At 66.1% G+C, this 55,511-nt stretch carries 54 protein-coding genes; 27 read left to right on the forward strand and 27 right to left on the reverse strand.

Going from position 1 to position 55,511, the window contains the following annotated elements:
* From Q0C59_RS00005 to Q0C59_RS00015, 3 genes are all read right to left on the reverse strand, one after another.
* Positions 1-890: SLC13 family permease (locus Q0C59_RS00005; protein WP_291210045.1), on the reverse strand; the 890-nt coding region annotated here is incomplete at its 3' end.
* Positions 891-991: 101 nt separating this feature from the next.
* A complete protein-coding gene (locus tag Q0C59_RS00010; protein WP_291210048.1) occupies positions 992-1,972 on the reverse strand; it encodes an MBL fold metallo-hydrolase in 981 nt (326 codons plus the stop codon).
* Between the two features lie 81 nt (positions 1,973-2,053).
* Positions 2,054-2,653, reverse strand: coding sequence for a TetR/AcrR family transcriptional regulator (locus tag Q0C59_RS00015; RefSeq protein WP_291210049.1), 600 nt, complete (start codon positions 2,651-2,653; stop codon positions 2,054-2,056).
* 38 nt (positions 2,654-2,691) lie between these two features.
* Between Q0C59_RS00015 and Q0C59_RS00020 the strand changes: the two genes are divergently transcribed.
* Positions 2,692-3,048, forward strand: coding sequence for a TfoX/Sxy family protein (locus Q0C59_RS00020; RefSeq protein WP_291210051.1), 357 nt, complete (start codon positions 2,692-2,694; stop codon positions 3,046-3,048).
* 6 nt (positions 3,049-3,054) lie between these two features.
* Here the strand turns inward: Q0C59_RS00020 and Q0C59_RS00025 are convergent, their stop codons facing one another.
* Positions 3,055-3,546: a DUF2917 domain-containing protein gene (locus Q0C59_RS00025; protein WP_291210053.1), complete on the reverse strand. Its 492-nt coding sequence runs from the start codon at positions 3,544-3,546 to the stop codon at positions 3,055-3,057.
* A 128-nt stretch (positions 3,547-3,674) separates the two neighbouring features.
* Here Q0C59_RS00025 and Q0C59_RS00030 point away from each other — a divergent pair, with 128 nt between their 5' ends.
* A complete protein-coding gene (locus tag Q0C59_RS00030) occupies positions 3,675-4,703 on the forward strand; it encodes a LysR substrate-binding domain-containing protein (protein WP_291210055.1) in 1,029 nt (342 codons plus the stop codon).
* 5 nt (positions 4,704-4,708) lie between these two features.
* Positions 4,709-5,626 carry a DMT family transporter gene (locus Q0C59_RS00035; protein ID WP_291210058.1) on the forward strand — a complete coding sequence of 306 codons (918 nt, stop codon included), beginning with the start codon at positions 4,709-4,711 and terminating at the stop codon, positions 5,624-5,626.
* Between the two features lie 84 nt (positions 5,627-5,710).
* Here Q0C59_RS00035 and Q0C59_RS00040 read toward each other — a convergent pair whose 3' ends face one another.
* Positions 5,711-6,364 (reverse strand): 5-formyltetrahydrofolate cyclo-ligase, encoded by a 654-nt coding sequence (locus tag Q0C59_RS00040; RefSeq protein WP_291210060.1) that lies wholly within the window; start codon positions 6,362-6,364, stop codon positions 5,711-5,713.
* A 69-nt stretch (positions 6,365-6,433) separates the two neighbouring features.
* On the opposite strand from Q0C59_RS00040, the gene Q0C59_RS00045 reads away from it, so the two are divergent.
* The 10 genes from Q0C59_RS00045 to Q0C59_RS00090 all read left to right on the forward strand — a co-directional run bounded on the left by Q0C59_RS00045 (position 6,434) and on the right by Q0C59_RS00090 (position 17,588).
* Positions 6,434-8,419 carry a lytic transglycosylase domain-containing protein gene (locus tag Q0C59_RS00045; protein ID WP_291210065.1) on the forward strand — a complete coding sequence of 662 codons (1,986 nt, stop codon included), beginning with the start codon at positions 6,434-6,436 and terminating at the stop codon, positions 8,417-8,419.
* Between the two features lie 4 nt (positions 8,420-8,423).
* Positions 8,424-9,386 carry a complex I NDUFA9 subunit family protein gene (locus tag Q0C59_RS00050; protein ID WP_291210069.1) on the forward strand — a complete coding sequence of 321 codons (963 nt, stop codon included), beginning with the start codon at positions 8,424-8,426 and terminating at the stop codon, positions 9,384-9,386.
* A gap of 128 nt (positions 9,387-9,514) precedes the next feature.
* Positions 9,515-9,841, forward strand: coding sequence for a metal-sensitive transcriptional regulator (locus Q0C59_RS00055; RefSeq protein WP_291210072.1), 327 nt, complete (start codon positions 9,515-9,517; stop codon positions 9,839-9,841).
* A gap of 90 nt (positions 9,842-9,931) precedes the next feature.
* Positions 9,932-10,621, forward strand: coding sequence for a glutathione S-transferase family protein (locus Q0C59_RS00060; RefSeq protein ID WP_291210076.1), 690 nt, complete (start codon positions 9,932-9,934; stop codon positions 10,619-10,621).
* A gap of 129 nt (positions 10,622-10,750) precedes the next feature.
* Complete coding sequence (locus tag Q0C59_RS00065; protein WP_291210079.1) at positions 10,751-12,043, forward strand: multifunctional CCA addition/repair protein; 1,293 nt, start codon at positions 10,751-10,753, stop codon at positions 12,041-12,043.
* Positions 12,044-12,149: 106 nt separating this feature from the next.
* Positions 12,150-12,890: a trehalose-phosphatase gene (gene otsB / locus Q0C59_RS00070; protein ID WP_291210082.1), complete on the forward strand. Its 741-nt coding sequence runs from the start codon at positions 12,150-12,152 to the stop codon at positions 12,888-12,890.
* Complete coding sequence (locus Q0C59_RS00075; RefSeq protein WP_291210085.1) at positions 12,887-14,716, forward strand: glycoside hydrolase family 15 protein; 1,830 nt, start codon at positions 12,887-12,889, stop codon at positions 14,714-14,716. The genes otsB and Q0C59_RS00075 overlap by 4 nt, the downstream gene beginning before the upstream one ends.
* A gap of 11 nt (positions 14,717-14,727) precedes the next feature.
* Positions 14,728-16,110, forward strand: coding sequence for an alpha,alpha-trehalose-phosphate synthase (UDP-forming) (otsA, locus tag Q0C59_RS00080; protein WP_291210088.1), 1,383 nt, complete (start codon positions 14,728-14,730; stop codon positions 16,108-16,110).
* A 72-nt stretch (positions 16,111-16,182) separates the two neighbouring features.
* Positions 16,183-17,088, forward strand: coding sequence for a mechanosensitive ion channel family protein (locus Q0C59_RS00085; protein WP_291210091.1), 906 nt, complete (start codon positions 16,183-16,185; stop codon positions 17,086-17,088).
* Between the two features lie 83 nt (positions 17,089-17,171).
* The gene (locus Q0C59_RS00090) at positions 17,172-17,588 is read left to right on the forward strand and encodes a hypothetical protein (RefSeq protein WP_291210094.1); all 417 of its coding nucleotides are present in this window, start codon (positions 17,172-17,174) and stop codon (positions 17,586-17,588) included.
* A gap of 16 nt (positions 17,589-17,604) precedes the next feature.
* Here the strand turns inward: Q0C59_RS00090 and Q0C59_RS00095 are convergent, their stop codons facing one another.
* From Q0C59_RS00095 to Q0C59_RS00115, 5 genes are all read right to left on the reverse strand, one after another.
* Positions 17,605-17,856, reverse strand: coding sequence for a hypothetical protein (locus Q0C59_RS00095; protein WP_291210097.1), 252 nt, complete (start codon positions 17,854-17,856; stop codon positions 17,605-17,607).
* A gap of 32 nt (positions 17,857-17,888) precedes the next feature.
* On the reverse strand, positions 17,889-18,869 hold the full coding sequence (glk, locus tag Q0C59_RS00100; protein ID WP_291210099.1) for a glucokinase: 981 nt from the start codon (positions 18,867-18,869) through the stop codon (positions 17,889-17,891).
* Positions 18,870-18,959: 90 nt separating this feature from the next.
* Positions 18,960-19,403 carry a thioredoxin TrxC gene (gene trxC, locus Q0C59_RS00105; RefSeq protein ID WP_291210104.1) on the reverse strand — a complete coding sequence of 148 codons (444 nt, stop codon included), beginning with the start codon at positions 19,401-19,403 and terminating at the stop codon, positions 18,960-18,962.
* A 40-nt stretch (positions 19,404-19,443) separates the two neighbouring features.
* Positions 19,444-19,638, reverse strand: a complete 195-nt coding sequence (locus Q0C59_RS00110) for a DUF2905 domain-containing protein (protein WP_291210108.1) — start codon at positions 19,636-19,638, stop codon at positions 19,444-19,446.
* A 2-nt stretch (positions 19,639-19,640) separates the two neighbouring features.
* A complete protein-coding gene (locus Q0C59_RS00115) occupies positions 19,641-20,753 on the reverse strand; it encodes a class I SAM-dependent methyltransferase (protein ID WP_291210111.1) in 1,113 nt (370 codons plus the stop codon).
* A gap of 29 nt (positions 20,754-20,782) precedes the next feature.
* Between Q0C59_RS00115 and Q0C59_RS00120 the strand changes: the two genes are divergently transcribed.
* Genes Q0C59_RS00120 through Q0C59_RS00135 form a run of 4 tightly spaced genes read left to right on the forward strand, consistent with a single transcriptional unit; the run spans position 20,783 to position 23,634 of the window.
* The gene (locus tag Q0C59_RS00120; RefSeq protein ID WP_291210114.1) at positions 20,783-21,592 is read left to right on the forward strand and encodes an SDR family oxidoreductase; all 810 of its coding nucleotides are present in this window, start codon (positions 20,783-20,785) and stop codon (positions 21,590-21,592) included.
* Complete coding sequence (locus Q0C59_RS00125; RefSeq protein ID WP_291210116.1) at positions 21,589-21,963, forward strand: dihydroneopterin aldolase; 375 nt, start codon at positions 21,589-21,591, stop codon at positions 21,961-21,963. Before Q0C59_RS00120 ends, Q0C59_RS00125 begins: the two co-directional genes overlap by 4 nt.
* 10 nt (positions 21,964-21,973) lie before the next feature.
* Entirely contained in the window at positions 21,974-22,894 is a 921-nt protein-coding gene (ttcA, locus tag Q0C59_RS00130) for a tRNA 2-thiocytidine(32) synthetase TtcA (protein ID WP_291210118.1), read from the forward strand.
* A 41-nt stretch (positions 22,895-22,935) separates the two neighbouring features.
* Positions 22,936-23,634, forward strand: coding sequence for a hypothetical protein (locus tag Q0C59_RS00135; RefSeq protein ID WP_291210121.1), 699 nt, complete (start codon positions 22,936-22,938; stop codon positions 23,632-23,634).
* 15 nt (positions 23,635-23,649) lie between these two features.
* Here Q0C59_RS00135 and Q0C59_RS00140 read toward each other — a convergent pair whose 3' ends face one another.
* Positions 23,650-26,019: a PAS domain-containing sensor histidine kinase gene (locus Q0C59_RS00140; protein ID WP_291210124.1), complete on the reverse strand. Its 2,370-nt coding sequence runs from the start codon at positions 26,017-26,019 to the stop codon at positions 23,650-23,652.
* Between the two features lie 103 nt (positions 26,020-26,122).
* On the opposite strand from Q0C59_RS00140, the gene Q0C59_RS00145 reads away from it, so the two are divergent.
* Entirely contained in the window at positions 26,123-26,770 is a 648-nt protein-coding gene (locus Q0C59_RS00145; RefSeq protein WP_291210126.1) for a histidine phosphatase family protein, read from the forward strand.
* Positions 26,763-27,932, forward strand: a complete 1,170-nt coding sequence (locus Q0C59_RS00150) for a DSD1 family PLP-dependent enzyme (protein WP_291210129.1) — start codon at positions 26,763-26,765, stop codon at positions 27,930-27,932. Before Q0C59_RS00145 ends, Q0C59_RS00150 begins: the two co-directional genes overlap by 8 nt.
* Before the next feature lie 35 nt (positions 27,933-27,967).
* Here Q0C59_RS00150 and Q0C59_RS00155 read toward each other — a convergent pair whose 3' ends face one another.
* From Q0C59_RS00155 to Q0C59_RS00180, 6 genes are all read right to left on the reverse strand, one after another.
* Complete coding sequence (locus Q0C59_RS00155) at positions 27,968-33,958, reverse strand: Hpt domain-containing protein (protein WP_291210131.1); 5,991 nt, start codon at positions 33,956-33,958, stop codon at positions 27,968-27,970.
* A gap of 33 nt (positions 33,959-33,991) precedes the next feature.
* Positions 33,992-36,244 carry a methyl-accepting chemotaxis protein gene (locus Q0C59_RS00160; RefSeq protein ID WP_291210134.1) on the reverse strand — a complete coding sequence of 751 codons (2,253 nt, stop codon included), beginning with the start codon at positions 36,242-36,244 and terminating at the stop codon, positions 33,992-33,994.
* A 64-nt stretch (positions 36,245-36,308) separates the two neighbouring features.
* Complete coding sequence (locus tag Q0C59_RS00165) at positions 36,309-36,860, reverse strand: chemotaxis protein CheW (protein WP_291210137.1); 552 nt, start codon at positions 36,858-36,860, stop codon at positions 36,309-36,311.
* 28 nt (positions 36,861-36,888) lie between these two features.
* Positions 36,889-37,254, reverse strand: a complete 366-nt coding sequence (locus tag Q0C59_RS00170; protein ID WP_291210345.1) for a PleD family two-component system response regulator — start codon at positions 37,252-37,254, stop codon at positions 36,889-36,891.
* Positions 37,254-37,649, reverse strand: coding sequence for a PleD family two-component system response regulator (locus tag Q0C59_RS00175; RefSeq protein WP_291210140.1), 396 nt, complete (start codon positions 37,647-37,649; stop codon positions 37,254-37,256). The genes Q0C59_RS00170 and Q0C59_RS00175 overlap by 1 nt, the downstream gene beginning before the upstream one ends.
* Positions 37,650-37,738: 89 nt before the next feature.
* Positions 37,739-37,912 (reverse strand): rubredoxin, encoded by a 174-nt coding sequence (locus tag Q0C59_RS00180; RefSeq protein WP_069047877.1) that lies wholly within the window; start codon positions 37,910-37,912, stop codon positions 37,739-37,741.
* 155 nt (positions 37,913-38,067) lie between these two features.
* On the opposite strand from Q0C59_RS00180, the gene Q0C59_RS00185 reads away from it, so the two are divergent.
* Positions 38,068-39,009 (forward strand): bifunctional hydroxymethylpyrimidine kinase/phosphomethylpyrimidine kinase, encoded by a 942-nt coding sequence (locus tag Q0C59_RS00185; protein ID WP_291210143.1) that lies wholly within the window; start codon positions 38,068-38,070, stop codon positions 39,007-39,009.
* 50 nt (positions 39,010-39,059) lie between these two features.
* A complete protein-coding gene (hemL, locus tag Q0C59_RS00190; protein ID WP_291210146.1) occupies positions 39,060-40,367 on the forward strand; it encodes a glutamate-1-semialdehyde 2,1-aminomutase in 1,308 nt (435 codons plus the stop codon).
* A gap of 67 nt (positions 40,368-40,434) precedes the next feature.
* On the opposite strand, the gene purH is transcribed toward hemL, so the two are convergent.
* From purH to dusB, 3 genes are read right to left on the reverse strand one after another with little or no spacing between them, the layout of a single operon-like run.
* Entirely contained in the window at positions 40,435-42,027 is a 1,593-nt protein-coding gene (gene purH, locus Q0C59_RS00195; protein ID WP_291210348.1) for a bifunctional phosphoribosylaminoimidazolecarboxamide formyltransferase/IMP cyclohydrolase, read from the reverse strand.
* Positions 42,028-42,058: 31 nt separating this feature from the next.
* On the reverse strand, positions 42,059-42,295 hold the full coding sequence (locus Q0C59_RS00200; RefSeq protein ID WP_291210148.1) for a helix-turn-helix domain-containing protein: 237 nt from the start codon (positions 42,293-42,295) through the stop codon (positions 42,059-42,061).
* The gene (dusB, locus tag Q0C59_RS00205; RefSeq protein ID WP_291210151.1) at positions 42,292-43,323 is read right to left on the reverse strand and encodes a tRNA dihydrouridine synthase DusB; all 1,032 of its coding nucleotides are present in this window, start codon (positions 43,321-43,323) and stop codon (positions 42,292-42,294) included. The genes Q0C59_RS00200 and dusB overlap by 4 nt, the downstream gene beginning before the upstream one ends.
* 189 nt (positions 43,324-43,512) lie before the next feature.
* Here dusB and Q0C59_RS00210 point away from each other — a divergent pair, with 189 nt between their 5' ends.
* Positions 43,513-43,995 (forward strand): YqaA family protein, encoded by a 483-nt coding sequence (locus Q0C59_RS00210; RefSeq protein ID WP_291210154.1) that lies wholly within the window; start codon positions 43,513-43,515, stop codon positions 43,993-43,995.
* On the forward strand, positions 43,992-45,176 hold the full coding sequence (locus tag Q0C59_RS00215) for an MFS transporter (RefSeq protein WP_291210157.1): 1,185 nt from the start codon (positions 43,992-43,994) through the stop codon (positions 45,174-45,176). Before Q0C59_RS00210 ends, Q0C59_RS00215 begins: the two co-directional genes overlap by 4 nt.
* Here Q0C59_RS00215 and Q0C59_RS00220 read toward each other — a convergent pair.
* From Q0C59_RS00220 to Q0C59_RS00230, 3 genes are read right to left on the reverse strand one after another with little or no spacing between them, the layout of a single operon-like run.
* On the reverse strand, positions 45,161-45,934 hold the full coding sequence (locus tag Q0C59_RS00220; RefSeq protein ID WP_291210159.1) for an RNA pseudouridine synthase: 774 nt from the start codon (positions 45,932-45,934) through the stop codon (positions 45,161-45,163). The genes Q0C59_RS00215 and Q0C59_RS00220 overlap by 16 nt on opposite strands.
* Positions 45,935-45,942: 8 nt before the next feature.
* Positions 45,943-47,034, reverse strand: a complete 1,092-nt coding sequence (gene ychF / locus Q0C59_RS00225; protein WP_291210162.1) for a redox-regulated ATPase YchF — start codon at positions 47,032-47,034, stop codon at positions 45,943-45,945.
* Positions 47,035-47,092: 58 nt separating this feature from the next.
* The gene (locus tag Q0C59_RS00230; RefSeq protein WP_291210165.1) at positions 47,093-47,995 is read right to left on the reverse strand and encodes an MOSC domain-containing protein; all 903 of its coding nucleotides are present in this window, start codon (positions 47,993-47,995) and stop codon (positions 47,093-47,095) included.
* A 98-nt stretch (positions 47,996-48,093) separates the two neighbouring features.
* Here Q0C59_RS00230 and Q0C59_RS00235 point away from each other — a divergent pair, with 98 nt between their 5' ends.
* From Q0C59_RS00235 to Q0C59_RS00250, 4 genes are read left to right on the forward strand one after another with little or no spacing between them, the layout of a single operon-like run.
* Positions 48,094-49,257 (forward strand): FAD-dependent monooxygenase, encoded by a 1,164-nt coding sequence (locus Q0C59_RS00235; RefSeq protein WP_291210168.1) that lies wholly within the window; start codon positions 48,094-48,096, stop codon positions 49,255-49,257.
* Between the two features lie 40 nt (positions 49,258-49,297).
* Positions 49,298-49,999, forward strand: a complete 702-nt coding sequence (locus Q0C59_RS00240; RefSeq protein WP_291210170.1) for a DsbC family protein — start codon at positions 49,298-49,300, stop codon at positions 49,997-49,999.
* 11 nt (positions 50,000-50,010) lie between these two features.
* A complete protein-coding gene (locus Q0C59_RS00245) occupies positions 50,011-50,469 on the forward strand; it encodes a DUF3429 domain-containing protein (protein ID WP_291210173.1) in 459 nt (152 codons plus the stop codon).
* Complete coding sequence (locus Q0C59_RS00250) at positions 50,469-52,271, forward strand: M61 family metallopeptidase (RefSeq protein ID WP_291210175.1); 1,803 nt, start codon at positions 50,469-50,471, stop codon at positions 52,269-52,271. The genes Q0C59_RS00245 and Q0C59_RS00250 overlap by 1 nt, the downstream gene beginning before the upstream one ends.
* A 12-nt stretch (positions 52,272-52,283) precedes the next feature.
* On the opposite strand, the gene Q0C59_RS00255 is transcribed toward Q0C59_RS00250, so the two are convergent.
* The 4 genes from Q0C59_RS00255 to Q0C59_RS00270 form a co-directional block, all read right to left on the reverse strand.
* Positions 52,284-52,862: a hypothetical protein gene (locus Q0C59_RS00255; RefSeq protein WP_291210178.1), complete on the reverse strand. Its 579-nt coding sequence runs from the start codon at positions 52,860-52,862 to the stop codon at positions 52,284-52,286.
* 119 nt (positions 52,863-52,981) lie between these two features.
* Positions 52,982-54,283, reverse strand: a complete 1,302-nt coding sequence (gene paaK, locus Q0C59_RS00260) for a phenylacetate--CoA ligase PaaK (RefSeq protein WP_291210179.1) — start codon at positions 54,281-54,283, stop codon at positions 52,982-52,984.
* Positions 54,280-54,714: a hydroxyphenylacetyl-CoA thioesterase PaaI gene (gene paaI, locus Q0C59_RS00265; RefSeq protein WP_291210181.1), complete on the reverse strand. Its 435-nt coding sequence runs from the start codon at positions 54,712-54,714 to the stop codon at positions 54,280-54,282. The genes paaK and paaI overlap by 4 nt, the downstream gene beginning before the upstream one ends.
* The gene (locus tag Q0C59_RS00270) at positions 54,714-55,508 is read right to left on the reverse strand and encodes an enoyl-CoA hydratase-related protein (protein WP_291210183.1); all 795 of its coding nucleotides are present in this window, start codon (positions 55,506-55,508) and stop codon (positions 54,714-54,716) included. The genes paaI and Q0C59_RS00270 overlap by 1 nt, the downstream gene beginning before the upstream one ends.
* Between the last annotated feature and the right edge of the window lie 3 nt (positions 55,509-55,511).

The raw sequence follows: 55,511 nt of genomic DNA on the forward strand, positions 1-55,511 counted from the left end.
AACGCGTGGTTCACCACGAACAGGCCCATGAACAAGATCAGCAGCGGCCAGTCGACCAGGCCCATGAAGTGCGAGGTGTGCAAACGCCGGCTCAACAGCAACACGCCAGCGCCCACCAGTGCCGCCACGTCGCGCGGCCAGTCGGTGAAGAGAAAGATCAGCATGAGCGCACCAGCAACCACAAGCCCCTTGGTGGTTTGCCAGATGTCGAACGCGGGCTCCGTGTTCACTCCCTCTCCCTCTGGGAGAGGGCAGGGGTGAGGGCTCCCCGTCCCCGCCCCCGCCCCCGGCCCATACGCCAACCACCCCCACAACACCACCAGCCCGATCAGCACCGGCGGCAGCGCCTGGCGCACATAACCCGCAAACGGCAGTTGCAGCACCGAGCCGATCAGCATGTTCTGCGGGTTGCCGATCAACGTGGCGGCCGAGCCGATGTTGGCCGCACAGGCCAGGCCGATCAGGAAAGGCATGGGGTTGATGCCGCGCTGCAGGCACAGCCGCGCCACCACCGGCGTCATGGCCAGGCACACGATGTCGTTGGAGAACACCGCAGACAACGCACCTGCCGCGAAGATCAGCACCGCCAGCAGGCCGCTGCGCGACAGCGGCATGGCGCCCACCCGCCGCGTGAGCGCCGCATAGAAGCCGCCCAGGCGCATCTGCGCCGACACCACCATGAAAGCAAACAGCAGCACGATGGTGGGCAGGTCGATCGCACGCGCCGCGTCTTCCACCGGAATGCCCGCCAGCGCAATGACCGCGATCGCACCCAGCAACGCCACGCCCGAGCGGTCCAGCTTCAGACGCGGCAGGCCGCCCAGGAACATGCCGAGGTAGACGGTGGCGAATACGGCGACGATGCCCCAGTCGGTGGCGGCGGGGTTCATGGCGTGTATGGGCATGGATGGAGGGCGAGGAGCCGCGGATCGTAGCGCGGCGCAACAAAAAGCCGCCCGAAGGCGGCTGGAGTGGCGACAGGCGCAGAGGCTCAGGCCTGCAGCGCGTTCCACATCTCCTGGTCCCGCTCGGCGGTCCAGATGCGCGGGTTTTTGATGCCCTTGGCTTCGTCGTAGGCGCGGCTCACGTCGAACGGCAGGCAATGTTCGTAGATGAACACGTGGCCGAACACAGGGTCCATGCTCTTGCGGGTGTGCGCCATGGCGGTCTTGAGGTCCATGCCGGCTGCTGCCGCTTCCTTGCCGGCCTGAAACAGCGTGGTGACCCAGCGCTGCGTGTAATCCAGCGCCTTGTTCACGTCGGCGTTGCCCTTCATGGCCTCGCCGCGGCCCGGCACGATGTATTCGGCCTTGAGCGCACGCAGCGCCTCCAGGGTGGCAGGCCATTCTTCGAGTTGCGCATCGCCGGTGTAAACGCCAGCCTCGTATTCCACGAGGTCGCCGCTGAACAGCACTTTTTCTTCTTCCACCCATGCGATGGTGTCGCCGCGCGTGTGCCCTGGGCCCGGGTGCCAGATGCTGACCTTCACGCCGCCCAGGTCCACTTCCAGGCTGCCCTGGCGGCCAGGCTGGCCGTCGCCGATGACCAGGGTGGGCCAGGTCAGGCCGGGCACGCTGTCGGCGCCGCGGAACAGGCGCGGGAAGCGCTCCATCTCGCTTTGCATGTCTTGTGCGCCGCGCTCCACGATGAGCTCATAGGTACCGCGGCTGGCGATCACTTCAGTGGCGCCCTCGGCCACGTAAGCGCTCGCACCCAGCACACGCACAGCGTGGTAGTGGGTCAGCAGCACGTACTTGATCGGCTTGTCAGAGACGGTGCGGATGTGTTTGATCAGGTCCTGTGCCATGGCCGGCGTGGCGGTGGCGTCGCTGACCATGATGAACTTCTCGCCAATGATCACACCCGAGTTCGGGTCGCCTTCGGCGGTGTAGGCCCAGCAGTGTTTGCTGAGCTGCTCAAAGGTGGTTTTCTTGTCGTCCAGGTCGGCCTGGGAGGCGAAGGCTTTGCTCATGGCGGTCTCCAAGTGGGGGAAGCGCTGGATTTTACCTAAACGAAATCAATTACGCATGGGTAAACCACAACACCGGTGAAATCAGCCGTTCAAACCGCGCTCGATGACGGCCACCACCTCGTCGGCAAAGGCGCTGTAGCTCATGGGACCGTCCGGGCGCAGCCAGGTGAAGGTCCAGTTGATCATGCCGAACAGCATCATGGTCAGCGCGGTCTGGTTGGTCGGGGTCACGCGCTCGGGGTAAGCGCGCTTGAGGAAGCGGGTGAAGGCGGCGACCACGTCGCGCTGGCGGTTGAGGATGAGTTCGCGCTGCAGCTCGCCCAGGAATTTGGTGTCGGACACCAGCGCCACGTGGCGCGTGGCCGAGGTCTCGTACTCGGCCAGAAAGGCACGCACCAGTTCGCTCAGGGCATCGCGCTCGCTCAGGTTCTTGCGCTGCGCGCGCGCCTCTGATTCACCAATGAGTGCGAGCAGGCGCTGGGTGTAGCGGTCGAGCAGGTCGAACAGGATCGCCTCCTTGCTCTCGTAGTAGTGGTAGAGCCTCGCCTTGCTGGTGCCGCAGGCCGCAGCGATGTCGTTCATGCTGGCGGCGGGGAAGCTCTGGCGCGCGAAACAGTTGGCAGCAACGTCGAGGATTTCGTCGCGTTTCAAGTCATGGGAAGCGGATTTGGGTCTGGCCATCGGCGCATTCTGCCGGAGGAGACTTCTAAGATTGCACCATGGTCAAACCGGTCGATCCTTTTGCGCTGCACGCCTGCGAGCTGTTATCGGGCGCAGGGCCTTGCATAGCCAGGCGCATGTTCGGCGGTTGGGGCATTTCCACCGACGGCATGAACATCGCCATCATTGCCTGGGACACGCTGTTCCTCAAGACCAACGCCGACACCGAGCCGCGTTGGCTCGCTGCCGGTGGGCGGCCCTTCGTCTATGAAGCCAAGGGCAAGGCCATGAAGCTGAACTACCACACGCCGCCTGATGAGGCGCTGGAATCGCCCGCGCTCATGCTGCCGTGGACACGGCTGGCGCTGGAGGCTGCGGTGGCCGCGCGAAAGCCGAAGCGGCGAACGCGCGGATAGTCCAGTTCACGGTGGGTTGGATTCGAAGGGCGTGAGCACCCGGCCCCGACCAGCCACCAGAAATTCGCTGTAGCCGAACAGCCCACGCACGAGGCGCGCGAACGCCAGACCGGCCTGGCCGAGCGCCACCACCAGCTCGCGCGAAGGCGCCACCACCTCGCGGCCAAACCGGCTGGCCTGTTCACGGGCGTGGGTCTCGGGTTCGGCATACCAGTCAAAGCGCACCGGTCCGGCACTGGGCTGCCAGGGCTCCATGACCAGGCGGGCACCGGCCGGCACCATCAGGCTTTCACCGGCGTTCAACACCAGGTCGCCCGACTCGTTGCCCGCACCTTCGTGCGCCTTGCCCAGCGTCACCCAGGCGCGGCCCTGGGTGATGTGAAGGCGGCTCGGCACTTGAGGGCGCAGGCTCATCGCACGGCGCGCATCCAGCCGCCAGCCGCGCGCGGGCAGGCGGTGCTTCAGGGCGGGGGCGTCGAGGGCAGAGAGGGCGTTCATGGTGGGACTCCGGAGAAGGGATGAAGCTCATCCTGGGGTCCAATGCTCGCGCTTCACCCCTCCGCCGTCCAATGAAAGCGCGCTAAGCTATTGATTCGATAACCGCATCAATGCTTCGGAGCACCTCCATGCAGCTCACCAGCAGCCACCCCCGCACCCGACCGATTGCCGCCGGGCACCTGCGTGCATTCGAAGCGGTGGCGCGCCACCTCAACTTCCGCGCCGCCGCCGAAGAACTTTCGCTGACGCAGAGCGCGGTCAGCCGACAGATCCAGGCGCTGGAAGATGAGGTCGGTACCGCCTTGTTTCTGCGCCACACACGCGCCGTCGAACTCACCAGCGCGGGCTCGCAGTTGCTGCGCGCCGCGGCCTCTGCGCTGGAGCGCATTGATGCGAGCGTGCGGCAAATTCGCCAGAGCGCCGGGCGCAAGAGCGTGGCCATCACGACCTGGGCGTCGTTCGCTTCCATGTGGTTGATTCCGCGGCTGGAGGCCTTTCAGCGCGACCACCCCGACATCGACATCCGCATCGATGCCACAGACAACGCTGTGGACCTCGCCACCTCCGACGTGGACCTCGCGCTGCGCTATGCCGTGCCGCAAGGCATTCCCGCCAGCGCGCAGCGTCTGTTTGGCGAACAGCTCACGCCCGTGGCCAGCCCCTGGCTGCTGAAGACCCATCCGATCAAGAGCATCGAAGACCTCTCCAAATGCGCCCTCATCGAAGCGGGCGACGCACACCGCACGCGCCACCTTGAATGGCTCACCTGGCAGCGCTGGCTCGACACCTTCGGCGCGCAGCCCGTGGCGGCCTCGGGCAAACGCACACGCGCCAGCGCGCCGGCCAAGCTCTCGCCGCAGCGCTGGATGTACTTCAACTACGCCAATCAGATCGTGCAAGCCGCGCTCACCGGCCAAGGGGTGGCACTCGCGCGCCTGCCGCTGGTGGCCGAGAGTCTGGCCAGCGGCGCGCTGGTGGAGCCGCTGCCCCACACGCGCCTGGACTCTCCGCTTGTCTACTGGCTCATGGTGGCACCGCGCAGCGCGCAGCGGCCCGAGGTCAAGGCGTTCTGCGACTGGTTGCTGGTGCAGGCCGCGGCCACACGCGAAGCCATCGGCGACGTGCCCGACCCTGATACGGTTGACCAGATGGACTGAGGCCGATGTCGACACCCCGCCACCACGCTGCCGGCAACCTGCGCAGCATCGTTTTCATGCTCGTCGCGGTAGGCTTTTTTGCGCTCATGGACGCGGTGCTCAAGACGCTGTCTGCGCACTACCCGGTGCTGCAGATCGCAGCCCTGCGCGGCATGACCGCCATGCCGCTGGTGCTGCTCTACATTGCGTGGCGCGGCGCCTGGCACACCGTCTTCAAGGTGCGCTGGCCGCTGCACCTGCTGCGCGGCGTGCTCGGCATCGCCATGCTGTCGCTGTTCACGCTCGGCGTGCGCGAGCTGCCGCTGTCGGCCGCCTACACGCTGTTCTTCATTTCGCCGCTACTCATCACCATGCTCTCGGTGCCGGTGCTCAAAGAGCGCGTGCCCGCCGCGCACTGGTGGCTGATCGGAGTCGGGTTTGTCGGTGTGTTGATTGCCCTGCGGCCCAGCGGTGAGGACCTGCAAAGCGGCTTCGTCACCGTGGGTGGCCTGGCCACGCTGGGTGCGGCGCTGTGTTACGCCGTGGCCGCCGTCACCGGCCGCCTGGCGAGTCGCACCGACAGCAGCGAAAGCATGGTGCTATGGATGATGGTGCTGATGTCGGTGGGCGCGGGCGCCCTGGCCTGGCCTGACTGGGTGGCCATTCAGCGCAGCGACGCGCCGCTCCTGCTGGCCCTGGCCATCACCGGCTTCGGAGGCCAGCTCGCCATCACCGAAGCCTTTCGTCACGGCCAGGCCTCGGCGGTGGCGCCGTTCGAATACAGCGCGCTGGCCTGGGGTCTGGGGCTGGACTGGCTGATCTGGCAGACGCTGCCGGCCTCACACACCTGGTGGGGCGCGGCCATCATCATCGGCAGCGGGCTCTACCTGGTTCGGCGCGAGAAGCGCATCACCGAGGTGCACGCGAACGCGGAACATCCCTGAGCGAAGATTCGCCGCCGGGCCGCCCCAAGGCGAATCAGCCCCCTCGGGGGGCAGCGACCCGCGCAGCGGCGGAGCGTGGGGGCACTATCTTTCAGGCCACATGACGCCGGTGTCACTCAGAATGGCGTCGAGGGGAACGTCATGCGCCTCCGGAAGCAGATGCGGCAGGTAGGCGAAGTCATAGCCCAACCCCACCGTGAACGGCTTGGGATTCAAGCTCGCCAGCGTGCGGTCGTAGAAACCACCGCCGTAGCCGAGACGGAACCCACCCGGCCCATAGCCCACGCAAGGCACAAAGATCAGCGTGGGCACAACGATCTCGGTGTCCTTGGGTTTGGGAATGCCGTAGGCGTCTTCTTCCATCGGGCAGCCCGGGTACCAGGTGTAGAAGGTCAGCGTCTTGTCGACCTTGTTGACCACCGGCAGGCCAATACGACGGTGCTGTTGCGCACCTTGTGCGTCTTCTTCCAGACCAGCCTCTTGCCAGCGAAACAGCGCCGGCAAGGGGTCGAACTCGCCCTTGATGGGCCAGTAGGCGCCGATCACCGCGTCGGGCCGCTCGATCAGCCAGACCCGCATGACCCGCTGCAGCATGTCGTTGCGAAAGCCGCGGTCGGCCAGGCCCAGGCGCTTTTCAACCAGGGCCTTGCGCCATTCGGTTTTCAGGGCTGCCGCCGTTGATCCTTCGGCCTGTTTCCTGTGGGGTGGAGGGGAACTCTGGCCGTCTTTGGTGTCCATAATCAACGCATGAAACAGGTTGGTGTGAAACAGGGATCAAGAGCGCAGAACACAACGGACATGCGGGGCATGCCCCGATGGGTTCTTCGGCTCATTATGGCTGTGCTGGTGCTGCCGGGGCTCTCGCACGCACAAAGCAGGGCCGGGGGCGATGCCAGCTTGCTGGAGATGCGCGAGGCCTTCCGCCGCAACAACACCACCCAGCTCGCCAACCTGCTGCCCGCCCTGCGTGGCCACGCGCTGGAACCCCTGGCGATCTACTGGGACATGAAGGCCCGCCTGGAGACGGCCAGTGCGGGCGACATCCGCGCCGCCATGGACCGCATGCCCGGCACCTACTGGGAAGACCGGCTGCGCAACGACTGGTTGCTGTTGCTCGGGCGGGCTCGCAACTGGGCAGATTTCTCCACCGAGCTGCCGCGCTTCCGCATGAACGACGACCGGCAGGTGAGTTGTTACGCGCTGATGATCGACGCCGCCAGCGGCCGCATGCCGCCCGAGCTGGCCGCCGAGCGCGTGCGCACGCTGTGGCACGCGCAGCGCGAGGCCGACGACGGCTGCGCCACCGCCGCACAGTCCTTGCTGAGCAGTGGCCACCTCAAGCCCGAAGCTGCGTGGCAACGCGCGCGCCTGGCCATGGACGCCAACCGCCCGCGCGTGGCCAGCCAGGCCGTGGGCCTGATCGACCCCGACTGGGCCGCCATGGTGGACACCGTGGCCAAGGACCCCACCAAGTACCTGGACGAGAAGATCACCGCCATCCGACCGCGCACCAAGGAACTGGTGACCTTGGCCATCATCCGGCTCGCCTCCAGCGACCCGGCGGCGGCCGCGCTGGAGATGGACCGCACGCGCTGGAAAGCCCAGCTCACCACCGAAGAACGCAGCTGGGTCTGGGGCGTGATCGGCAAACGCTCGGCGCAAAAGCTGGAAACGCAGGCGCTGGCCTACTTCGTCAACGGCGAAGACCGCCACATGCACGACGACCACCTGGAGTGGAAAGCGCGCGCCGGCATGCGGGCTGGCGCCTGGGGCCATGTGCGCGACGCCATCGCTGCCATGAGCGCGCCACATCAGAACCTGCCCGACTGGATCTACTGGAAAGCGCGCGCGCTGCAAGCGCTCAAGCTGCCCGACGCAACGACGGCCAACGCGCAGGCACGCGTACTGCTCGAATCCATCGCGTCCGAGCGCGGCTTTTACGAACAGCTCGCACTCGAAGACCTGGGCCGGCAGATCACCACCCCGGCAGCCCCCGCGCCCCTGAGCGCCGACGAAATCACGGCCGCGCAGCGCAACCCCGGCTTGCGCCGCGCGCTCATTGCCATGCGGCTGGGCCTGCGCAGCGAAGGCGTGCGCGAGTGGAACTACACCACCAGCCTGCACGACGCCGGCGGCTTGGGCGAGCGCGATCTGCTGGCCGCTGCCGCCCTGGCCTGCGAAGCCGAGTTGTGGGACCGTTGCATCAACACCAGCCTGCGAACACCCGCCGCGCAAGACCATGCCCAGCGCTTCCCCACGCCCCACCGATCGGCGGTGGTGACGCGCTCGCGCGAGATCGGGCTGGACCCGGCTTACGTGTACGGGCTGATCCGTCAGGAGAGCCGTTTCGTCACCGACGCACGCTCGGGCGTGGGCGCTTCGGGTCTCATGCAGGTGATGCCGGCCACCGCGCGCTGGACCGCGCGCAAGATCGGCCTGACCGATTTCCGCCCGGCCCAGATCACCGAGCGCGACACCAACATCCTCATTGGCACCGCCTACCTTAAGCTCGCGCTTGACGACTTCGAAGGCTCACTGCCCATGGCCGCGGCCGCCTACAACGCGGGGCCGGGACGCCCACGCAACTGGCGCAACGGCCCGGCACTGCCCGGCGAGATCTGGGCCGAGAACATTCCGTTCGAAGAAACACGCGACTACGTCAAACGCGTGCTGGCCAACACCACCAGTTACGCGGCGCTGCTCACGGGCCAGCCGCAGTCCCTGCGTACGCGCCTGGGCACCGTCGGCCCGCGCGTGAGCGATGAAGCCACCATCAACAAAGACCTCCCCTGAGCCCATGAAAAACATCCTCGTCCTTGGCGGCACCGGTTTTGTCGGTCGCCACGTCTGTGAAAAGCTGCATCGTCAGGGTTGGCGCATCACCGTGCCCACCCGCCGCGCCATCAACGCTGCGGCGGTGCAACACCTGCCGCGCGTGACCGTGATCGAGGCCAACGTGCACGACCCCGCGCAGCTGCTGGAACTGGTCGCGGGCCACGACGCCGTGGTCAACCTGATCGCGATCCTGCACGGCACCGAAGAAGCCTTTGAGCGCGTGCACGTGGAGCTGCCGCTGGCCCTGTCGGAGGCTTGCGTGGCCAACAATGTGCGTCGTCTGGTGCACATCAGCGCGCTGGGCGTGAGCCTGGACGGGCCCTCGCGATACCAGCGCAGCAAGGCCCGCGGCGAAGAACTGCTGCGCGCTGCGGGACTCGACCTCACCGTGCTGCGCCCCAGCGTGATCTTTGGTTCGGGCGACCGCTTTCTCAACGTGTTCGCCGGACTGCAATCGATCTTTCCCGTGGTGCCACTGGCCAGCGCCGGTGCCCGATTCCAGCCCGTGTGGGTGGAGGACGTGGCCACCGCGGTAGCGGTCTGCCTGGCCGACCAAGGTCTGCCCCAGAGCACCGTCGGCCAGACTTTCGAATGTGCCGGCCCCGACGTGCTGACCCTGGCCGAACTCGTGGGCATCGCCGGGCAGCACGGCAGTCACAAACGCCCGGTGTTGCCGCTTCCAACCTTCATGGGCAGGCTCCAGGCACGGATGATGGAACTCATGCCCGGTGAACCGCTGATGAGCCGGGACAACCTGGACGCCATGTCGGTCGACAACGTGGCCACCCAGCAATGGCCGGGTCTGTCTTCGCTGGGCATCGCGCCGGCCAGCGTGCACACCGTTGCCCCCACCTACCTGGGCCGGCGCGGCGGCCGCAGCAAGCTGCTGGCGTTCCGGCAGGTCGGGCGGCCACCCACCCGCTGAAAGCCGCATGAAGTGTGACTTTTGTCTGATTTGTTCTTCTACAAATAACACCAAGGTGGCATTTTTCAGGGTGTTCTTCGGGTTTACATTAAACCGTACACAGTACAACTCCAACCCGAGGAACTCCCATGAACGACTCCAGCGTGAAGCCTTCAGTCCGCCGCTCAGTGGCACCCGCGAGCGGCCCGGTCTACCGCACCGAACACCAGCGCGATGTGATCAACCGCCTCAAACGGATTGAAGGACAGGTGCGCGGCCTGATCGACATGGTCGAAGACGGCCGCTCCTGCGAAGACGTGGCGCAACAAATGGCGGCAGCGCGCAAGGCGATGGACAAGGCCTTCTACCGGATGATGGCGACCTCGGTGATGGAAGCCGTGTCATCTTCCGAATCGGAGGTGCACACCTTCCGCGAAGTCGAACGCTCCACCCGCATCCTTGAAAAATACGCCTGAGCCCTGGGCGCCACAGATCAATCCAGGGCATTTTCCGCATCAATCCACCGGCTTGAAGGCCGTACCATGGCGACTCTTTCAGGAGGCCCCATGGCACTGCAGCTCTACGTCGGCAACAAAAACTACTCGTCCTGGTCCATGCGGCCCTGGGTGCTCCTGAAGCAGGCCGGCATCCCGTTCGACGAGGTCATGATCCGCTTCGACTCCTTCGACGTGGACTCGGTTTTCAAACAGCGCCTGCGCGCCGTCAGCCCGCTGGGCAAGGTGCCGGTGCTGGTGGACGACGGCTTCGCCATCTGGGACACGCTGGCCATTGCCGAGTACCTCGCCGAGCACTTCCCCGAGAAGCAGCTGTGGCCTGCCGATGCGCGCGCCCGTGCCCGCGCGCGCAGTGTCTGCGCCGAAATGCACAGCGGCTTCAGCGCATTGCGCAACCACTGTCCCATGAACATCGAAGCTTCGCTGCCCGAGATCGGCCGCCTGGTTTGGCGCGACAAACCCGCCGTTCGCGCCGACATGGCGCGCATGGGCGGCCTGTGGAGCGAACTGCTCGCCGCTCAACCGTCGGGCGCCCTGTTGTTCGGCGAATTCAGCATCGCCGATGCCTACTTCGCGCCGGTGTGCATGCGCATCAAGACCTACGAGCTGCCGCTGCCAGCCGATCTGATGGCCTATGTGGACCGTGTGTGTTCGCTGCCGGGGGTGAAAGCCTGGATCGACGAGGCCCTGGCCGAGCACGACTTCATCGACTTTGACGAGCCCTACAGGTTGGGCAGATAGGTGGCCCCCATGCTCCCCCGCTGCGCGAGGTCCGCTGGCCCCCGAGGGGACTGATCCGGCTTGGGGCGGCCCGGCGCCGTATCGGCACGTTCCCGCGCTGCAAGGTTTGCTGACCCTAAACTCGGCGGCATGAAAACCTATCTCGTCGGCGGCGCAGTTCGCGATGCGCTGATGTCACGCGCCTCAAACACACCGGAAGCCTCACACGTCGACCGCGACTGGGTGGTGGTGGGTGCCACACCCGAAGCCATGGTGCAGCAAGGCTTCCTGCCCGTGGGGCGCGATTTCCCCGTGTTTCTGCACCCCGTCACGCGCGAGGAATACGCGCTCGCGCGGACCGAGCGCAAGTCCTCACCCGGCTACCGGGGATTTGTCGTTCACTCGGAGCCTGGCGTGACGCTGGAAGACGACCTGGCGCGGCGTGACCTCACCATCAATGCCATGGCCGTGGCGGCCGATCAGGCGAACGATCCGGCGAGCGCACAGATCATCGACCCACACAACGGCCAGCGAGACCTGCAGCAACGCGTGCTGCGCCACGTGACCGACGCATTCACCGAAGACCCCGTGCGCATCTTGCGACTGGCGCGCTTCGCGGCGCGTTTTCCCGATTTTTCGGTGGCACGCGAAACGCTGGATTTGATGCAGCACATGGTGGAGCACGGCGAGGTCGACCACCTGGTGGCAGAACGCGTGTGGCAGGAACTCGCGCGCGGCCTGATGGAACAGCGGCCCAGTCGCATGTTCGACGTGCTGCGCGACTGCGGTGCCTTGAAGCGCCTGCTGCCCGAAGTGGACCGGCTCTGGGGCGTGCCTCAGCGCGCCGACTACCACCCTGAAATCGACACCGGCGTGCACCTGATGATGGTGCTCGACATGAGCGCGCGCCTGGCCGCGCCGCTCACCGTGCGTTTCGCCTGCCTGGGCCACGACCTCGGCAAGGGCACCACGCCCGCCGATGTGTTGCCGCGCCACATCGGCCACGAGGAGCGCAGCGCACGCCTGCTCAAGGGCGTGTGCGAACGGCTGCGGGTGCCGGTGGACTGCCGCGAACTGGCCGACGTGGTGGCGCGCGAACACGGCAACATCCACCGCAGTGAAACACTGGGCGCTGCGGCCCTGGTACGGCTGCTGGAACGCTGCGATGCGCTGCGCAAGCCTGCGCGCTTTCACGAAGTCTTGCTGGCCTGCGAATGCGATGCGCGCGGACGGTTGGGCATGGGTGAGATCGCCTACCCGCAACGCAATCGACTCGCGCAGGCGCTGGTGTGGGCACAGTCGGTGGACACGGCCAGCATCGCCGCGCAAGCGCAGGCCGATGGCCTGAGCGGACCGAAGGTGGGCGAGCAGATCCACAAAGCCCGCGTGGCTGCTGTGGCGCAGGGCCTCGGCGCTGCAAGCCCCGCCGCTGCTGGCGATTGAGCGCTATCGGCATCCGTCAAGCGGCTTGAAAAACTTCGCACCCTGAAGGTGGGGTATGCCGGCGCTCTGGCGGTGCACGCAGTTCGCGTGTTACGGTGGCGGGCTGATGAGTACATTGCCCAAGCTGCTGACGCAAGGGTCAGCACTCTTCCTGGACTTCGATGGAACGCTGGCCGATCTGGCACCCCGGCCCGATGCGGTGGATGTGCCCGGTGATCTTGCGCGCCTGCTCGATCGGCTGCACGGGCAGTTGAATGGCGCACTGGCGGTGGTCACTGGCCGCGCCCGCGAAGACATCGAACCCATGCTCTCCCCCTGGCGCTGGCCGGCTGCCTTCGAGCACGGCGCCCTGCGCATCTCGGCCCACGGCGATGCGGCGGCGCTGCGCCCGCCCGGGCTCGACCGTGCGGTGGCCGCAGCACAGCACCTGGTCTCGCGGCACAACGGGCTGCTGCTGGAAGTCAAACAAACCTCCATGGCATTGCACTTTCGGCTGGCACCTTCGCTGGAGGTGTTGTGCGTGGAGACGCTGGCGCGCTCCATTGACAACGCCAGCGGTTTGCAACTGTTGCGCGGCAAGGCCGTGATCGAAGTGAAGTCGGTGGGCGTGAACAAGGGTCTCGCCATCCAGGCCTTCATGAACGAAGCACCCTTCGCTGGTCGATCGCCCGTGTTTGCCGGCGACGACTTGACGGATGAAGCCGGCTTTGCCGTGGTGCAGCGCCTGGGCGGTGCCGGCATCAAGGTCGGTGCGGGCGCGAGCTGCGCCCGTCACCGCTGCGACAACCCCGAAGCCCTGCGCGCCTGGCTCGCAGATGCCCTGCAAACCCCTTTGATCCACACATGACCCTGTCCTCGAACGGCTTCGCGCCGCCCGCCGCCCCATCGCTCTCGCTCGGCGTGGTGGGCAACTGCGCCTTCAGCGCCTTGATCGATCCGCACGGCCGTGTGGTCTGGAGCTGCCTGCCGCGCTTCGATGGCGACCCGGTGTTTCACGCGCTGCTCGGCGGCGCCGACGCCGAGGCGGGCTCGTGGGCCATCGAACTCGAAGACATGGTGGAGGCCATTCAGCGCTACGAGCCCAACACCGCCGTGCTGGTGACCGAGCTGTGGGACAGCCAGGGCCAGGGCATCGCCATCACCGACTTCGCGCCGCGCTTCCTCTCGCGCGGCCGCTATTTCAGGCCCACGCAGCTGGTGCGTCGAGTGCGCCCGCTCAAAGGTGCGCCGCGCATCCGCGTGACGCTCACACCGCGCTTCGACTGGGGTGCGCAAGCCCCGCGCATCACCTCGGGCAGCCACCACATCCGCTACGTGGGAGACGCACAAACGCTGCGCCTGCACACCGACGCGTCCATCAGCCACGTGCTGGCGCGCGAACCGTTCTTGCTCACGCGGGAGCTCAACTTCATGTTTGGCCCTGACGAGACCCTGGAAGGCGGCATTGGCGACACCGCGCGCCACTTCGAGCAGGAGACACTGGCCTACTGGCGCGGCTGGAGCCAGCGCCTGGCCCTGCCGCTGGAATGGCAGGACGCCGTGATCCGTGCGGCCATCACGCTCAAGCTGTCGCTGTTCGAAGACACCGGCGCCATCGTGGCGGCCATGACCACCAGCATCCCCGAAGCCCCGGGCAGCCAGCGCAACTGGGACTACCGCTACTGCTGGCTGCGCGACGCGTTTTTTGTGGTGCGCGCGCTCAACAGCCTGGCCGAGGTCGGCACGCTGGAGGACTACCTGCGCTGGTTGTCCAACGTGGTGGTCGGCGCCAGGGACGGTGATGCCAGTGGCCACATCCAGCCCTTGCACGGCATTGGCCTGGAACGTGAGTTGCCCGAGCGCATCTGCGAGACGCTGCCGGGCTACCGCGGCATGGGTCCGGTGCGCGTGGGCAACCAGGCGCAGGAACATTTTCAGCACGACGTGTACGGCAACGTGGTGCTCGCCGCCGCGCAGGCTTTCCACGACCGGCGCCTGCTGCACCCGGCGGGTCTGGCAGAGTTCGAACGGCTGGAGGCGGTGGGCGAACAGGCCGCTCGTGTGTTCGACCAACCCGACGCCGGCATGTGGGAGCTGCGCACCCGCGCCCGCGTGCACACCAGCTCGGCGCTGATGTGCTGGGCCGCCTGCGACCGCCTGGCCAAGATCGGCCTCACGCTCGACCTGCCCGGCCGCGCAGCGCATTGGGGCGACCGGGCTGCCGCCATGCGCGACCGCATCCTGCGCGAATCGTGGAGTGAAGAGCGGCAGGCGTTTGCCGAAAGCTTTGGCGGGCGTGATCTGGACGCCAGCGTGCTGCTGATGGTGGAGGTGGGTTTCATCGACCCGATGGACCCCCGCTTCGTGGCCACGCTCGCAGCGCTTGAAGAGCACCTGTGCGACGGTCCCTACATGCGCCGCTACGAGGCGGCCGATGATTTCGGCAAGCCCGAGACCGCGTTCAACATCTGCACCTTCTGGCGCATCGACGCGCTGGCGCGCACCGGCCGCAAGGCCGAAGCCCGCGCCATTTTCGAGACCATGCTGGCCGCGCGCAACCCGCTGGGCATGCTCTCCGAAGACACCCACGCCACCACCGGCGAAATGTGGGGCAACTACCCGCAAACCTATTCCATGGTGGGCGTCATCAACGCGGCGATGCGTCTCTCCGCGCCATGGGATTCCGTCATTTGACGGCGCAAAGCATGGGACGCCTCGTCATCGTCTCCAACCGCGTGGCCGACCCACGCAAGGCAGCCTCCGGTGGACTCGCCGTGGCCGTGGGTCAGGCGCTCGAAGCCACCGGCGGCTTGTGGTTCGGCTGGAGCGGGAAGATCGTGGAAGACGGCACGCCGGGTGAAGGCGACCTGCACCTGCAGACCGCCGGCAAGGTGCAGCTGGCCACCGTGGACCTGAGCCGCGAAGACCACGACAGCTACTACCTGGGCTACAGCAACGGCGTGCTGTGGCCGGTGTTCCACTACCGGCTGGACCTGGCCGACTTCGACGCCGGCTACATCGGTGGTTACCGGCGCGTGAACCAGATGATGGCGCACAAGCTGGCCAGCCTGCTGCGCCCCGACGACATCATCTGGGTGCACGACTACCACATGATCCCGCTGGCGGCCGAGCTGCGCGCCATGGGTTGCCAGCAGCGCATGGGTTTCTTCCTGCACATTCCCCTGCCGCCGCCGCTGATACTCGCCGCTGTGCCCGAACACGACTGGCTGATGCGCTCGTTGTTCGCCTACGACCTCGTCGGATTCCAGAGCGAGGCCGATGTGGCCCACTTCTCGCGCTACGTGGGCACCGAGACCGGCGCCGACATCCTCGGGGAACACGAGTTCCGCGCCTTCGGCAAAACCCTGCAGGTGCAGGCCTTCCCGATCGGCATCGATGTGGACGAGTTCACCCAGCTCGGCGAAGCCCCTGAAGCGCAGGAGATGTACACCCAGATCCGCGGCGAATACTCGCGCCGGCGCCTGCTGCTGGGCGTGGAACGCATGGACTATTCCAAGGGCCTGCCGCAACGCCTCAAAGCGTTTCGCCAACTCTTGCAGGCCTATCCGGAAAACCTGGGCAGCGCCACGCTGATCCAGATTGCAGCGCCCAGCCGCGAATCGGTCGACGCCTACGCCGCCTTGAGGCAGGAGCTGGAGAGCCTGTGCGGCGCCATCAACGGCAACTTCGGTGAACTCGACTGGATGCCGGTGCGCTACATCCACCGCAACGTGGCGCGCAAGCGCCTGCCAGGCCTGTACCGCGCAGCCAGCGTCGCACTCGTCACGCCGCTGCGCGACGGCATGAACCTGGTGGCCAAGGAGTTTGTCGCTGCCCAGGACCCGGACGACCCCGGCGTGCTGGTGCTCTCGCGATTTGCCGGCGCGGCCGAGCAGATGCACGAGGCCTTGCTGGTGAATCCGTACGACACCACGCGCACGGCAGAGACGATTCAACGCGCCTTGCAAATGCCGCTGGAAGAACGCCAGCGCCGCCACCAGGCGCTGCTGGGCGGCATCCGCGCGCACGACGTGCACTGGTGGCGCAAGCGCTTCCTGGACGCGCTCGCGGCCGTCCCCGCTCCGTAATCCCCCCACCTGCTCGCGCGGGCCATCAGGCCGGCGCGAGCTTTGCCCATTTCACTTTTGCCGGAGGACCCCATGAACGACAACCTGATTGAAATTGCCTCCCGCTGGTGGATCAGCCTGGGGGGTGCGGCCACCACGCTCTTGCGGGTCACCCTCATCATCGTCGCCGCCTGGGTGCTGGTTGCGGTCTTGCAGCGCGCCATCCGCACCTTGCGCGAACGCATCGCCAGCCGCATGGACGACCGCGAATCGGCCAAGCGCGCCGAAACCCTGGGACGCGTGTTCCGCTACCTCGCATCGGTGGTCGTGAGCCTGATTGCCATCATGCTGGTGCTGGCCGAGCTCGGCGTGTCGGTGGCGCCCATCCTGGGCGCAGCCGGCGTGGTGGGTCTGGCCATCGGCTTTGGCGCACAAAGCCTGGTCAAGGATTTCTTCACCGGCTTTTTCATCCTGCTGGAAAACCAGATCCGCCAGGGCGACGTGGTCAAGCTCGGCGACCACGCCGGCATGGTGGAGGTGGTGACCCTGCGCTACGTGCAGCTGCGTGACTACGACGGCAACGTGCACTACGTGCCCAACGGCCACATCAGCACCGTGATCAACATGACGCGCGGCTTCAGCAACGCGGTGATGGACATCGGCGTGGCCTACCGCGAGAACGTGGACGAGGTGATGGCGGTGATGCGCCAGGTGGCGTCTGACTTGCAGAAGGACCCGAACTTCCAGTTGAAGATCATGGCCGAGCTGGAAATCGCCGGGGTGGACAGCTGGGCGGATTCGGCGGTGATCATCCGCTGCCGCTTCCGCACCTTGCCGCTGGAACAGTGGGGCGTCAAGCGCGAGTACCTGCGCCGGCTCAAAGCCGCGTTTGACGAGCACGGCATCGAGATCCCCTACCCGCACATGACGGTGTACGCCGGCCAGGACCGCCAGGGCAAGGCGCCGGCCTTTCCCCTGCAGCAGCTCGCCACCGACTGACACCAGGGCGCCGGGCAGCGATTGCCCGACCCGCGGGCAGGGCCGGCTGCGCTGTGCCACCATGCGGCGATCTGGAGCCCACCATGACCGCTCGCAACCCCCTCAACCGCTCTCTGGCCGACGGCATCCAGCGGGTGGGTTTTCGCAAGTGGTACGAGCGCGAGCTGTTGTCCAGCCATGCGCACATGGCCCTGGCGCTGATCTCGGCGGTGGCCATGATGGCCAGCTTCGAGGCGTTTCGCGGCGCCAGCACCAGCGAAAAGTTCATGAACACGGCCTTTGTGGTGGTAAGCGGGGCCATCGCGCTGTGGGCCATGCGCCGCTACATCTACCTGCTGATGCACGCGGAAGAAATGGCGAACCAGGCCAACTGCGCCCAGTGCCAGGCCTATGGGCTGCTCAAGCTGCAGGAGGTGGAGGACCGGCGCCTCGCGGCCCAGCGGCTGGTGCCGGTGTGCTGCAAACGCTGCGGCTTTCGGTGGAACCTGCAGGACGACTGAAACGTCCCGCGCATCTTCAGCCGAACACCGAGTCGCTCTCGGCGTGGGCGCTGCCCACAAACACACGCAGCACGGTGCCTTCGCCGTCGAGTTCCCACAATCGGCCCTGCACGGTGAACTGGCGACCACCCAGGCGGAACACGTCACCCGGCACCGGCGCCACGCCGTGGTCGCGCCAGAAGTCGGGCACGGCCAGCGAGGTGCGGCGCATCCAGGTCTGGTCTTCGGGGTTGAACACAAGGGCAATGCGAAGGCCAGGCTGGCTCATGGTGGGCTCCTGAATGAGAAATGAACGGCAGCTTAGCGCAGACCCGACAGTGCCCGGGCAGCGCCCAGCAAGGCAGGCGATTGCGCTGAAGTGATCACCCACACGGGGATGTCTTTCAGGTAGGTCTGGAAGCGGCCCTTGGCCTCGAAGCGCTGGCGAAACGGCGAAGTGTCAAACCAGCTGCCCAGCCGTGGCACGATGCCGCCGCCGATGTACACGCCACCGCGCGCACCCAGCGTGAGCGCCAGGTTGCCCGCCACCGAGCCGAGCACGGCGCACAGCATGTTGAGGGCTTCGAGTGCCTGCGGCTGGCGGGCCTTCAAGGCCGCGTCGGTCACGGCAGCCGCCGTGCTCAGCCCGCTCAAGGCCACGCCGTCGGCCTCGCAGAGCAGCGTGAACGCATCGACCAGTCCCTGCCCACTGCACAGCCGCTCGGCCGAGGCACGGCCATGCAGCCGGGTGAGGCCGTCCATCACCAGCCGCTCGCGTGCGCTCACCGCCGGCAGCGTCACGTGACCACCCTCACCTTCCAGCGGTACCCAGCCGCCCGCACCATTGGGCACCAGACCCGACACGCCCAGACCCGTGCCTGCACCGAGCAGGGCCTTGGCCTTGTCGGGTTCACCGGCACCACCACCCACCTGCCGCAGCTCATTGGCCGGCAGATCGGGCAGGGCCAGCGCGAGTGCGGTGAAGTCATTGAGCAGGCGCAGGTGGGACAGGCCGAACTCGGCTTTGACCGCGGCCTGCGAAAACGCCCAGTGGTGATTGGTCATGCGGATCTGGTCGCCCGTGATCGGGTTGGCGATGGCGATGGCCGCCAGGGCCGGCCGGCCACGGCCCAGGCCCGCCAGGTAGGCGTGCATGGCGGCCTGCAGCGTGGGGTGGTCGGCGACGGGAAGCACCTGCACGTCGCTCACGGGGGCGCCGTCATGGGCCTGCCACGCAAAACGGGCATTGGTGCCGCCCACATCGGCCAGCAGTCGGCCGGTCTCGGAAACGTCAGGGGACATGGCGACGGACCTCCTTGGGTGCACCGAGCTGAAGGCAGGTGGCGCAAAGCGGCGGATGATAGCCCGGCACCTCGGGCTCGCACACCGGGTTCAACCCGGGCGCTGCGCGCGCGCCCAGCGCACGATGTCGGCCGCACCCATGGCGCCCGGCTGGCGCGCCACCTCGCGCCCGCCGACGAACAGCGCCAGCGTGGGAATGCTGCGGATCTGCAGCCGCGCGCCCAGCGCCTGCGCCTCTTCGGTATTCACCTTGGCCAGGCGCATGTGGGGTTCGAGTTCGCGCGCGGCGGCCTCGAACTGCGGCGCCATGGCGCGGCACGGGCCGCACCACGGCGCCCAGAAGTCCACCAGCACCGGTATCTGCGAGCGGGCGATGTGTTTGTCGAACGCCGCCTCGTCCAGCGCCACCGGGTGGCCGGTGAACAGCGGCTGGTGGCATTTGCCGCAGTCGGGCGCCTGCGCGAGGCTGGCTTGCGCCACGCGGTTGGTGGTGTGGCAGTGGGGACAGACGATGTGCAGGGCTTCGGTGCTCATGGCAGAACAGATGGTGCCCAGCCCGCCAAATGCAAGCGCCTCAGAGCAGGTAGCTCAGCAAGCTGGCCAGCATGCTCAGCACAACGGTGGTGGCGAACGGAAGGTTCCAGTCGCGCCCGAAGGCCTTGAAGCGCACGTCACCCGGCAGCCGGCCAAAGCCCAGGCGGCGCAGCATGGGCGTGAACCAGCTGATGAGCAGCAGGGCCAGGAAGATGACGATCATCCAGCGGATCATGGTCAGAGCCTGTGTGTGCGGTCGCCCGCGCTGAAACCCAACGGAGTCCAGCCATCGGCACTGGCAGACGGCGCCAGCGCGATCACCTTGAACAGCTCACCCATCTCGTGTTCGTTGAGCAGCTTCTGCATCATCGCGTTCTGCCGTGCGTCGGCGGCCTGGGCCAGCGTGAGCAGGCCAGCATTGAGCAGAAAGCGGCCCTGGCTGGTGTAGCCCAGCACCGCCATGCCAGCGTCCTGCGCGGCCAAGGCGATACCGGTGAAATTCACGTGCGCGGTGATGTCCTTCTGCCCCACATCGACCAGCGGGTTGCTGTCGCTCCGGTGCGCGCGGTGGCAGATCAGCGTGCCCATGTGGCGCTGCGGGTGGAAGTACTCGGCTTCGGGGAATCCGTAGTCGAGAAAAAACGCCGCGCCGCGTTGCAGCCGGTCGGCCAGGGTGCGCACGAAGGCCTCGGCCTGCGGATGGATCTCGGTCAGGTAGTCGTGTTCGCCGGGCACGTCCAGCGGCGGGCGCAGATCGGTGGGTCGGTCGGCCCCGACCAATTGGTCTTCGTGCCAGGCCACGCCGCGTTCAAACCATGCGCCGTTGGCTCTCGCCAGCAGCTGCACCGGCATCGCGTCCAACACCTCGTTGCCCAGCACCACACCGTCCATGTGTTCGGGCAGCGCGTCCACCCAGCGAACCACATCCGCGTGCGCCGCCAGCGTGGCGCGCTGGCGCTCGCGCAGGCTGCCCGAGAGGTCGACGATGGTGTAGCGGCGCAGCGCTCTGCCCTGGTCGGCCAGGGCTTCGATGACCTGCAAGGCGAGTGCGCCGGTGCCGGCCCCGAACTCCCAGACCTCGTCGGTGCCGGTGGCGTCCAGCGCCTGGGCCACCTGGCGGGCGATCGTGCGGCCAAAGAGCGGGGTGAGCTCGGGCGCGGTCACGAAGTCGCTGCCGCCTTCGGGGGTGTGGCCGAACTTGGCTGAAGCGTTGGCGTAGTAGCCCAGGCCGGGCTCGTACAAGGCCATGGCCATGAAGCGGTCAAACGGCAACCACCCCCCGGCCTGTGCGATGGCCCCGACCACCCGGTGAAGGAGGTCGCTCGTTAAACTCGTCGGTTCTGTTGCCATGGGGGTCTGCACCCCCGGATTGTCGCCCAATGCCCTCCCCTGACTCCACCGCCCCTGAGGCGCCACGCACCGTGCTGGTGACCGGCGCCGGCAAGCGCCTGGGGCGCGAGATCGCGCTCACGCTGGCGCGCACCGGCTGGAACGTGGCGGTGCACCACCGCCACTCGGTCGCCGACGCGCAGCAAACCGCCGCCGATTGCAACGCCCTCACCGGCCGTCCCGGCAGTGCCGCCTCCTTCTTCGCCGATCTGGCCGATGAGGCCAGCGTTCGCGCGCTGCTGCCGGCCGTGGTGACGCACTTCGGGCAAATCGACGCGGTGGTCAACAGCGCCTCGACGTTCGAGAACGACAGCGCCGAGAGCTTTGGCTTCGCCGCCATGGAAACCCACCTGCGCGCCAACACCGGCGCGGCGGTGCTGCTGGCCCAGGCCCTGCACGAGCACCTGGGCGAGCGTGACGCACGCGGTGCTGTGGTCAACCTGCTCGACCAGAAGCTCTGGAACATGAACCCGGACTTTTTCAGCTACACGCTCTCCAAGGCCGCGCTGGAAGCCGCCAACACCATGCTGGCGCTGGCCCTGGCCCCGCGCGTGCGCGTGGTGGGCGTGGCGCCCGGGCTCACGCTCACCAGCCACATGCTGAGTGACGAGCAGTTTGCTGCCCTGCACAAGCAGTCGCCGCTGGGCCGCTCCTCCACACCTGAAGACGTGGCCGCCACCGTGGCCTTTGCGCTGAACAACCAGTCCATCACCGGCACCACGCTGCTGGTGGACGGCGGTCAGCACCTCATGCGCTTCGAGCGCGATTTTTCGCTCATGACACCGGACCCACGCCCATGACCGCCACCTACGCCGGCACCCAGATCCTCGCGCTCACCGGACTGCGCTTCAACGCCAACCTGGGCATCCTCGACCACGAGAAGTCGGCGCCCCAGCCGATCCAGGTGGACGCCGAGCTCAACCAGGGCACGCAGCCGCTGCTGCCTCACGACGACGACATCGGCCACGTGCTCGACTACCGCAAGGTGCGCCAGATCATCATCGACGAGTGCACAGCCGAACACGTGAACCTGCTGGAAAGCCTGATCGGCAAACTCACGCGCCGCCTGATGCAGATGCCCGGCGTGATCGGCGTGCGCGTGAAGATCGCAAAGCTGGAAATTTTTGACGACTGCGAAGTCGCGATCCGCATGGAAAGCGGACAGTGGTGAGGACACCGACATGAACACCGAACACGAAAACCACAAACTCGAGAAGCGCCTGTGCCGCGAGGTCGGCCGCGCGATCGTGGACTACAACATGATCGAGGAAGGCGACCGCGTGATGGTCTGCCTCTCCGGCGGCAAAGACAGCTACGCCATGCTCGACATCCTGCAGAAGCTGCAGGCGCGCGCACCCATCAGCTTCGAGATGATCGTGGTCAACCTCGACCAGAAACAGCCGGGATTTCCGGCCGACATCCTGCCGGCCTACCTCACCAAACTCGGTGTGAAGTTCCACATCGAGAACCAGGACACCTATTCCATCGTCAAGCGCGTGATCCCCGAAGGCAAGACCATGTGCAGCCTGTGCTCGCGGCTGCGCCGGGGCATCCTGTACCGGGTAGCCAGCGAACTGGGCGCCACCAAGATCGCCCTGGGCCACCACCGCGACGACATCCTGCAGACGCTGCTGCTCAACATGTTCTTCGGCGCCAAGCTCAAAGGCATGCCGCCCAAGCTGGTGAGCGACGACGGGCAGCATGTGGTGATCCGCCCCATGGCCTACGTGGCCGAGAAGGACCTCACCCGCTGGGCAGAGGTGCGCGAGTTCCCCATCATCCCGTGCACCTTGTGCGGCAGCCAGGAAAACCTGCAGCGCAAGCAGGTGGGCCTGATGCTCAAGGACTGGGAGAAACGTTTTCCGGGCCGCGTGGAAAACATGTTCTCGGCCCTGCAGAACATCGTGCCCAGCCACTTGATGGACCGCTCGCTGTTTCCGTTCCAGACCATCCGCGCCACCGGCGAGGCGAGCGAGGACGGAGACAAGGCCTTTGACGACGAGCCCTTGCCGGTAGTGGCCCCACCGTCGCCGGAAGAAAGCGACACCGCCGGGAACGCAAGCAGCGCGCGCACGGTCATATCCATTTCCACAGCACACTGAGGGCATTGGGCCCGGGGCGTGCCGCTCTCCCAGGAGACTTCATGACCATCCCGACTTCCCATCGTCCTTGGACCAGCCTGCTCAGGATGACGATTGCTGCGGGCGCGCTGCTCGCGCTCAGCGGCTGTGCCAGCGTGTTCCTGGTGGACAACCAGGTGCAGAGCTACGCGCGCTGGGCCGACCGGCCCACACCCACCGGCGCGGCCAATCCCATTCCCCAGGCGCCCCAGGTCTACCGCTTCGACCGCTTGCCCTCACAGCAGGACAGCCGCTCGGGCGCAGGCCAGGACGAGCTGGAAAAGCTGGCGTCCATTGCCCTGGCCAAGGTGGGCTGGACAACCGCCGCCGCAGGCGTGACGGCACCATGGGCGGTGGAGGTGAGCGCGGGCACGTTGCGCCTGCCCCGCGCGCCCTGGGAAAGCCCCTTCGACGGGTACTGGGGCGGCGGCTTCGGGCCGGGCTTCGGCTTTCCGGGGCGCGACTACGTAGTGACCGGGACCGGCCAGATCATTTACGCACCGCTCTTCCTGCGCATGGACACGCCCTACTACAAACGGGAGGTATCGCTGGTCATCCGCCACGCAGCCAGCGGGCGGGTGGTGTACGAGACCCGGGCGGCGCACGATGGCCGCTGGAACAGCTCCAACCCCTTGTGGAGCGCCATGCTGGATGCCGCCTTGAGCAACTTCCCGGCGCCACCCGCGGGGCTGCGGCAGGTCAACATCGAAGTGCCACGCTGACCGAAAGCCGCCCGGTCAGACGGCGCGGACCAGCAAGTCGCGGATGGCTTCGCCCAGCGCATCCATGCTGTCCTGCTTGCCCATCACCTCGCTCACGCCGGCCGCGGCAGCGTCGGTGAGCAGCTGGTCGTTCACGTGGCCGGAGATGATGGCGATCTTCAGCCCGGGGCGCAGGCGGCGGATTTCGATGGCCGTTTCCACGCCTGAGAGACCGGGCATGTTGTGGTCGCTCACCACCAGATCGACAGGCACCTCGGGATGGGTGTGCATCCATTCGAGTGCGGCCTCGCCCGACTCGAAGGTCGTGGCCTCGTGGCCGTGCTTGCGCAGCAGGCGCCCCACGAGAAACACCAGGGCTTCGTAGTCGTCGATGTAGATCACGTGTTTGCCCGCCGGAGCGGACTTGGCGATCGCTGGCAAGGTCGGTGACGCGGCTGACAATGCCTCACCCGCGGCGCCCTCCGCCGCCAGCGGCAGGTACACATCAAAACGTGTGCCCTCACCGGGTCGGGAATGCAGGTCGATCGCGCCGCGGTGCGCCTTGACGATGCCATGCACCACCGCCAGGCCCAGACCCGTGCCGGTGCCAGGCGCCTTGGTGGTGAAGAAAGGCTCAAAGATGCGCCGCTGTGTCTCGGCATCCATGCCCGGGCCGTTGTCGGCCACGCTCAAGCAGGCATAGGCACCGCTGGCCAGACCACCCAGTTGCAGGGCCTGAGAAGCATCCAGTCGCACATCGCGCAGCGCCACCGTGATGTCACCGGAACGGCCCTCCATCGATTGCCAGGCGTTGGTGCACAGGTTCATCAGCACCTGCTGCATCTGCGTCGCATCCGCCAGCACCTGCAGGCTTGAGGACGGCAGGCGCGTGACCAGCTTCAACCCAGCGGGCAACAGCGAACGCATGAGGCCCAGGGCTTCTTCAACCAGTGGCTTGAGCGGCTGGCGCTGCATCTCCTGGGTCTGGCGGCGGCTGAAGGTCAGGATCTGCTGGACCAGCTGGCGCGCGCGAATGGCAGCGCGGTTGATCTCCGCCAGGCTTTCCTGAGCCGGGTGGTGTTCGCCCACATCTTCGCGCGCCAGCACCAGGTTGCCCAGGATGGCGGCGAGCAGGTTGTTGAAATCGTGCGCCACACCGCCGGCCAGCGTGCCGATGGCTTCCATCTTCTGCGACTCGCGCAACTGCACTTCGAGCGTGTGCTGCTGGGCTTCGGCTTCCTTGAGTTCGGTGATGTCGGTGTGCGTGCCCACCATGCGCAGGGGCTGGCCCTTGTCGTCCCGTGCGATCACCACCCCGCGCGACAACACCCACTTCCAGCTCCCGTCCTTGCAACGGATGCGGTGTTCGTTGCGGTAGACCGGCACCAGCCCGTCGAAATGGGCCTGCCGATCCAGCTGCATCTGCTGCACATCATCGGGGTGGGTGCGGGCATCAAGCTCGGCCGAGAGGTTGGCGATGTCGTCTTCGGCGTAGCCGAACATGGCCCTGATGCTGTTGGAGAAAAACTCCTCGCCCGTGCAAATGTTCCAGTCCCACACACCGTCACCGGCACTCTCCAGCGCCAGTTTCCAGAGCGTTTCGCTGGCATGCAGAGCCGTCTCGGCCTCCTTGCGCGCGGTGATGTCAAGCAGCACGCCCACACGCTGGGTTCCCTGACTGTCGTGATTCACGGCGCTGGATCGTTTGTAGACCCATTTGATGCGCCCGTCAGGCAGAACAATGCGGAACTCGCCAGACAGGCTCACAGGGGCTTGCTTCACCGCTTCTGACTCGGCCTCCAGCAGTCCCACATCGTCGGGGTGGCGATGGCGGGTGATCAGCATCGGGTCCCGCTGCAAATCTCCGGGTTCGAACTCGTAGATGCCGCGCACCCCGGAGCTCACAAAGTCATAGCGGCGCATGCCGTCATGTGACTGGTGCAGCGAAAACACCATGCCGGGAATCTGGTCGGTGATCTGTTCGAGCTGTTCCCGGCTGGTTCGCAAGGCTTGCTGTACCTGGATGCGTTCGGTGATGTCTTCAACCGTGCCTTCGTAGAACAGCACCTGTCCCAGCGGGTCGCTCACCGAGTGGGCGTTTTCGCTGATCCACACCCGTTCACGTGTCTTGTGCCGCCAGATTTCAGAAATGAATCCCTTCACAAAGCCATCGCGCTGCAACATCGCCACAAACTCCGCACGGCGCCCTGGCTGCACGTACCACTCGGTGGCAACATCCTTCACACCCAGGAGAAGCTGCGCTTCATCTTCATAGCCATTGAGGCGCACCAAAGCCTGATTGGCGCGCAGCATCTGCCCGTCGGGCAGGCTGCGGTAGGCCCCGATGGGAAGGAAGTTGAAGAGGGAAGAGAAGTCTCCGTCGGACGGAGAACGTGTCGGCGTCATGCGCCCGATTGTGTCGCAATCCCTGGTTTTTCTGGCGTTTCACACCGTGGCTGCGGGCCTGCCGGTACAGTGGCTTCTTCCCGTCAGTGTCCAAGGATCTGTTTTGCAACTCACCCGCATCCTCGCCATTCGCCATGGCGAAACCGCCTGGAACCGCGACACCCGCATCCAGGGCCACACCGACATTGAACTCAACGACCACGGTCGCTGGCAGGCGGCCCAACTGGCCGAAGCGCTGCGCGACGAACCCATCGCCGCCGTCTACGCCAGCGACCTGCTGCGGGCCCATGAGACCGCGCAGGCCGTGGCCCGCACCCGAGGCCACGCCGTGACCACCCACCCGGGCTTGCGCGAGCGCTGCTTCGGCCGCTTCGAGGGTCACACCTGGACCGAGCTGGAGCAGCGTTTTCCCGAGGAATCACTGGCCTGGCGCAAACGGGTGCCCGACTTCGCACCACCCGGGGGGGAGTCCCTGCTGCAGCTTGAAGCGCGTGTGGTGCCTGCGGTGGAGGAACTCGCGGCGCGACACCCGGGCGAACAAATCCTGGTCGTCGCGCACGGCGGCGTGCTCGACATCCTCTACCGCGCTGCCACGCGCCTGGACCTGCAGGCGCCGCGCAGCTGGGAGCTGACCAACACCGCCATCAACCGCCTGCTGTGGTCGCCCGAAGGCCTGAGCCTGGTGGGCTGGGCAGACACCAGCCACCTGCACAAACGACCGGTGACTGCACTGGACGAACGCCATGCATGACACGGCAATCACAGCACGCTGGCAACGGGCGCAGGCCTGCATCGGCCATGGCGTGGACACGATCGACACCCCTTTGCTGGTGATCGACCTCGACGCGATGGAGCGCAACCTGGCGCGCATGGCAGCCTTCGCCAGCGAACACGGTGTACGCCTGCGCCCGCACGCCAAGATGCACAAGAGCGCCGAACTCGCGCGACTGCAAATGAGCCACGGTGCCGTGGGCGTGTGTGTGCAAAAGACCGACGAAGCGCTGGCATTGGCCCACGCCGGCGTGCGCGACATCTACATCAGCAACGAGGTGATCGCCCCGGCCAAGCTGCTGCGACTGGCGCAAGCCGTGCGTGACCTGCCGACGAAATTTTCCATCGCGGTTGACAGCCTCCTGGGCGTGACGCGCCTGGCGCAAGCCTTGCAAACCGCCGGAGTGGACACGCCCGCCAGCCTGGACGTGCTGGTGGAGATCGATGTGGGGCACGGTCGCTGCGGCGTGGCGCCGGGTGCCCCGGCGGTGGCGCTGGTGCAGGCGATCTCAGCCCACCCCGTGCTTCGCTTCGCCGGGCTGCAGGCCTACCACGGTGGCGCGCAACACCACCGCACGGCCGCCGGGCGCGCCGAGGCCATGGCCGCGGCCACCAACGCCGTAGAAGCCACCCGAGATGCCTTGAAGACCGCAGGCTTCCACGTGCCCCTGGTCACGGGCGCAGGCACAGGCACCTTTTTGCTGGAGGCCGGCAGCGGTGTGTGGGGCGAGTTGCAAGTCGGCTCCTACCTCTTCATGGACGCCGACTACGCGGGCAACGAAGCCACGCCACTGGCGCCGGTGTTCGAACACGCGCTGTTCGTGAAATGCCAGGTGATGAGCCTCAACGCGGCGCACGCGGTGTGCGACGCAGGCCACAAAAGCCATGCCATCGACAGCGGCATGCCCAGCGTGTGGTTCCCCTCCGGTCTGAGCTACGCCAGCGGTGGCGACGAACACGGCGTGTTGCGCGCCCAAGGTGGACATCCACTGCCCGAGCTGGGCGAGGTGGTCTGGCTGGTACCGGGCCATTGCGACCCCACCGTCAACCTCCACGACTTCATGGTCGGTGTGCGAGGCGGCCTGGCGGCCGGGGTGGTGGAGCGCGTGATCCGGGTGGACACACGCGGTTGCCTGGGCTGAAGCAGCCCTGACCCGACAGGGTCAGAGCGCAGAACTCAAGACTCGGCTGTTGCCTTGGCGTAGTGGCCGATCAAGGCCAGCAACTCGTCTTCGGCGTAGGGCTTGCCCAGGTAGTGGTCGACACCCAGTTCGCGCGCGTGCTCGCGGTGTTTCTCCGCGATGCGCGAGGTGATCATGATCACTGGCAGATCGGACAGGCGTGCGTCACTGCGGATGTTGCGCACCAGGTCGAAGCCGTCCATGCGCGGCATCTCGATGTCGGACAGCACCACCGTCGGACGCTCAGCCTGCAACTTCTCCAGCGCCTGCAGACCATCGGCCGCGAGCGTGACCCGGTAACCTTCGCGTTGCAGCAGGCGCTGCGTGACACGGCGCACGGTGATGGAATCGTCGACCACCAGAACCAGCGGGACCGCATTGACCGCCAGATCCATCGGCATCGGCGCGTCGGCCGGCATGTCCCTGGCCAGCTTCTGCTGTACGGCCACCCAGGCGCGCACCTGTTCGCCGTACACGGCCGCCAGCGCCACCGGGTTGTAGATCAGCGCCACAGCACCCGAGGCCAGCACCGACATGCCCGCCAGACCCGGCAAACGCGAGAGCTGGGTACCGAGGTTCTTGACCACCACTTCCTGGTTGCCCAGCACTTCGTCCACGTGCATGGCCACCCGCTGTGCTGCGCTTCGGAAGATGATGACCGGCAGGGTGCGGCCTTTGGATTCGAGCGATTGCACCGACGACTGCAGCAGGGCGCCGGTCCAGAAAAACGGCACAGCCTCACCCGCCACCGTGAGCGAGCCGCTGGCATATGCCTTGGCCAGTTCGTCGGCGCTGACACGGCGCACCAGCTCCACCAGATTGGACGGAACGCCCAGTGTCAGGGACCCGGCACGCAGCATCACCACCTGCGTCACGGCCGTGGTCAAGGGGAGCACCAGTTTGAAGTTGGTGCCCTGTCCGGCCTGCGTGGCAGTCTCGATGCGGCCACCCAGGGCCACCACATCGTTGCGAACCACGTCCATGCCGATGCCCCGGCCAGCCAGCTCGGAAACTTCTCGCGCCGTGCTGATGCCAGGTTCAAACACCAGCTGCGCCGCTTCGGCGTCGCTGAGGTTTGCCTCGGGTGCGATCAAGCCCTGGGCCGTGGCCTTTTCGCGCAGGCGCGGCAGGTCCAGCCCGCCACCGTCGTCGGCGAACACCACCGACACGTCGTTGAGTTCCTGCGCCAGCGTGATCTCGATCTGGCCCTCTGCGGGCTTGCCGGCGCTCAAGCGGTTTTCGGGCGACTCGATGCCGTGCACCACGCTGTTGCGCAGCAGGTGTTCAAACGCCGCGGTCATGCGGTCCAGCACGCCGCGGTCCATCTCGATGTTGCCGCCGGTGATGTCCAGGCGCACCTGCTTGCCGGTTTCCTTGGACGCCTGGCGCACCACGCGGTACAGGCGCTCTGAGATGCCTTCAAATTCCACCATGCGGGTGCGCAGCAGGTCACGCTGGAGTTCGCGCGTCTGCCGGCCTTGGGCCACGAGGCTGTCTTCGGTCGATTCCACCGCGCGCTGCAGGTTGCGCTGCACGGTGGCCACGTCGTTGACCGACTCGGCCATCATGCGGGTGAGTTCCTGCACGCGCGTGAAGCGGTCGAACTCCAGCGGGTCGAACGACTGGTCGGCGTCGCGGGCCTGCGCCAGGCGCGACTGCATCTGTGTCTCGGCCTGCAGCTCAATGTCGCGCAGCTGGCCGCGCAGACGGTCCAGGTTGCCCGTGAGGTCTTTCAGCGAACCACGCAGCGTCACCAGTTCGGACTCCATGCGTGTGCGGGTGGTCATCACCTCGCCGGCCTGGTTCACCAGTCGGTCCAGCAGTTCGGGTCGCACACGAACGGCAGCACCGGCGCGTGCCAGCGCCGCAGTGGGCGCGACCGGCAGAACGAGCCCGTCCATGGTGCGGGTTTCCGTCAGCTGGGGTGCCGATTCGGCCTGCACGTCCGAGGCCACAGGCTCCAACAACGGGGCCGGCTCGGACATCACCTGTTCGGGCGCGGTCTGCACCACGTCGCTGGATTCGGGGTCGCTGTTGCGCAGGACCTCAAAGCGCGCGCTGATGTCGTCAAAGGCCGACTGCAGAGGCTCCAGATCCGCGCCGCGCTGAACGTCGGAGCCGAGACGCTCCGCCGTGGTTTCCATGCGGTGCACCATTTCGCCCAGGCGCAAGGCGCCGGCCAGGCGCGCACTGCCCTTGAGCGTGTGGAGATTGCGCAGCACCTCCGAGCGGGCGCTGCCGTTGTCGGGGCGCGCCACCCATTGGCGCAAGGCACCTTCGAGTTGCGGCAGCAGTTCCTGGGCTTCTTCGGCAAAGATCGGGAACAGGTCAACGTCGATCGTGTCCAGCACATCGATGTCGTCGTCAATGTCCTGCACGTGGCCGTGGCCCACCCGGTGGGTGTCGGCGTGAGGCGCCACAAAGTCGATCGAAGGCTCGGCCAGTGACGGCAAGTCAAAGGTCGTCAGCGGGGCAAAGCTCGACGCGGGGGCCTCCGGTGGCGTGAAGGCCGGCTCGTCATGGGCGGGCGCTTCGGGTACCTGCATGTCGCCCAAAGCTTCTTCGACCGCCAGCCCGTCGACCTCGGGCAATGTGTCGTCCAGAGCCCCTTCGGGCTGCGGCAAAGGCTCTTCGGGCACCGGGTCGTGCACCACCCGGTAGAGCGCGTCCATCAGCTGGGGATCGGGCTCCTTGAGGAAGCCGGCCGCAAACTGGTGCAGCAAGCGGCGAATGTCCTCCGAAGCATCCACAAACAACTGGGCCTGCTCGGCGGTGGCCTGGCTGCCCGCCCGCTGGTGGTGACTCACTGAACCCAGGGCGTGCTCCAGCGCGCGTGCAATGTCGGACAGCGACTGGAAACCCACCGTGGCGGAGCTGCCCGCCAGGGAGTGAGCCAGGGCTTCGGTTTGCTCCGGCACCGGTTCGTGGCGTTCCAGCGCCCACTCGGCCAAGCCGGTGCACAGGCGACGCGACCACTCATCGGCCTCATTGAGGTACACGTTGTACAGCTTGAGCCCGATCCGAAGCGATCCGATGACCCGGGTCTGCTCATCGGGCATGTCCTCGGTGGCCGTCGTTGCGGGCGCGGCTTGCAAGGGCTCGGCATGTTGCTGAGCCGGCTCGCGGGAATCCGTTTGCAACGCGTCAGGCTCCACCTGCGGCGGCGGTTCGTCCGCCAGCCCAGCAACTTCTGCAGGCGCGACTTCTTTGGATGAGAACGCAGCCAGACTGCCGAAATCAATGTCGTCAAACATCTGCCCGACGTCGGGCACGCTGCCGGCGGGCTCTGGCGATGGTTCGAGGTCGAGGAAGGCTGTGTCGAACGCAACCTCCTGAGCTTCGGTCGCCAGCGCGAGTGGTTCGTCGGTCGCGGGTCCAGCATCTGCAACCTGATCAAACGCAGGCAAGTCCAGATCCAACGTCTCGACCGAGTTCACCGGTTCAACGGTCGGTACTTCCACCGGCAAAGGCTCGGCCACGAGGCTCGCGCCAACAGGTTCAGCCTGTGACTCGGTTGCCTGAGCCAAAGGCAGGAATCTGCCCTGGTCTCGCAAAGCCTCGGCGCTGACCTTGAAGGGCTGTGCCTTCCAGGTGCTCTCGCGCCGCGCTGAAATGTCGTCCACCCAGCGCGCGAATTCGGTCATGGCATGACCGGTCAGCATCAGCAGCGGTGGGCTGGCAGGGCGTTGTTCGGCCAACACGGTGTTGAGCAATTGCTCCATGGACCACGCGGCCTGGCCAAACTCTTCAAGCCCCACCATGCGCGAGCTGCCCTTGAGGGTGTGGAACGCGCGCCGCAGCGTGGTGAGGTGTTCAAGATCGGCGGGCTGCACCTGAAGGTGGCCCACGGCATCGAGTCCGTTGCCGACCACCTCGCGGGCTTCTTCCAGAAAGATGTCCAGCAGATCGTCTTCGTCGTTGTCCTCACCCGACGTGTCGACCTGCTCCCGCTCGTTTGCTGGCAAGGAGGCCTCGGAGAGACCGACCAGCGCCTGGGCACCCGCAGCGGCGTCGTTGCCCACCACCGCGCCAGCGGCTTCACGCGCGGCTCGGGCCACACCCGACTGCTCTGCCAGCGTGGCTTGCTCTGCCAACGAGTCGAGTTGCTGGCTCAGATCCACCAGGTTCAAACCGCCCTGGACATCGCTCACCACCTGCTGCACGCCCTCGCTGATGGCCCTGGCTTCGTCGCGCACCGGCGGGTGCCGAAGCTCGGAGCCGGGCGCACGCCCCATCAAGGGCAGCAGCTCGCCTTTTTCTTCATCAAAGACAAACAGCTTCTTGGCCAGCGTGGGCTGGTAATTGAGCATGTCCACCAGCAGGCTCATGGCACTGAGGTTGTTCCCCAGTTGCTGGAAAGTGCCGGCCTCGCGGGCCAGGGCCTCGTCCACCTCGGTGTCGAGAATTTGTTCGACCATGGTGCGCATGCGGGTGACCGCGTGCACGGCGTGGTCCAGGCCCAGCACAGACAGCACACCGCGCATTTGAGCCAGCTGTGACACGGCCACGTGCAGGCCGGCTTTCTCTTGCGGCGTGCGGAAAAACTGGTCGAGCGACTTCTCGACGTCGCCCAGCGACACCTTGAGTTCCCCCACCACGCTGCCCATCGTCTGGCGATCGCTCACCCGGCGGTACAGCTGCTCCATCCAGGTGTCCAGCGGCTGGGCGGGCTGACCCGCCATCACGGCCTCCAGGCGGCCAGCCAAGGCCTGTGTGCGCTCGGTCAGCTCGGGCGCGCTGGGATCAAAGTCTTCAAACGCGGCTTCAAGATACAGGGTGGTGGTGGCCACTTCCATGGCCAGCTCCGGGCTCACACCACCGGGCTCGCGCACGGCGTGGTCGGCCGCCTTGACCAATGCCTGCGCCAGCAGCGTGCTGGCCGGATGCAGCTTGAGCAGAGAATCGCCGATCAGGCCAAACTGGTCGGCCACCTGGCGCGCTCGGCTGGCATCACCACCAGAATAAAGGGACCAGGCTTCTTTGGCCGCATTGATGCGCTTGCGAGCCTGTGCCAGCAAGGCCGGGTCGTAGCGACCCAGGCTGGCAACGCGGTAGTCCACCGCAGGCGGAACGCCCAAGCCGAAGGCCTTGCGCACGGCCGCCAGCTGGGGCGATTTCAGTTCGGACACTTCGCTGGGCTGCGCGCAGAAAAAGAGCAGGTCGTGCAGCAAGGTTTCTGACACCTGCGACTTGCCTTGCGACAAGGTCACGAACTGCATCAGGACCCGGGAGAAGGCGCGCTTGACGTACACGTCGGTGGGCAACAGGCGCTGCGCCACAGCTTCAAAGAAACCGGCGGCCACGCGCCAGAAGGTGCGTGTGCGGGTGTTGTCCGCGCCCACCGAAAGACCGGCGCAAAGCTTGACCAGTTGTTGGGCGGCGGCCTGGCTGTCGGTCTTGACAACCAGCAGCACCAGCCGGTCAAACAGCGAACGGATCGATGCGTCGCAAGCCAGAGGTGTGCGGTCTGCGGGCGCGTCGACGTCCATGCCATGGTGGTCAAACGGCCACAGGTCTGCCGGGTGCACACGCTCGGCTGCAGCCAGTTCCTGCACTTCGCGGTACTGGGAGAACAAGGCCACCGGTTGCACCGGCTTGTTGTTCAACACCGCTTCGAGGTATTCGATCAGGGCGAAACTGGCGCGCTCAACTTTGGCCGCCGCCGCTTCGTTGCAGGTTTGCGGGCGCTGGACAAAGCGCTGAACGGCGGCCTCCATGGCCCGCAGCACATGGGCTGGCGCGCCCAGCCCGACCATCTCCAGCGCCCCCACCGCCTGGTGCAGCTGCTGGCGGGCCTGGCGAAGCGATGCCGGGTCCACCGCCTGCAAGTCGTCCAGCCGGGATTGTTCGGTTTCACGGACAAACCGCTTGATGGCCTTGTTGGCGCCATCGAGCGATTTGCGCAGTTCTTCGAACACCCATGCCAACGGACCGAGGTCGGCGACAGGGGGTTCCATCTGCAGACTGTCGGTGGCGGTGTCGAGCATGTTGGTCTTGGAGTAATGGTCCGACTGGGGCGATCAGGCGATCTTGAATCGCGACACCGACTGGCGAAGTTCTTCGGCCATGGCCGAGAGCTCACGCACCTGCTGCGCCGTGGAGCGGGTGCCTTCACCGGTCTGCTCGGTCACGGCAAAGATGTGCTGGATGTTGCCCGCCACCTCGTTGGCCGAATCGGCTTCGCGGGACGCGGCGTTGGAAATCTGCTCGATCAGCTCGGCCAGCCGGCGTGACACGCGATCGATCTCGGACAGCGCGGTACCGGCGTTGTCAGACAGCTTGGCCCCTTCGACCACACCCTGCGTGGATCGCTCCATGGCGGCCACGGCATCCTGGGTGTCGGTCTGAATCGCCTTCACCAGCGCCGAGATCTGGCGCGTGGCATCGGCTGAACGTTCGGCCAGTCGCTGCACCTCTTCGGCAACCACCGAGAAACCTCGACCCGCCTCACCGGCCGAAGCCGCCTGAATGGCCGCGTTCAAGGCCAGCACGTTGGTCTGTTCGGTAATGTCGGAGATCAGCTCGGTAATCTCGCCAATTTCTTGCGACGATTCACCCAGGCGCTTGATGCGCTTGGAGGTTTCCTGAATCTGATCGCGGATCGAGTTCATGCCGCCAATGGCGTCCTGCACGGCCTGCAAACCCGACTCGGCAGCTTGCAGCGAAGCGCGGGCCACCGTGGCGGATTCTTGCGCCTGACCCGACACCTGGTTGATTCGCTGCGCCATGTCCAGCACGGACTGACCGGTTTCACGAATCTCCCGCAGCTGTTCGGTAGAGGCGGCAAGCAGCTCGGTGGAGGTGCTTTCCACCGCCGACGTGGTTTGCGCCACGCGCGTGGCCGTGGCCTGCACGTTGCCCACCAGCGAACGCAGTTCTTCCACAGTGTAGTTCACCGAGTCGGCGATGGCGCCCGTGATGTCCTCGGTCACCGTGGCTTCCTGCGTCAGGTCACCTTCTGCCACTGTCTGCAGTTCGTTCATCAAACGCAAAATGGCGGCCTGGTTGGCGTCGTTCACGCGCTTGGCGTCCTGCTCCAGCGATTCGGCAGCCACGCGCTGCGATTCAGCAGTGAGTTGGCGCTGACGGCTTTCCTGAAGCTGCACATACGCCAGCCCACCAGCGCACAGCAGCGCAAACAGTGCCGAGAACAACAGGGCACCGAACTCGCCTCCGCTCAAGCCCGAACGCGAGGTCAGCGCCGATTGGAGCTCTTGCAGACCCAGGCGAAGGGGCTCGCTGTCCGCAATGATGCTGGCCTGTGCTTCACGGGCCGACACCAGGCCTTGCAGGTTGCCCAGAATCGCGCCGGCTTCCACTCGGGTTTGTTCGTACAGCTTGAGCAAGGCGTCCAGACGCTCGCGCACCTGCTCGTCCCGAGCTGCAGCGAGGCGCAGCTCTTCACTGCCGCCCAGCAAACCCTCAGAAATTTCCTTGAACGTGTTCAAGTCCTTGCCCAGCAAGAACACCGCTTCCGGACTCACGCCTTCCAGTGTCAGGAATTCGTTGGCCGACTTGCCGATGCGCTGGGTCAACATCACGAGCTGACCCGAAGCCGAGATTTCGGCAGCGGGCGCGTTTTGCTGAAGCTTCAGCGACGAAATGGTTTCCGCAATCTCCAGCAGGTCGGAAGACTGGCGGTTGATGGTGCGCAATGCGCTACCCACTTGGGTCAGGATGGCTTCTTGCGCCAACACGGCAGAAGCATTGCTTTCGGCTGTATCGATGCGTGGAAGGAGTGCATCCAGCTGGGCCGTGTACTCGGGACCCAAGGCATCGATGGACAGACCGGTGTCGCCCTGCTTGAGGCCGCGAAGACTGCGGGACAACACGTCCGAACTGTCACGCACCTCGGGGAACGCAGCCGGGCTTCCGATCAAGGCCTGTGAAACGCTTTTTGCCAGACGCTGGGACTGCATGAGCGCCTGACCGCTGGCGGCCAGCTGCTGGCTGACCTTTTCCGTCTGGCTCAACACGAAGAAGGTCACGGCACCCAGCACCACCAAGCCAAACGCCAGCAAGACCGCCAGGGTTCGCTGGTGCTGTTCTGCAGGCCGGCGCCCCAGCAGGGGAACCGAGATCAAACCCGCTTGTTCAGCACCTTCCTCGTCTTCGGACAGGAGCAGGTTGCCCGAAAAATCGTCCACCCGCGGGTCGGGCGCGAGGCGCGCGGCAGCCAACTCGGCTGCCTCCTCGTCGGACACGGTGGGCAAGTCGCGTTCATCATCGGCTTTTTTCTTGAACAGTCCCTGGAATCGATCAAGCGTGGCCATGTAAACACCTTCCAACAGAAAACTAAGGAGAAAAGAAGACCGTGTCGGTCAGACGCTTGAATCGTCAGGCCGCAATCGCGAGGAACTCGGGTTCGCCCACCAGCACTTGCAGATCCAATTCTTGCCAGTGCAAGCCCTGGGCATCCACCAACGATCGATTGAAATAAGCGGGCGCACCATCCGGTTTGGGCCCGAACCCGCTGAACATCGCCGCGCTGCGCAAGCCCAGCAGGCGATCGATCCAGAGAACGGCGTTCACACCCAGTGCGGTGTGCAGGCTGACCAGACGCGATTCCGAGGTGATGCGGTCGCCTTGCACCCCGTCCATAACGCCTGAAGAGATGGGGGCAGCGGAGCCCACCAGCGCAGCCAGGTCGATCACGCCGTGCAGACCACCCCTGAGGCTGGCCACACCCACGAACCAAGGCTTGGTGTACGGGACGCGCTGCACCGAAGACCAGGGGAAAATTTCACCCGACTGCACCAGCGGCAACAAGTACCGGTTGCCATGGGATTCCACCGCCAACCAAGCCGCTGTCACGGCTTCCGTTTTGGCGACACTCAGTCGCTGGGCCAAACGTTCCTGCAGATCCCTCAGTGATTGTCGTTTGGCCATGCTGGGTGGAATTCAGTTCAAGCTAGGTTCAGGACAATGCCCGGATTTTGGACAGCAACTCTTCGCCATTCACTGGCTTGGTCACATAGTCGCGTGCACCTTGGCGCATTCCCCAAACCCGATCCGTCTCCAGATTCTTGCTGGTGCACATCACGATCGGAATGTTGGAAAACTGCGGATCGCGGGTGATGGCACGCGTCAACTGAAATCCATTTTGACCGGGCATCACAACGTCCATCAGGATCAGGTCGGGCTTTTCCTCGCCTAGGCGACGGAAGGCCTCGTCCGCATTCTCAGCGGTCCGCACGCTGTAGCCGTTTTTACTCAGCAGATCGGACAACACCATGAGTTCGGTTTTTGAATCGTCGACAACGAGGATTTTGTGGATGGCCATCATGCAGCTCCGGCTAGGTTGGCACCGAACTGCTGCACGGCATGCAGCAATTGGTCTTTGGTGAAGGGTTTGGTGAGGTAGTCCTGCGATCCGACCATGCGTCCGCGCGCTTTGTCGAAGACGCCGTCCTTGGAGGAGAGCATCACCACAGGGATGTTGGCGAACCGGGCATTGCGCTTGATGATGGCGCAGGTCTGGTAGCCGTCCAGGCGCGGCATCAGGATGTCGCAAAAGACGAGGTCTGGCTGGTAGTCGTTGATCTTGGCCAGCGCATCAAACCCGTCGTCGGCCAACAGGACCTCATGCCCACCCTGCTTGAGGAAGATCTCGGCGCTGCGCCGAATGGTGTTGCTGTCGTCAACGACGAGGACTTTCAGGGGGGGTGTTGTGCTCACGGTTCACAGGCTCCAGAGGATGGATCGGAAAGTGGGACGCAAGTGACTTGTGGGCCAGTGCCGTGACCGGCCTCAGCGTGAGCAGGATCTCAGATTTGCACCATCTCGAAATCCTCTTTCCGGGCTCCGCATTCGGGACAGGTCCAGTTCATCGGGACCTGCGCCCAAGGAGTTCCAGCCGGAACGCCGTGCTCGGGAGCACCCTGCGCTTCGTCGTAAATCCAGCCACAAATCAGGCACATCCAAGTCTTGGTTTCGGTCATGGTTATAGGGGGCCTTGTCATAGAATGCAAGCATTGTATCGAGCGAGGTACAGCCCTTCGGGAGCCGTTTTCGGCCTTCTGTCCAATGCCTTGTTTGACGCGTCAGGATGATTCTGCGGGCATCTTCCACACGAATCCGGTCCCACTCTCAACCCATGCCCGATACACCCGAAAAAACAACACCCGCTGCGCTCGCACAACCGGGCGAGGCCGCTTTGCCGTGCGTGATGGTGTTCAACGCCAACGACCCCAGCGGTGCCGGCGGCCTGAGCGCCGACATCACTGCCATGTCGAGTGCTTCCGTCCATGTGCTCGCGGTCGTCACCGGCGCCTACGTGCGCGACACGTCGGACATTCACGATCACTTTGCCTTTGATGAAGAGGCCGTGGCCGACCAGGCGCGCTGTGCACTGGAGGACATGCCGGTGCAGGCCTTCAAGGTCGGCTTTGTGGGCAACCCCGAGAACCTCAGCGTGGTGGCCGAGATCACCGCCGACTACTCGGATGTGCCAGTCATCGCCTACATGCCCGACTTGTCGTGGTGGGACGAGCTCGCGATCGAGACCTATCTCGATGCGAGTGCCGAACTCCTGCTGCCGCAGACCACCGTGCTCGTGGGCAACCACAGCACGCTGTGCCGCTGGCTGCTGCCCGAGTGGGAAGGGGACCGTCCGCCGAGCCCGCGCGACGTGGCCCGGGCCGCCGCCGTGCACGGTGTGCCTTACACGCTCGTCACAGGTTTCAACGCGGCCGATCAGTACCTGGAGAGCCACCTCGCTTCGCCCGAAGCGGTGCTGGCCACGGCTCGCTACGAACGCTTCGAGGCCACCTTCACCGGTGCGGGCGACACGCTGTCGGCAGCCCTGTGTGCGTTGATCGCGGGCGGCAGCGATCTCCAGGCGGCATGCGCCGAGGCACTCACGTATCTCGACCAATGCCTCGATGCGGGCTTTCAACCTGGTATGGGCCACGCGGTTCCCGACCGGCTATTCTGGGCTCACGAAGACGACGAAGAAGGCGAAGACGCGGCGGAGGTGCAGGCTTCCGACAGCACGCTCGACGCCGACGATTTCCCGCTGGACACCACCCGCCACTGACTCTCCCACGCGCAACGCTGCGCGTGTTTCCTCACCAACGCAGCTTTTCCATGACCACTGTCGACCGCAACCAGCAACTGTTTGACCGCGCCAAGGTTCTGATTCCCGGCGGCGTGAATTCACCGGTGCGCGCCTTCCGCGCGGTGGGTGGTACGCCCCGCTTTGTGCAGCGCGCACAGGGTGCGTACTTCTGGGACGCGAACGGCAAGCGCTACATCGACTACATCGGCTCCTGGGGCCCGATGATCCTGGGCCATGGCCATCCCGCCGTGGTGGAAGCGGTGCAAAAGGCTGTGCTCGAGGGTTTCTCGTACGGCGCACCCACTGAGCGCGAAGTGGAGCTGGCCGAAGAGATCATCAAGCTCGTGCCGAGCATCGACATGGTGCGTCTCGTGAGCTCGGGCACCGAAGCCGGCATGAGCGCCATCCGGCTGGCGCGCGGCGCGACCGGGCGCAAGAAGATCATCAAGTTCGAGGGCTGCTACCACGGCCACGCCGATGCGCTGCTGGTCAAGGCCGGCTCGGGTCTGGCGACCTTCGGCAACCCCACCAGCGCGGGTGTGCCACCCGAAGTGGTGCAGCACACCATCGTGCTGGAGTACAACAACGTCGAGCAACTCGAAGCGGCTTTCGTTGAACACGGTCCCGAAGTGGCCTGCCTGATGATCGAGCCCATCGCGGGCAACATGAACTTCGTGCGCGCCAGCGTGCCTTTCATGAAGCGCTGCCGCGAGCTGTGCACCCAGCACGGCGCGTTGCTGGCCTTCGACGAGGTGATGACGGGTTTCCGTGTGGCGCTGGGCGGCGCACAAAGCGTCTACGCGAAGCTCATCCCCGGCTTTGAGCCCGACATGACGGTGATGGGCAAGGTCATCGGTGGCGGCATGCCGCTGGCCGCCTTCGGCGCCAAGCGCGCGGTCATGGAACAACTCGCCCCGCTGGGCGGCGTGTACCAGGCGGGCACCTTGTCGGGTAACCCGGTGGCCACGGCCTGTGGTCTGGCCACGCTGCGCGAGATCCAGAGGCCGGGTTTCTTCGAGAACCTCTCGGCCACCACACGTTCGCTGGTGGACGGCCTGACCGCCGCTGCGCACGCCGAAGGCGTGACGATGTGTGGCGACAGCCAGGGCGGCATGTTCGGCTTCTTCCTGTTTGACGAGTTGCCGCAGAACTACGCCAAGGTGATGACCACCGACGGCCCCACCTTCAACCAACTCTTCCATGGCTTGCTGGACCGCGGCGTGTACATCGCACCGGCTTTGTACGAGGCTGGCTTCGTGAGTGCGGCTCACACGGCGCAGGACATCGCGGACACGGTGGCGGCGGCGCGCGAGGTGTTCAAACTGCTGCCACGCTGAAGCGTTGCGAAGCCCAACGGAAAAGGCCGCTGTTTTCACAGCGGCCTTTTTCATGGGGCGGGGACGTTCAGTGCCGGAAATGGCGAACGCCGGTGGTGACCATCACCACGCCGCGCTCATCCGCCGCGTCGATCACTTCCTGATCGCGCATCGAGCCTCCGGGCTGGATCACGCAGCTCGCGCCGGCGTCCACCACCACATCGAGGCCGTCGCGGAACGGGAAGAAGGCGTCGCTGGCGACCGCCGTGCCCTGCAGCGAGAGCTTGGCGTGGCCCGCCTTGATGCTGGCGATGCGGGCCGAGTCGAGCCGGCTCATCTGCCCTGCGCCCACGCCCATGGTCATGCCGTCCTTGCAGAACACGATGGCGTTGGACTTGACGAACTTGGCCACCGTCCAGGCGAACATGAGGTCGTCGAGCTGCTGTCCGGTGGGTTGCAGCTTGGTCACCACCTTGAGGTCGGCACGGGTGAGCACGTGGTTGTCGGCCGACTGCATGAGCAGACCCGAGCCGACGCGTTTGATGTCGGTGAGGTTCAGGCCTTTGTCCCACGCCGTGGGGCCACCGGGCGGCAGCGCGATTTCGAGCACGCGCACATTGGCCTTGGCCTTGAACACCTCCATGGCTTCGGGCGTGTAACCGGGTGCCATGAGCACTTCAACGAACTGCTTGCTGATGGCCAACGCGCCAGCGCCGTCGAGCACGCGGTTGAGCGCGATGATGCCGCCGAAGGCGCTGGTGGGATCGGTCTGGAAGGCCTTGCTGTAGGCCTCCGAGGCATCCTTGCCCACGGCCACGCCGCAGGGGTTGGCGTGTTTGACGATCACGCACGCGGGCACGTCGAAGCTCTTCACACATTCCCACGCAGCGTCGGCGTCAGCGATGTTGTTGTAGCTGAGTTCCTTGCCCTGCAACTGCTTGGCCGTCACCAGCGAGCCAGGCGCGGGGTGCAGGTCGCGGTAGAAGGCGGCGGTCTGGTGCGGGTTCTCGCCGTAGCGCAGGTCCTGCAGTTTCACGAAGCGGCCGTTGGCCTGCGCCGGGTATTCGCTGCGCGCGGGCACGGTGGCCGCGGCGTCGAACGTGATGCTGGAGAGGTAGTCGCTGATGGCGCCGTCATAGTTGCTGATGCGGTTGAACGCAGCGACCGACAGGGCAAAGCGCGTGGCATCGCTCACCTTGCCGCTGGCCTTGAGTTCATCGATCACGCCGGCGTACTGCGATGCGTCGGTCAGCACCGCCACGTCTTTCCAGTTTTTCGCCGCGCTGCGCACCATGGCCGGCCCGCCGATGTCGATGTTCTCGATGGCGTCATCCAGCGTGCAGCCGGGCTTGGCCACGGTGGCTTCAAACGGGTAAAGGTTGACGATCAGCAGGTCGATGGTCTCGATGCCGTGGGTCTTGAGTGCGGCCATGTGCTCGGCCACATCGCGCCGGGCCAACAGGCCGCCGTGCACCTTGGGGTGCAGCGTCTTCACGCGGCCGTCCAGCATCTCGGGGAAGGCGGTGACTTCGGCCACCTCGGTCACGGGCAGGCCCTGGTCGGCCAGCAGTTTGGCGGTGCCGCCAGTGGAGATGAGGGACACGCCGAGGCTGTGCAGTGCCTGGGCGAGTTCGACGATGCCGGTCTTGTCGGAAACGGAGATGAGTGCGCGCATGAACAGGGTCTTGGTGGTTTTTTGAAAGGGGGCGGGCTCAGTCGATGAGCTTGTGTTCGAGCAACTTTTTGCGCAGGGTGTTGCGGTTCAGGCCCAACCACAGCGCGGCGCGCGACTGGTTGTGCTGCGCCTGCTCCATCACCACTTCGAGCAGCGGTTTTTCGACCGCCTTGACCAGCATGTCGTGCAGGTTGGCCGGGTCGGTGCCGTTGAGATCGTGGAAGAAATCTTCCATGCTGGCACGCACACAGTCGTGCAGGTTGTTCTTGTTCATGCGGCCAGTTTCCAGTCGTCTCTCGGGGTTGTTGTTGTGTCGCTGGACCACGCGTCCAGGCTCTCGCTCACGCAGCGCAGCTGCTCGTCCACTGTGGTGGTGGTGTTCACGCGGGCGCGAAACACGGCTGCGGCGCCAGCCGGCAACGGCAGCGACTGCGCGTACCAGCCCAGGTGCTTGCGCGCGCTGCGCACGCCGGTGAACTCGCCGTAGAGGTCGTAGTGGTCGTGCAGGTGGTCGAGCAGCCAGACGCGCACCTCGGCCAGGTCGGGCGGTGGCAGGTGCTCACCCGTGGCGAGAAAGTGCGCGATCTCCCGAAAGATCCACGGCCGACCTTGCGCGGCGCGGCCGATCATGATGGCGTCGGCGCCCGTGCGGCGCAGCACCTCGCGCGCCTGCTCGGGGCTGTTGATGTCGCCGTTGGCCACCACCGGGATGCGCACGCGGCTCTTGATGTGGGCCACGGTGTCGTGCTCGGCCTGGCCCTTGTAACCCTGCTCGCGCGTGCGGCCGTGCACGGTAAGCATTTGCACGCCGGCGGACTCGGCAGCCAGCGCGAGTGTGGGCGCGTTGCGCACGCTCGCGCACCAGCCGGTGCGCATCTTGAGCGTCACGGGCACACCCTGCGGTTCGCACGCGGCCACCACGGCCTGCACGATTTCAATGGCCAATGCCTCGTCCTGCATGAGGGCAGAGCCGGCCCATTTGTTGCAGACCTTCTTGGCCGGGCAACCCATGTTGATGTCGATGATCTGCGCGCCGCGGTCGATGTTGTAGCGCGCGGCGTCGGCCATCATCTGCGCGTCGGTGCCGGCGATCTGCACCGCGATGGGTGCGGCTTCACCTTCGTGGTTGGCGCGGCGCGAGGTCTTCAGGCTGTCCTGCAGATCGGGGCGCGAGGTCACCATCTCGCTGACTGCATAACCCGCACCCAACCGTTTGCAAAGCTTGCGAAACGGCCGGTCCGTCACCCCCGCCATGGGTGCGACAAACAGGGCATTGGGCAGGGTGAAGGCCCCGAGTTGCATGGCGGTGGGAGAATGCGGGTGGTTGGATGAGGCCTCCGCAGGTCCGGCCAATGCTGGGTGCGAAGGAGGGCGATTCTACCTGCCTGTTTTTTCAGCAGGCGATATCCGAACCCTTGCTTTCGCATTTCACACAACACCACGCGCAACGCCACACACAACGCCGACCGACGGCGTTTTTTTCTGCTGCCCATGCCCGACTGGTTCAACCACCTGATGCAACTCCTGGCCCTGCCCGAATTCGGGCTGAGCACTGTGTTCGTGGTGGCCTTCGTCTCGGCCACGCTGTTGCCCATGGGCTCGGAGCCCGCAGTGTTCGGCCTCATCAAACTCAACCCCGAATTGTTCTGGCCAGCCATCCTGGTGGCCACCGCCGGCAACACGCTGGGCGGCGCGGTGAGCTGGGCCATGGGCCTTGGAGCACACAAGGCGGTGGACAAGGCACGCGGGCACCATGTCGATGTGCGCGCGCTGGCCTGGCTCGAGCGGTTCGGACCCAAAGCCTGCCTGCTGAGCTGGCTTCCGGTGGTGGGCGACCCGCTGTGCGCGGTGGCCGGCTGGCTCAAGTTTCCGTTCTGGCCCTGCGTGCTCTACATGGCCATCGGCAAGTTCGCGCGCTACCTCACCATGACGGCGGCGCTGCTCTGGTTCTTTCCCGGCGCCTACCAAGGATGAGCACCAGCACTTCGGCCCTGCCACGCGCCCTCTGGGCCTTGATGGTCGGCAACTTTGTGATCGGCACCGGCGTGATGGTGGTGCCGGGCACCCTCAACGACATCAGCCAGTCGCTGGGCGTGTCGATCCCGCAGGCGGGTCAGCTCATCACGGCAGCGGCCATCCTCATGGGCCTGGGCGCGCCGGCCTTTGCCAGCCTGGTGGCCGGCTGGGACCGCCGCCGCCTGCTCACCATCTCGCTGCTCTGGTACGGCCTGCTCACCGCCGCCTGCGCTCTCGCCCCGAGCTACGCCAGCCTGCTGCCGCTGCGCGTGCTGGCCGTCATTTCGCCCGCCGTCTTCACACCGCAGGCCGCGGCCTGCGTGGGCCTGCTGGTGCGGCCCGATCAGCGCGGACGCGCCATCACCTTCGTGTTCCTCGGTTGGTCGGTGGCCTCGGTCATGGGCATGCCGCTGTCGGCCTGGATTGGTGGCACGCTGGGCTGGCGCTGGGCGTTTGGCCTGGTGGCGCTGATGTCGCTGGCCAGCGCGGCCTGGGTCTGGCGCGAGATGCCGGACGGCATCAAACCCGCCGCCCTGTCGCGCCAGGCCTGGCAGGCCACACTGGGTTCAGCGCCGCTCATGCTGGCCGTGGGCGTGACGCTGCTCTCTGCCTTCGGGCAGTTCACGCTGTTCTCGTACTTTGCGCCCTACTTCTTCCAGACCCTGGGTCTGGGCGGCGGCGCGCTGTCGCTCATGTTCCTGTGGTTCGGCGCCTTTGGTCTGGCGGGCAACGTGGGCATGTCGCGCTGGATCGACCGCATCGGGTCGGCGCGCGCTGTGCTCATCTCGCTCGGTCTGATCGTGCTGAGCCTGCTGCTGTGGCCACTGGGCCAGGGCGGCGTGTGGCAGCAGGCTCTGGTGCTGGTGCCATGGGCGCTGGGCTGCTTTGCGGTGAACTCGGCGCAGCAGGCGCGGCTGGTGCACATCTCACCGGCCCTGGCACCCGCCACGGTGGCGCTCAACACCTCGGCCATGTACGGCGGTCAGGCCATGGGTGCGGCGCTGGGCGGGTTGATGATTGCGCAGGGCCGCATGCTCAGCCTCAATCAAGTGGGTCTGGCCGTGCTGGTCTTGGCCATGGCCCTGAGCGTGTGGGCCGCGCGGGCGCAGTCGGGCTCGCTGTCTCAGAAGCGTTCGTAGGGCAGCAGGTAACGCCACTCGCCCACCGGCAGACCAGCCAGCGAAATGCGGCCCAGCCGCAGGCGGCGCAAGGCAGTGAGTTGCAAACCGGCGCGCTCACACAGGTGCGCCACCTGACCCGGCCGGTTGCCCTTGATGGCTAGGCGCAGGCGCAGTTCGCTCTGCCAGCTGGCGCGCGCCGAGGGCACGGCCCAGCCATCAAAGAACAGCGCCTTGCCCAAGGATTTGAGCACCGCGTCACGCCGGGCTTCGTCTTCCAGCTCGGGATCGGCCGCCACCTCGGCCAGCCACTCGTGTTCCAGCTGACCCGCGTCGTCGGTCATCTTGCGCGCCACGCTCGGGTTTTGCGTGAACACCATCAGGCCACTGGCCTTGGTGCCCAGCGGTGACACTGGCAGCAGCTTGTGCAGGTGCGCCTTGAGCGGGCGCACGCCGGAGCGGTCGCCCTTGAAGCGGTTGCTGTTGGTGAACCACTTGGCCGCGAGTGCGTCGGGCAGCAGTGGTTCGTCGGGGAGCACGCGGTTGGCCGGCTTGTGCCAGATCAGCGTCATTGACTCCAGCGGCTCCAGCCTGGCCTTGGGGTCCAGCAGCACGGTCTGGTGGTCGCTCACCCGCTCCATGGGCTCTTCCACCACCACACCGTCCACCCGCACCCAGCCGCCGGCGATGTAGTTTTCGGCGTCGCTGCGCGAGCACGGCAGTTGTGCGGCCAGGCGTTTGGCCAGGCGCTGGGGTTCGGGCTGGCCAGTCTGGGTCATGGTGGCGTTCAGCTGCTGAACAGGAAGTTCATCACGTCGCCGTCCTTGACGACGTACTCCTTGCCTTCGGCGCGCATCTTGCCGGCGTCCTTGGCGCCTTGTTCGCCCTTGAAGTTGATGAAGTCGTCAAACGCGATGGTCTGGGCACGGATGTAGCCCTTCTCGAAATCGGTGTGGATCACGCCGGCGGCCTGCGGGCCGGTGTCGCCCACGTGGATGGTCCAGGCGCGCACTTCTTTCACACCGGCGGTGAAGTAGGTCTGCAGACCGAGCAACTGATAAGCCGCGCGGATCAGGCGGTTCAAGCCGGGCTCGTCCTGACCCAATTCCTTGAGGAATTCGAGCCGGTCGGCATCGTCCATCTCGGAGAGTTCGGCCTCGATCTTGGCGCAGATGGCGACCACGGGCGCGTTCTGTTTCGCGGCGAATTCGCGCAGGCGGTCGAGGAACGGGTTGTTCTCGAAGCCGTCTTCGGCCACGTTGGCCACGAACATGGCGGGCTTCGCCGTGATCAGGAAAAACTGCTTGAGCTGCGCCTGCTCTTCCTTGCTGAAGTCGATGGTGCGCACCGGCTGGGTGTTGTTGAGTGCGGCCTGGCACTTCTCCAGAATCGCCACCTGCTTGATGGATTCCTTGTCGCCGGAGCGCGCGGTCTTGCTCACGCGGTGCAGGGCCTTCTCCACGGCGGCGAGGTCGGCCAGACAGAGTTCGGTGAGGATGACCTCGATGTCGGCGATGGGATCGACCTTGTTGGCCACGTGGATCACGTTGTCGTCTTCAAAACAGCGCACCACGTTGACGATGGCATCGGTCTCGCGGATGTGCGCCAGAAACTTGTTGCCCAGGCCTTCACCGGTGCTCGCGCCCGCCACCAGGCCGGCAATGTCCACAAACTCCACGATCGCCGGCACCACACGCTCGGGTTCAACGATGGCGGCCAGTTGCGCCAGCCGTGGATCGGGCACTTCCACCACGCCGGTGTTGGGCTCGATGGTGCAGAAGGGGTAGTTCTCGGCCGCGATGCCGGCTTTGGTCAGCGCGTTGAAAAGGGTGGACTTGCCCACGTTGGGCAGGCCCACGATGCCGCATTGGAGGCTCATGGAAAACTTTCGGATCGGTCGGGGGAACCCGCGATTTTACGGGCGGGGGTTGCTGTTGTCAGAAACGCCAATCGGCGTTGACGGTCTGGCCCACGCGCAGCACCTGCCCGTCGCCCTCGATCACGATGGCATTCATGCCGAAGGTGACGGCGCCGTTCAGGCGTGGGTCTTGCCGGTAGGTCTGCAGCGTGTCGCCCACCGCCGGGCTGGGCACAGCGGTGGTCGGGTCGACGTTGGGAATGGGGCAGCGGCCGCAGGGCTTCACGGGTTCGATCACCGCCGTGCCGTCGCCGGTGATGATGTTCATGGCACCCACGCGGTCTTCGTCGTGCGACTCCACGGCGCCCAGCACGATGTTGGGCCGGAAACGGCGCATGTCCACGGGCGCGTGGCCGGCGGCCACCAGGCGAGCGTTGAGGTCGGCCAGCGAGGCGTTGCTGGTCACCAGCAGGCCAAAACCGTCGGCGAACTGGGTGGTGGCCTCCACCCCGCCGGTCCAGGCCGGGTCGCAGGGGCGTTTCACATCGGGATCGAACCGCGCCAGCCGCAACTTTTTCAGATGCGAAGGTGCGTCCGGACCGAGAAAGTCGCTGAACCACTGCGCCGCCACATCACCCATGTCGCAGGCGTCCACCGCGTCGGCCCACACCCGCACCTTGAGCGGGCCTTCGGCCACGTCCAGCCCCAGGTGCAACGACAGCATGCCCGGTGCGCGCAGCATCAGCTGACCCATCTTGAACGAGGGCTGGATCAGCGCCATGCGCGGCAGCTCGCGCTGGCTGACAAATTCACCCTCGCTGTCCACCACCATCCACGCGCGGTCGTAGAGCAGGCCGGTGTCGGTCAGCTCGCATTCGCGCAACGAAATGCCGGCGCAGGACTTGACCGGGTAGACCCAGAGTTCTTCGATGGTGGCCTGCACGTCGGCGGCGGGGGTGGCAGGGGTGTTGGCTGGATTCATGGCGGGGGGCAGCAGGTTCGGGGGTGGAAAGCCGGGGCGGCCCGCAGGGGTTTGGCCCGTGGAAGGGCCGGATTGTGCCCTGCTCCTAAAATCCCTCCATGAATGCAACACCCCCGCGAACCGGTACCCCCCGGCGTTTTGATGTCGCCGTGCAGGGCGCGGGTGTGGTGGGCCAGACACTGGCCCTCCTGCTGGCGCGCGACCGCCTGCGGGTGGCACTGGTCAGCCAACCGCGCGAAACCATCACCCCCGACGTTCGCGCCTATGCACTCAACAGCGCCTCGCGCGAGGTGCTGCGCTCGGTGCGGGCCTGGCCCGAAACCGACGACAGCGGCCCGCAACCGGGCGCCATCACCCCGGTGAACGCGATGCAGGTCTGGGGCGACGACGGCGGCGAGCTCAACTTCTCGGCCAGCGACCAGAGCAGCGACGCCCTCACCTGGATCGTGGATGTGCCCGCACTGGAACAACGCCTGAGCGATGCCGTGGGCTTCCAGGGCAGCATCGAGCGCCTGACCGAAACCCCGGCCGCTGCCCTCACCGTGGTCTGCGAGGGCAAGCGCAGCCAGACCCGCGAGCAACTCGGCCTGGCGTTTGACGTGCGCCCCTACGACCACAAGGCGGTGGCGGCGCGGCTGCGCTGCGAACTGCCCCATGGCGGTGTGGCGCGCCAGTGGTTCGCGCACGGAGAGGTGATGGCCCTGCTGCCGCTGGGTGGCGCGCAGGGGAACTCTGTGGCCCTGGTGTGGTCTGTTCCTGCAGCGCAGGCCGACGCCTGGCTGCAGTCCGACCCCTCCACCCTGGCCCAGGCGGTGCAGGCGCGCAGCGCCAACACCCTGGGCACCCTGCACATGGACAGCCCCGCCCAAGCCTGGCCCCTCGAACTCTCGCGCGCACAGCGCTGGATCGCCCGCACCGCCACCGGCGGCGTGGCGCTGGCCGGCGACGCGGCGCACGCCATGCACCCGCTGGCGGGTCAGGGCCTCAATGTGGGCCTGGCCGATGTGGCCGAACTCGCCCGCGTGCTGCATGCGCGCGAGTACTGGCGCGATCTGGGTGACCTCAAACTCCTGCGCCGTTATGAGCGCGCCCGCGCTGCCGAGGTGGGTGCCATGGGCTGGGTCACCGACAGTTTGTTTGGCCTGTTTTCCCACGAGGACAGCCGCGTGCAGGCGTTGCGCAACTGGGGCCTGAGCAGTTTCAACCGCAGCGGCCCGCTCAAACGCTGGCTGGCGCGCCAGGCCATGGGCCAGCCGGCCTGAACTCCCTTTCCCCCCCCGATCGCCACAGAGCGCCCCCACAATGAAATGTTTCAAGTCCTTGTTGCTGCTGGCGCTGACCGCCTTGTCCCTGGGCGCGCTGGCGCAGGAAGCCGCCATCCGCAAGAACCTCGCCGAGCGCCTGCCCAAGCTGCCGGCCATTGACGAAGTCAGCAAGACGCCGATGCCAGGCGTCTTTGAAGTCCGCATCAACGGCAGCGACATCTTCTACACCGACGCCGAAGGCAACTACCTGATCCAGGGCACGCTGATCGACACCCGGGCGCGCGTCAATCTGACCGAACAACGCCTGGAGAAGCTCACCGCTCTGGCTTTCAAGGACCTGCCGCTGAAAGACGCCTTCACCCTGGTGCGTGGCAACGGCAAACGCAAGATGGCGGTGTTTGAAGACCCGAACTGCGGCTACTGCAAAAAGCTGCACCAGGAGTTTGCCGATCTCGACAACGTGACGGTGCACGTGTTCCTCATCCCGGTGCTCGGGCCGGACTCGGCGGAAAAATCGCGCCGCATCTGGTGCGCCAAGGACAAGGCCAAGACCTACAGCGCCTGGATGGTCAACAACCAGCCGCCCGCCGCCGCCACCTGTGATACCGCCGCCATCGAGCGCAACAGTCGCCTGGCCAGCAAACACGGCATCAAGGGCACGCCCACCATGATCTTCACCAACGACACCCGGGTACCGGGCTTCATCACGGCCGACCGCATCGAGACCCTGCTCAACTGATGCAGCTGCGCATGCCTTTGTCCGATGTCCCCGGCGAGCCGCACGAGTACCCGCTCATCCACAACCTGGGCTACGCCGGCCTGATCCCGCTGGTGGGTCTGGCGCTGCTGGTGTGGCTGGTCACGCCCGACCTGCAGGCCTGGGTGGCCCTGGCGCTGGCGGCCTATGCCGCCCTCATCGCCTCCTTTCTCGGTGGCATCCACTGGGGCATCGGCTGGAGCCGGCTGGCGCAGGCGCCCGACGGTCAGGCGCATTTCATCTGGGGCGTGATGCCCTCGCTGCTGGCCTGGCCTGGCCTGGTGATGCCGCCCTATGCGGGCCTGGCCTGGCTGGGCGTGGTGTTGATCGTGTGTTACCTGGTCGATCGCAGGCTCTATGCCCAAGCCGGGCTCGGTGCCTGGCTCAAGTTGCGTTTTCGTCTCTCGGCCGTTGCGGCGCTGAGTTGTTTCATCGGTGCAGGAGCCCTCTGATGCCCAAACGTCCTGCAGCCCCCACCGGCGTGCGTTTCACTGTTTCGGTCCAGGATGCCAACGCGCACCTGTTTGCCGTCACGCTGGTGATCGAACAACCCGCGAAGAACCAACGCGTGAGCTTGCCGGTGTGGATCCCGGGCAGCTATCTGGTGCGCGAGTTTTCGCAGCACCTGCAAGACCTGCAAGCCTGGCAAGACGGCCGTCCCGTTGAGATGAAGCAGCTCGACAAGCACCAGTGGCAGGCCGACGCGGCGGCGGGCCACCCGCTGGAACTGCAATACGCCGTGTACGCGTTCGACGCTTCGGTGCGCACCGCCTTTCTGGACAGCACACGCGGGTTTTTCAACGCCACCAGCCTGTGCCTGCGCGTGACCGGCCAGGAAGACCAACCCCAATCTCTGGAGATCGTGGCGAGCCCCGCCACCCAGGGCTGGAACGTCGTCACAGGTCTGCCCGCGCACAGTGTGGACGCTGCGGGCTTTGGCCACTACCGCGCAGCCGACTACGACGAACTGGCCGACTGCCCGGTGGAAATGGGCCAGTTCTGGAACGGCCAGTTCACCGCTGGCGGCGTGGAACACCGCTTCGTGATCAGCGGCGCCGGGGCCTGGCTCGATGGCGAACGCCTGATCGACGACACGCGCCGCATCTGCGAAGCACAGATCGCCTTTTGGCATGGCGACGGTGCACCTCCGTTTTCCAACTACGTGTTCATGCTGCACGCCAGTGCCGACGGCTACGGCGGGCTGGAGCACCGCAATTCCACCGCGCTCATCTGCCAGCGCGCCGACCTGCCGCGCCTGCGCCCGTCCACCAGCGACAAACCCGCCGCGCTCAAGGCGACCGACGGCTACACCACGTTGCTGGGTCTCATCAGCCACGAGTACTTCCACACGTGGAACGTCAAACGCCTGCGTCCGGCCGAGTTCAAGCGCTACGACTACGCGGCTGAAAACTACACCGAGTTGCTCTGGTTCTTCGAAGGCTTCACCAGCTACTACGACGACCTGATGCTGCGCCGCGCCGGCCTGATCGACGACGCGACCTATCTGCAGCTGGTGGCCAAGACCATCAACCAGGTGCAGCAGACCCCGGGCCGCCATGTGCAGAGCGTGGCGCAGGCCAGTTTCGACGCGTGGGTGAAGTACTACCGCATGCACGAGAACACGCCGAACGCCACGGTGAGCTACTACACCAAGGGCTCACTCGTGGCCCTCTGCCTGGACCTCACCCTGCGCGCCGAGGGCCACACCACACTGGACGCGGTGATGCGCGAAGTCTGGACACGCTGCAAGGGCGGCCCCATGCGCGAAGCCGATCTGCTGCGCGCGCTCAAGCGCCTGGGCAAACGCAGCTTTGACGGTGAAGTCGCCGCCTGGGTGCACAGCACGGCCGACCTGCCCCTGATCGACCTGCTGCAAGGCCAGGGCACCAAGCAGACGCACGACAAGGCGCCGCTGGCCCAGCAGTTGGGCCTGCGCGTGGCCGAGTCCAGTGGCAGCGTGCAGATCAAGACCGTGCTGCGCGGTGGTGCGGCCGAGGCCGCCGGCATGGCCGCGGGCGACGAGTGGCTGGGCCTGGAATTGGCGCCGGTGAGGCGCGGTGGTGCGTCCGAGGCCTGGCGCATCCACAAGCTCGACGATGTGCAGATGCTGCGCGGCCAGCGCACGCGCGTCACCGCGCTGGTTTCGCGCGACAACCGCTTGCTGAAATGCCCGCTGGACTGGCCGACTGAAAGCCAGGCCGTGAAGCTGGGTGTGGCGGATGCGGCGCGCCTGGGCGCCTGGTTGTCCGACTGAGCGCGCCGCGCCTCAGACCTTGGGCAGGCGGCCTGCCAGTTCCTCGTCGAACTGCTGCACCACCGCAGAGCCCTTGAAGCTCTTGAGCCCGTCGCGGATGCGGGGCAGCGCGGCCTGCAGGTCGGCAGGCGTCTTGCAACCCTCTGCGCGGATGGCCAGCGTCTCGCCCATGGGACCGAGCTGGTCGTTGATGAAGCGCACAACCTGTCTGCGAGCTTCGCTGAACGGCAACGTGGGGGCGGGCACAGCCGCCGCCGGTTGAGCCAGTGGCGGCAGTTGCACGGGCTGAGACGCCTCGGGCTGAAACGGCGCTGCGGCGGGCACCGCCACCGGGGCCGGCGTGGAGGTCGCAGCCACCACTTTCGGCAAACCGTCGGCACCCACGATCTCGACCCAGCCCCCGGCCATCAGCTCGTTGAGCGATTGGGTGGCCTGCTCCAGCGAACCGCTGAGTTTTTCGAACTCGGCCAGGTTGCGTTTGCCATCCACCATGATCAGCAGCGAGCGCAGGCGCGGCCCGAGACCCGCCGGTCGGGAGGTGAGCGCTTCGCGCCCTGCCGCGGTCTTGCCAAACAATGTGTTTTTGTCCATGTCTTCCCCAACTGTGGGGGGTAATGTAGGGCAGCAAACACTTGCCCGGCTAGGGGTTTCCACTTCGGCGGGTGCGTTTTGCCACACCGGCGGCGTCCGCCAGTGGGCATTCGCAACACTCAAGCCGAGCGCGAGCGCAGATCCACCACGCGTTTGGCCTTGCCCTGGCTGCGCTCCACACCGCCTTCGGGCTTGAGCTCCACCGCCACGCTGCTGCCCACATACACCTTGACTTCGTGCTGCAGTTGCTTGGCCGCGGCACGCGCCTCGATGCTCTCGGGCGAGAGCCCGGCACGTGTTTCAACCACCACCGTGAGGTTGTCCATCGGGCCTTCGCGGGTCAACACACACTGGTAGTGCGCGCTGAGTTCGGGGCGCTTGAGGATCAGCTCTTCGATCTGCGTGGGGAACACGTTGACGCCGCGCACGATCATCATGTCGTCGCTGCGGCCGGTGATTTTTTCCATGCGGCGCATGGTGCGCGCCGTGCCAGGCAGCAGGCGCGTGAGGTCGCGCGTGCGGTAGCGGATGATGGGCAGCGCCTCCTTGGTCAGGCTGGTGAAAACCAGCTCGCCCATCTCGCCATCGGCCACGGGTTCACCGGTCTCGGGATCGATGATCTCGGGGTAGAAGTGGTCCTCCCAGATGGTCGGGCCGTCCTTGGTTTCCACACACTCGTTGGCCACACCCGGCCCCATCACTTCCGACAGGCCATAGATGTCCACCGCATCAATGGCCATGCGCGCCTCGATCGCCACGCGCATGTCGTTGGTCCAGGGCTCCGCGCCGAAGATGCCGATGCGCATGCTGCTCTCGCGCGGGTCGATGCCTTGGCGCTCGAACTCGTCGGCGATGGCCAGCATGTAGCTGGGCGTGACCATGATGATGTCGGGCCGAAAGTCCTGGATCAGCTGCACCTGACGCTCGGTCTGGCCGCCGCCGAAAGGCACCACGGTGAGACCCAGTTTTTCGGCACCGTAGTGTGCGCCCAGGCCGCCGGTGAACAGGCCATAGCCATAGCTCACATGCACCAGGTCGCCCGGGCGGGCACCGCTGGCGCGGATGCTGCGCGCCACCACCGTGGCCCAGGTGTCGATGTCTTTCAGCGTGTAACCCACCACCGTGGGCTTGCCGGTGGTCCCACTGCTGGCATGGATGCGGGCGCACTGCTCACGCGGCACGGCAAACATGCCGAAGGGGTAGCTGTCGCGCAGGTCCCTCTTGGTGGTGAAGGGAAACCTCGCGAGATCGGCGAGGCTGCGGCAGTCGTCCGGGTGCACGCCCGCCGCGTCGAACTTGGCGCGGTACACGGGCGAGTTGGCATACGCGTGGCGCAACGTGGCCTGCAAGCGCTTGAGCTGCAGGGCGCGCAGTTCGTCGATGCTGGCTTTCTCGATGGGCTCCAGGGGAAAGTGCTTCATGCGTCCTCCGGGAAGACAGTGCCCTGGATGGTGGCGCTCTTGCCGCGGAACATCGCGACCACCTCACCACGCTGGTTGGTCACCCGCATGTCGTAAATGCCGTGGCGGCCGCTGAGGGTTTGCTCCACGCCGTCGCAGGTGAGCACATCACCCTCGTGCGCAGGCCGCAAAAATTCGATGCTGCAGCCCGCGGCGACCGCGTTCTTGTTGTGGCTGTTACAGGCGAATGCAAAGGTGGAATCGGCCAGTGTGAAGATGAAACCGCCGTGGCAGATCTGATGTCCGTTGAGGTGCAGCGGTTTGACTTGCATGCGCATCACCGCAAGACCGGGCTCACAGCTCAGCAGCTCCATGCCCATGGTGTCCTTGCTCGCGGTATCGACCGCGAACATGGTTTGGCCTACCCGGGTCGCTCGTTCGTGTGGGCTCATCATTCCCCCTTGAACTGCGCCGGGCGTTTTTCGCGGAACGCCATCACGCCTTCGATGTAGTCGTGGGTTTTGCCCAGCGCCGACTGTGTGTCGCGCTCCACATCCAGCTGCTGGCTCAGGGTGCGTGTGGAGGCGTCGCGCAAGAGCGCACGTGTGGCCACCAGTGCGCGGGTCGGCATGGCGGCGAGTTTGCTGGCCATGGCCAGGGAGGCGCCCACGCAGTCATCGCTCACCTCCCAGATCATTCCCCACTCCTTCGCCTGGGTGGCCGGCAGCTTGTCGCCAGTCAGGGCCAGCGCCATGGCGCGCGCCAGGCCCAGTCGCTCCACCAGGAGCCAACTTCCACCCGCGTCGGGCACGAGGCCGATCTTGCTGAAGGCCTGGATGAAGCTTGCGCCGGTGGCGGCGATCGCAATGTCGCAGCACATGGCCAGCGACGCGCCCGCGCCCGCTGCCACGCCGTTGACCGCCGCAATGGTGGGCATGCGCAGGCCTTGCAGGCGCCGCGCGGTGGGGTTGAAGGCCTGCTCGATCACCGGGCCGGGGTCGGCGCGCTGCACCAGGTCGGGACCGGGCTCAAAATCGAACTCGGCCAGGTCGGCCCCGGCGCAGAAACCGCGCCCGGCGCCGGTGATCACCAGAGCGCGCACCACCGGGTTGGCTTCTGCACGGTCCAGCGCGGCCCACAGGTCGTGGTGCATCTGGCGCGTGAAGCTGTTGAGCGCATCGGGTCGGTTGAGCGTGACCAGGGCCACGGCCCCGCGCTCTTCATACAAGACGGTGGCTTCTGACATGGC

It is taken from the genome of Hydrogenophaga sp., assembly GCF_022844385.1.
GTDB lineage: Bacteria > Pseudomonadota > Gammaproteobacteria > Burkholderiales > Burkholderiaceae_C > Hydrogenophaga.

Coding starts and splice junctions, on each gene's coding strand:
- Q0C59_RS00010 (WP_291210048.1), bottom strand. CDS start 1,972: ATGAGCAAAGCCTTCGCCTCCCAGGCCGACCTGGACGACAAGAAAACC.
- Q0C59_RS00015 (WP_291210049.1), bottom strand. CDS start 2,653: ATGGCCAGACCCAAATCCGCTTCCCATGACTTGAAACGCGACGAAATC.
- Q0C59_RS00020 (WP_291210051.1), top strand. CDS start 2,692: ATGGTCAAACCGGTCGATCCTTTTGCGCTGCACGCCTGCGAGCTGTTA.
- Q0C59_RS00025 (WP_291210053.1), bottom strand. CDS start 3,546: ATGAACGCCCTCTCTGCCCTCGACGCCCCCGCCCTGAAGCACCGCCTG.
- Q0C59_RS00030 (WP_291210055.1), top strand. CDS start 3,675: ATGCAGCTCACCAGCAGCCACCCCCGCACCCGACCGATTGCCGCCGGG.
- Q0C59_RS00035 (WP_291210058.1), top strand. CDS start 4,709: ATGTCGACACCCCGCCACCACGCTGCCGGCAACCTGCGCAGCATCGTT.
- Q0C59_RS00040 (WP_291210060.1), bottom strand. CDS start 6,364: ATGGACACCAAAGACGGCCAGAGTTCCCCTCCACCCCACAGGAAACAG.
- Q0C59_RS00045 (WP_291210065.1), top strand. CDS start 6,434: ATGCCCCGATGGGTTCTTCGGCTCATTATGGCTGTGCTGGTGCTGCCG.
- Q0C59_RS00050 (WP_291210069.1), top strand. CDS start 8,424: ATGAAAAACATCCTCGTCCTTGGCGGCACCGGTTTTGTCGGTCGCCAC.
- Q0C59_RS00055 (WP_291210072.1), top strand. CDS start 9,515: ATGAACGACTCCAGCGTGAAGCCTTCAGTCCGCCGCTCAGTGGCACCC.
- Q0C59_RS00060 (WP_291210076.1), top strand. CDS start 9,932: ATGGCACTGCAGCTCTACGTCGGCAACAAAAACTACTCGTCCTGGTCC.
- Q0C59_RS00065 (WP_291210079.1), top strand. CDS start 10,751: ATGAAAACCTATCTCGTCGGCGGCGCAGTTCGCGATGCGCTGATGTCA.
- otsB (WP_291210082.1), top strand. CDS start 12,150: ATGAGTACATTGCCCAAGCTGCTGACGCAAGGGTCAGCACTCTTCCTG.
- Q0C59_RS00075 (WP_291210085.1), top strand. CDS start 12,887: ATGACCCTGTCCTCGAACGGCTTCGCGCCGCCCGCCGCCCCATCGCTC.
- otsA (WP_291210088.1), top strand. CDS start 14,728: ATGGGACGCCTCGTCATCGTCTCCAACCGCGTGGCCGACCCACGCAAG.
- Q0C59_RS00085 (WP_291210091.1), top strand. CDS start 16,183: ATGAACGACAACCTGATTGAAATTGCCTCCCGCTGGTGGATCAGCCTG.
- Q0C59_RS00090 (WP_291210094.1), top strand. CDS start 17,172: ATGACCGCTCGCAACCCCCTCAACCGCTCTCTGGCCGACGGCATCCAG.
- Q0C59_RS00095 (WP_291210097.1), bottom strand. CDS start 17,856: ATGAGCCAGCCTGGCCTTCGCATTGCCCTTGTGTTCAACCCCGAAGAC.
- glk (WP_291210099.1), bottom strand. CDS start 18,869: ATGTCCCCTGACGTTTCCGAGACCGGCCGACTGCTGGCCGATGTGGGC.
- trxC (WP_291210104.1), bottom strand. CDS start 19,403: ATGAGCACCGAAGCCCTGCACATCGTCTGTCCCCACTGCCACACCACC.
- Q0C59_RS00110 (WP_291210108.1), bottom strand. CDS start 19,638: ATGATCCGCTGGATGATCGTCATCTTCCTGGCCCTGCTGCTCATCAGC.
- Q0C59_RS00115 (WP_291210111.1), bottom strand. CDS start 20,753: ATGGCAACAGAACCGACGAGTTTAACGAGCGACCTCCTTCACCGGGTG.
- Q0C59_RS00120 (WP_291210114.1), top strand. CDS start 20,783: ATGCCCTCCCCTGACTCCACCGCCCCTGAGGCGCCACGCACCGTGCTG.
- Q0C59_RS00125 (WP_291210116.1), top strand. CDS start 21,589: ATGACCGCCACCTACGCCGGCACCCAGATCCTCGCGCTCACCGGACTG.
- ttcA (WP_291210118.1), top strand. CDS start 21,974: ATGAACACCGAACACGAAAACCACAAACTCGAGAAGCGCCTGTGCCGC.
- Q0C59_RS00135 (WP_291210121.1), top strand. CDS start 22,936: ATGACCATCCCGACTTCCCATCGTCCTTGGACCAGCCTGCTCAGGATG.
- Q0C59_RS00140 (WP_291210124.1), bottom strand. CDS start 26,019: ATGACGCCGACACGTTCTCCGTCCGACGGAGACTTCTCTTCCCTCTTC.
- Q0C59_RS00150 (WP_291210129.1), top strand. CDS start 26,763: ATGCATGACACGGCAATCACAGCACGCTGGCAACGGGCGCAGGCCTGC.
- Q0C59_RS00155 (WP_291210131.1), bottom strand. CDS start 33,958: ATGCTCGACACCGCCACCGACAGTCTGCAGATGGAACCCCCTGTCGCC.
- Q0C59_RS00160 (WP_291210134.1), bottom strand. CDS start 36,244: ATGGCCACGCTTGATCGATTCCAGGGACTGTTCAAGAAAAAAGCCGAT.
- Q0C59_RS00165 (WP_291210137.1), bottom strand. CDS start 36,860: ATGGCCAAACGACAATCACTGAGGGATCTGCAGGAACGTTTGGCCCAG.
- Q0C59_RS00170 (WP_291210345.1), bottom strand. CDS start 37,254: ATGGCCATCCACAAAATCCTCGTTGTCGACGATTCAAAAACCGAACTC.
- Q0C59_RS00180 (WP_069047877.1), bottom strand. CDS start 37,912: ATGACCGAAACCAAGACTTGGATGTGCCTGATTTGTGGCTGGATTTAC.
- Q0C59_RS00185 (WP_291210143.1), top strand. CDS start 38,068: ATGCCCGATACACCCGAAAAAACAACACCCGCTGCGCTCGCACAACCG.
- hemL (WP_291210146.1), top strand. CDS start 39,060: ATGACCACTGTCGACCGCAACCAGCAACTGTTTGACCGCGCCAAGGTT.
- Q0C59_RS00200 (WP_291210148.1), bottom strand. CDS start 42,295: ATGAACAAGAACAACCTGCACGACTGTGTGCGTGCCAGCATGGAAGAT.
- dusB (WP_291210151.1), bottom strand. CDS start 43,323: ATGCAACTCGGGGCCTTCACCCTGCCCAATGCCCTGTTTGTCGCACCC.
- Q0C59_RS00210 (WP_291210154.1), top strand. CDS start 43,513: ATGCCCGACTGGTTCAACCACCTGATGCAACTCCTGGCCCTGCCCGAA.
- Q0C59_RS00215 (WP_291210157.1), top strand. CDS start 43,992: ATGAGCACCAGCACTTCGGCCCTGCCACGCGCCCTCTGGGCCTTGATG.
- Q0C59_RS00220 (WP_291210159.1), bottom strand. CDS start 45,934: ATGACCCAGACTGGCCAGCCCGAACCCCAGCGCCTGGCCAAACGCCTG.
- ychF (WP_291210162.1), bottom strand. CDS start 47,034: ATGAGCCTCCAATGCGGCATCGTGGGCCTGCCCAACGTGGGCAAGTCC.
- Q0C59_RS00230 (WP_291210165.1), bottom strand. CDS start 47,995: ATGAATCCAGCCAACACCCCTGCCACCCCCGCCGCCGACGTGCAGGCC.
- Q0C59_RS00235 (WP_291210168.1), top strand. CDS start 48,094: ATGAATGCAACACCCCCGCGAACCGGTACCCCCCGGCGTTTTGATGTC.
- Q0C59_RS00240 (WP_291210170.1), top strand. CDS start 49,298: ATGAAATGTTTCAAGTCCTTGTTGCTGCTGGCGCTGACCGCCTTGTCC.
- Q0C59_RS00245 (WP_291210173.1), top strand. CDS start 50,011: ATGCCTTTGTCCGATGTCCCCGGCGAGCCGCACGAGTACCCGCTCATC.
- Q0C59_RS00250 (WP_291210175.1), top strand. CDS start 50,469: ATGCCCAAACGTCCTGCAGCCCCCACCGGCGTGCGTTTCACTGTTTCG.
- Q0C59_RS00255 (WP_291210178.1), bottom strand. CDS start 52,862: ATGGACAAAAACACATTGTTTGGCAAGACCGCGGCAGGGCGCGAAGCG.
- paaK (WP_291210179.1), bottom strand. CDS start 54,283: ATGAAGCACTTTCCCCTGGAGCCCATCGAGAAAGCCAGCATCGACGAA.
- paaI (WP_291210181.1), bottom strand. CDS start 54,714: ATGAGCCCACACGAACGAGCGACCCGGGTAGGCCAAACCATGTTCGCG.
- Q0C59_RS00270 (WP_291210183.1), bottom strand. CDS start 55,508: ATGTCAGAAGCCACCGTCTTGTATGAAGAGCGCGGGGCCGTGGCCCTG.